Genomic DNA, 57,671 nt, shown 5'->3' with positions numbered 1-57,671 from the left:
CGTGGACGCGATCTGGCTCACCCCCTTCTACGTCTCCCCGCTGGCCGACGGCGGCTACGACGTCGCCGACTACCGCGACGTCGACCCCCGGTTCGGCACCCTGGCCGACTTCGACGCGCTGCTGGCCGCAGCCCACGACCTGGGCCTCCGGGTCATCATCGACATCGTGCCCAACCACACCTCCTCGGCCCACCGCTGGTTCCGCGAGGCGCTGGCCGCCGGCCCGGGCAGCCCCGAGCGGGACCGGTACGTCTTCCGGCCGGGGCGCGGCAAGGACGGCGAGCTGCCGCCGAACAACTGGCAGTCGATCTTCGGCGGCCCCGCCTGGACCCGCGTGAAGTCCTCCGGGCAGCAGCCCGAGGAGTGGTACCTGCACCTGTTCGACGTCGAACAGCCCGACCTGAACTGGGAGAACCCGGAGGTCCGGGCGGAGTTCGCCGACATCCTGCGGTTCTGGCTGGACCGCGGCGTGGACGGTTTCCGCATCGACGTGGCGCACGGGATGATCAAGGACCCCGCGCTGCCCGACATCGCCGAGGGGCAGAAGGCCGACCTGCTGGACGGCCACACCAAGCTGCCCTACTTCGACCAGGACGGCGTGCACGAGATCTACCGGGAGTGGCGCGCCATCGTCGACAGCTACCCCGGCGAGCGCGCCCTGGTGGCCGAGGCGTGGGTGGAGGACGCCGACCGGGTGGCGCGCTACCTGCGCCCCGACGAGCTGCACCAGGCGTTCAACTTCGAGTACCTCACCGCCGACTGGGACGCCGCGGCGCTGCGCTCGGTCGTCGACCGCTCCCTGGCCGCCAACGGCGCGGTCGGCGCGCCCACCACCTGGGTGCTGTCCAACCACGACGTCACCCGGCACGTCACCCGGTTCGGCGGCGGGGAGACGGGGCTGGCCCGCGCCCGGGCCGCCACCCTGCTGATGCTGGCCCTGCCCGGGTCGGCCTACCTCTACCAGGGGGAGGAGCTGGGACTCCCCGAGGTCACCGACCTTCCGGAGGAGGCGTTGCAGGACCCCACCTGGGAGCGTTCAGGCCGCACCGAGCGGGGCCGCGACGGGTGCCGGGTGCCGATCCCCTGGGAGGGCGAGGAGCCGCCGTTCGGCTTCGGCTGCCCGGCCGAGCTCAGCTGGCTGCCGGTGCCCGCCCAGTGGCGGTCGCTCACCCGGGAGGTCCAGGAGCGCGACCCCGCCTCCACCCTGTCGCTGTACAAGGCGGCCCTGCGGCTGCGCCGGGAGCTGGAGGCGCTCGGCGACGGCTCGCTGACCTGGGGAGAGGCTCCCGAGGACGTGCTGGTACTGTTCCGCGAGCCGGGTTTCTGCTGCGCGGTGAACCTCGGCTCCGCACCGGTCGAACTGCCCCTGGAGGGCGAGGTGCTGCTGTCCAGCGGCCCGGTCGAGCGGGTCGGGGCGCGCCTGGCGCTGCCCGCGGACACCGCGGTGTGGCTGCGGCGCTGACGGGACCGCCGGCGCCCGGGGACGGGCGCCGGCCTCCGCGGGGGTCCGGACGCACGGGGGCGTCCGGACCCCCGCGACGGTTGACCGGAGATTTCACTTGGATTACTCATTCTGTTGCAAGAAAGAGAAAACTCTTCCAACTCTTGCAAAAACTTGCTAACGTCTCACGCCACCGCACCCGGAAAGCCGCGCGGTGCCGGGGGACGCCGCCGCGGCCTGCTCGAAGGAGAATCCATGAAGTTCCGCAACTTCAGCGTGCTGTCGGGCGTGGCAGCCCTGGCACTGCTCGCGACCTCGTGCGGCGGCGGTGGCGACGACACCGCGGCCTCCGAGGAGGCCGCCGACGGCACCATGGTCATCTGGGCCGACCCCAACCGGACCGACGTGCTGATCCCGTATGCGGAGCAGTTCGGCGAGGCCCACGGCATCACCGTCAAGGTCGAGTCCATCCCCAACGAGGACCTGCAGGACAACTTCGTCACCGCCCACCAGGCGGGCTCGCCTCCCGACCTGCTGGTCGGCGCCCACGACTGGACCGGCAACCTGGTCCGCAACGGCGCGATCGACCCCGTCCAACTCCCCCAGGACAAGGCCGACGGGTTCGAACCGGTCGCCCTCGACGCGGTGACCTTCGACGGCCAGCTCTACGGCGTGCCCTACGCCATGGAGAACCTGGTGCTGTTCCGCAACACCGACCTGGCCCCCGACGCCCCCGAGAGCATCGAGGACCTCGTCGACCACGGCAAGGAGCTCAAGGCCGACGGCGAGGTCGAGGAGATCATGAGCCTGCAGGTGGGCTCCGAGGGCGACGCCTACCACATCTACCCGCTGTACACCTCCGCCGGCGGCTACCTGTTCGGCACCGACGACGAGGGCAACCTCGACCCCGACGACATGGGCGTGGGCACCGAGTCCTCCATCGAGGCCTTCGAGAAGATCGCCGAACTCGGCGAGAAGCACGAGGGGGCGCTCAAACGCTCCATCGACAGCCAGAACGCCAGCCCCCTGTTCAACGAGGGCAAGACCGCCTACCTCGTCTCCGGTCCCTGGGCCATCGCCGACATGAAGGAGGCGGGCGTCCCCTACGAGATCAGCCCCGTCCCCGGATTCGCCGACGGCGAGGAGGCCCGCCCCTTCATCGGCGTGCAGGCGTTCTTCGTCTCCTCCGGCGGCGCCAACAAGGTCTTCGCCCAGGAGTTCGTCACCAACTACGTGACCGAGACGAAGCTGGCCGTGGCGCTGTACGAGGCCGACCCCCGTCCCCCGGCGCTGACCGCCGCCCTGGAGGCCGTCTCCGCGGACGACCCCGACCTGGCCAAGATCGTCGAGGCCGGCGCGAACGGCGACCCGCTGCCCGCGCTCCCCGAGATGGCCGCCATCTGGGGACCGTTCGGACAGGCCGAGGCCGCCGTCATCGCCGGCGAGGACGTCGCCGAGGCCGTGGAGGCCGCGGGCGCGGCGATCTCCGAGCAGATCGGCGGCTGATCCGCGGTGGCCCGCAACACCGTCGCGGGCGCTCCCGAGGGGGCGCCCGCTCCCGCGAACCACGGCCGCGGCGAACCCACCGCCTCGGTGCTCGGCCTGACCGTCAAGATCGGTGCGCTGGGCCTGGCCTCCGCCCTGGCGATCTGGGCGGCCGTCCCGCTCGTCGACGCGGCCAACTGGATCGGGGTGGGCGTCGTCGCCGCGGTGACCGCCCTGATCTTCTACGTCTACCTGTCCCCGCGCCGCGTGCCGCTGAAGTACCTGCTGCCCGGCACGCTGCTGCTCATCGCCTTCCAGATCCTGCCGGTGCTGTACACCGTCAGCACCTCGGTGACCAACTTCGGCGACGGGCACCGCGGCGACAAGGAACAGGCCATCGCCGCGATCGAGGCGTACTCCGTGGTGCGCTCCCCCGACTCGCCCAGCTACACCCTCACCGTCGCCGCCGACGGCGACCCGGACACCGGCGACCTGGTGTTCCTGCTGACCGCGGCCGACGGCACCGTCCACGCGGGCGACGCCGAGGGACTCACCGAACTCGCCGCCGACGCCGTCACCACCGACGCCTCCGGCAAGATCACCGCGGCCGAGGACTACACCGTCCTCACCACCGCCCAGATCAACGAGCGCGGCGACGAGATCGCGGACTTCGCGGTGCCCACCGGTGACGGCACCGGCATCCGCTCCAGCGGCCTGTCCCTGGCCTACGAAGGCCAGGCCACCCGCACCTACCAGGAGGACTGCGACTGCATCGTGGACTCCGTCACCGGAGTGGAGTACGCCGCCGACAACACCAACGGCGTCTTCGTCTCCGCCGACGGGCAGCGGCTGCTCCAGGGCTGGCAGGTCAACGTCGGCTTCGCCAACTTCCTGCGGTTCGTCACCGACCCCACCACCGCCGCGTCCTTCCTGTCCATCCTCACCTGGAACATCGGCTTCGCGGCGGGCACCACCCTGCTGGTCTTCGTCGTGGGCCTGGGCCTGGCCCTGGTCATGCACACCCGCAAGCCCCTGCGCGGCCGCACCGTGTACCGCATCCTGCTGGTCCTGCCGTACGCGATGCCCTCGTTCGCGATGCTGCTGCTGTGGCGCGACATGTTCAACACCGACTTCGGACTGATCAACCGGGTGCTGGGGCTGGACGTGAACTGGCTGGGCAACGCCTGGACCGCACGCGGCTCGATCCTGCTGGTCAACACCTGGCTCGGCTTCCCCTACATGTTCCTGGTGGCCACCGGGGCCCTCCAGGCCATCCCCCGGGAGCTGGGGCAGGCGGCCCGCATCGACGGGGCGAGCGCCTGGCAGGCGTTCCGCCACGTCACCCTGCCGCTGCTGATGGTCGCCATGACCCCCATCCTGGTCTCCACCTTCGCGTTCAACTTCAACAACTTCAACGCGGTCTGGCTGACCACCCGGGGCGGCCCGTTCAGCCCCGACAACCCGCTGGCCGGGGCCACCGACCTGCTCATCACCTACACCTTCCGGCTGGCCTTCGGCGGGCAGGGCGCCCAGTACGGGTTCGCCTCGGCGGTGTCGGTCCTCATCTTCCTGATCGTGGCGCTGCTGTCCCTGCTGAGCCTGCGGCAGAGCCGTTCCCTGGAGGAGGTGAACCGGTGACGACCGCGACGCGCGGCCGACGCGCCGCCCGGTGGCTGCGGGAGAACTCCTGGCGGCACCTGCTGCTGTGGTTCGCCCTGGCCTTCGCGCTGTTCCCGATCCTGTTCGTGGTCTCGGCCGCGCTCAACCCGCTGGGCACGCTCAGCTCCAGCCACCTGCTGCCCGGCGGCGCCAGCCTGGACAACGCGCGCGAGCTGTTCGACACCACGCCGTTCGGCTCCTGGTACGCCAACTCCATGCTGCTGGCGCTGTGCAACGCCGCGGTGACGGTGTTCCTGTCCGCGCTGGCCGCCTACGCCTTCAGCCGGTTCCGGTTCGCCGGGCGCCGCATCGGCCTCCTCGGGATCCTGCTGATCCAGATGTTCCCGCAGTTCCTGGCGATCGTGGCGCTCTACCTGATGTTCAACGCGGTCACCGACTACTGGCCCGCCTTCGGCTTCGACACCCGGTGGGGCCTGCTGCTGGTCTACCTGGGCGGCGCGCTGAGCGTGAACACCTGGCTGATGAAGGGCTTCTTCGACACCATCCCGGCGGAACTCGACGAGTCCGCCAAGGTCGACGGCGCCAGCCACGCCCAGGCGTTCTTCCGCATCATGCTGCCGCTGGTGACGCCGGTGCTGGCGATCGTCGGCCTGCTGGTGTTCATCAACACCGTCAACGAGTTCCTCATCGCCAGCGTGTTCCTGCGCGACCCGGAGTCCAAGACCGTCGCCCTGGGCCTGTACGCGCTGGTCGCCGACGAACGCAACGCCAACTTCGGCCTGTTCGCGGTGGGCACCCTGCTCATCGCGCTGCCGACCATGGCGGTCTTCTGGTTCCTGCAGCGCTACATCGTCGAGGGACTGACCTCGGGCGCGGTCAAGGGATGAGCCCCGGGCCGGTGCGGCCGACCCCTCCCCGGTCCGCACCGGCCCCTCCCCGACGCGCTCCCCGGTGTGCGGGCCGGGGAGCGCGTCACTTCTTCCTGGCGTCCTTGCCCTCGCCGCCGCTGTCGGTGGACAGCGCCGAGATGAAGGCCTCCTGCGGCACCTCGACGCGGCCCACCATCTTCATGCGCTTCTTGCCCTCCTTCTGCTTCTCCAGCAGCTTGCGCTTACGGCTGATGTCACCGCCGTAGCACTTGGAGAGCACGTCCTTGCGGAGCGCGCGGATGTTCTCCCGGGCGATCACCCGGGAGCCGATGGCGGCCTGGATGGGCACCTCGAACTGCTGCCGGGGGATCAGCTCCCGCAGCTTCTTGGTCATCTCCACCCCGTAGGAGTAGGCGCTGTCGCGGTGCACGATCGCGGAGAACGCGTCGACCACCTGCCCCTGCAGCAGGATGTCCACCTTGACCAGGTCGGCGGACTGCTCCCCGGACGGCTCGTAGTCCAGCGAGGCGTACCCCTTGGTGCGGGACTTGAGCTGGTCGAAGAAGTCGAAGACGATCTCGGCGAGCGGCAGCGTGTACCGCATCTCCACCCGGTCCTCGGACAGGTAGTCCATGCCGTCCAGGACGCCGCGCCGCCCCTGGCACAGCTCCATGATCGGGCCGACGTAGTCGGCGGGCGTCAGCACGGTGGCCTTCACCACCGGTTCGCGGACCTCCGCGATCTTGCCCGCGGGGAACTCGCTGGGGTTGGTCACCGTGTGCTCGGTGCCGTCCTCCATGCGGACCTGGTAGACCACGTTGGGCGCGGTGGAGATGAGCGCCAGGTCGAACTCGCGCTCCAGCCGGTCGCGGGTGATCTCCAGGTGCAGCAGCCCCAGGAAGCCGCAGCGGAACCCGAAGCCCAGCGCCGCGGAGGTCTCCGGTTCGAACACCAGGGCCGCGTCGTTGAGCTGGAGCTTCTCCAGGGCGTCGCGCAGCACCGGGTAGTCGGTGCCCTCGATCGGGTACAGCCCGGAGAACACCATCGGCTTGGGGTCGCGGTAGCCGGGCAGCCCCTCCTCGGCGGGGGCGGCGGCGGAGGTGACGGTGTCGCCGACCCTGGACTGGCGCACGTCCTTGACCCCGGTGATGAGGTAGCCGACCTCGCCCACGCCGAGCGAGTCGACCCTGGTGGGCTCCGGCGCGCTCACCCCGATCTCCAGCATCTCGTGGGTGGCCCCGGTCGACATCATCTGGATGCGCTCGCGGGTGTTGAGCCGGCCGTCGACGACCCGCACGTAGGTGACCACGCCCCGGTAGGTGTCGTAGACGGAGTCGAAGATCATGGCGCGCGCGGGCGCGTCCGCGTCGCCGACCGGCGGCGGGATGCGGGTGACGATCTCGTTGAGCAGCTCCTCCACGCCCATACCGGTCTTGGCGCTGACCCGCAGCACGTCCGACGGCTCGCAGCCGATGATGCCCGCCAGCTCCGCCGCGTACTTCTCCGGCTGGGCGGCGGGCAGGTCGATCTTGTTCAGCACCGGGATGATCGCGAGGTCGTTCTCCAGCGCCAGGTACAGGTTGGCCAGCGTCTGGGCCTCGATGCCCTGGGCCGCGTCGACCAGCAGGATCGCGCCCTCGCAGGCGGCCAGCGACCGGGAGACCTCGTAACTGAAGTCCACGTGACCGGGCGTGTCGATGAGGTTGAGCACGTAGGTCACGTCGTCGAGCGCGGTGAAGGGCAGCCGCACCGCCTGCGACTTGATCGTGATGCCACGCTCACGTTCGATGTCCATGCGGTCGAGGTACTGGGCCCGCATCTGGCGTTCCTCGACCGCACCGGTCAGTTGCAGCATGCGGTCGGCCAGTGTCGACTTGCCATGGTCGATGTGCGCGATGATGCAGAAGTTCCGGATCAGCGCAGGATCGGTCCGAGTTGGCTGTGGCACCGTGGTCCGTTCACATTCTTCGAGGTCGGATGGGGGCACGACGCGGCGGGAGCGCACGCGCGGCCGGGGTCGGGCGGTGTCTCCAATAGTCCCACGGGCGCGACAACGGGCGGTACCGCGGGCCAGAATGGGACACGCGACCCCTACCAGGCTATGCGACGGACACAACCGGGAGACCAACGGTGCGCTGGCTACTCACACGTCTTCTCGCGGGACTCGCCGCGGTGCTGGTGGTGGCGGTGGGCGCGGGCGTGCTGCTGGCCGCGCAGTTCTCCGGGGAGAAGGCCGGGTGGGCGGCCTCCGCCGGCGCGGACGCGGCGTGGCTGGACGGCTCCTGGGTCGACGGGCGGGCCGACGAGGACGACTTCGCCGCGGCGCTGCCCCGGCTGCGCGCCTTCTCCGAGGTGTACGTGCACGTGGGGGAGATCGCCGAGGACGGGACGGTGGACCCCGCCGGCTACGCCGCGGCGGACGCCTTCCTGGACCGGATGGACCGGGAGCTGCCCGAGGTGCGGGTGCTGGGCTGGCTGAGCAGCGCCGCCGACAGCTCGTCGCTGCTGGCGGACCGCGTACCGAAGGAGGCCCGCGCCCGCCTGGTGGAGGCGGCCGCCGCGGTGGTGGACGCGGGGTTCGACGGGGTGCACTACGCCGTCACCCCGGTCACCGTGAACGACCCGGGCTTCGTCGACCTGCTGGAGCGGACCCGCGAGGCGGTCGGCGAGGAGGCGGTGCTGTCGGTGCTCGCACTGCCGGTGGAACCGCTTCCCGGGGTGCGGCTGCCGGTCTTCCTCGCCAACCGGGGGGAGCGCTACTGGTCCACCGGCTTCCTGCTGCGGATCGCGGAACTGTGCGACGTGGTCGTGGTCTCCGGCAGCGGCACCGGCATGCCGGGCGGCTCCCTGTACGGCGGGTTCATGGCGCGGCAGACCGAACTGGCCCTGCGGACGGTGCCCGGGGACACGGGGCTGCGGATCGGCGTCCCGGGGGCCGAGGAGGGCTCCGGCGGCGTGGCGACCGCCGCCGAGGCGGTGCGCGTCGCGCTCACCGGGCACGGCGAGCGCGACGGCTTCGGACTGGCCGTGCCGGCGCCGGACGCCATGACCGAGGAGGAGTGGGCGGCCTTCGAGGAGGGCTGGCTGGCCCCGCAACGCTGACCGGGGCCGCACCCCGCCGCTCCCCCGGCGGCCCGCGCCGCCGGTGGGCGGTGCCGCGGTGCGAGCAGCCGGTGCCGCAGGGCATAATGGAAGTCCGTGTCTCGGACGTTCCACGTTCGATTTGAGCCCTTGGTCTCAACACTCGCGTCGACCTCCGCGGACCCCTTTGTGGATCGGCTGCCCACAAGCGTGGTCCGGGTGCGTGCGGCGCGCATCCTGACAGCAACTGGAGCATGTTTTCGCATGGCGAACATCAAGTCGCAGAAGAAGCGCAACCGGCAGAACGAGAAGGCCCGTCTGCGCAACAAGGCGGTCAAGTCGTCGCTGAAGACCGCCATCCGCAAGTTCCGTGAAGCTGCCGAGGCCGGGAACGTCGAGCAGGCCGTCGTCCTGCAGCGCGCCGCCGCGCGCCAGCTGGACAAGGCCGTCAGCAAGGGCGTCATCCACAAGAACCAGGCCGCGAACCGCAAGAGCGCGATCGCGAAGCGGCTCAACCAGCTGCAGAACGCCTAGTTCGCACAGGCCGTGAAGGCCGGGCCCCGCGCGGGGCCCGGCCTTTTCCCGTTCTTCCGGAAGGAGTGGTCCGCCCCGGGGCGCCGTCGTGTCCGGGGCTCGGAGCCCGGCGGGGCCGGTCCTGCCGGGCCGGGCCCGGTGTCCGCTGACCCGGTCGGTGCGTGTCTGTTCGGGCCGGACCGGTCACGGGGCCTCTGCTTCCTCCTCTTCGTCGAGCGGCCCGGGGCGGCGCAGGTCCGGCGGTCGCCGGTCTGCTCGTGGCGGCCGGGGGCTCCGCGGCGGGCGGGGAACCGGAACCGCTCGGTGCCGCGGCCCCGCACGGGGATGGCCGGGCCGGACCGCGTCGGGGCGTCCGCAGCCGGTGCGGGCGGCGGTTCCGGGCCGCCCGATGCCCGGGTCCCGGGGCGGCGGGGAGTTGTCCACAGGCGGGAAACTCGTCCGGTGACGTCCCGCGGCGGGGACCTACCGTCGTCGGCATGGCACGACACACCCCTCCCGGTCCCGTCGGCTCCCCGGAACAGCGGCTGCGGGCGCTGTCCCGGGGAGCCGTCCCCGCGCCCGTCCCCGGCCCCGCGGTCGAGGACCCCGCCGACGCGTCCGACCTCGCCGCGCCGCCCCCGCCGCCCTACGCCCTGGTCGACGGCCCCGTCCGCGCCCCCGTCCCCGCTCCCGCCGCGGACCTCCCGGTCCCCGCGCCCCGCCCGCCCGCCGGGGCGCCGGCCGACCGCGGCTCCCCGGACCGCGGCGGCCCCCACTCCCCTCCCCCGCCGCCCGCCGCCCCCGTCTCCGCGGAGCAGGCCGCAGCGGCGGGAAGCGGCGTCCGGCCGGAGGGGGCTGCCCTGTCCCGACCCCCGGACGGCGACCACGGGGACGACGCCCCCGCCTCCGACGACGCGCCCCCGTCCGACGCCCCGCCCGGGTACGTGCGGCTCCTGCCCTCCGACGGCGCCTCCGGGCGGCGGCTGCCCGCCCTGTTCGGAAGCCTCCTGGAGCGGTGCCTGCCCACCGGAGCGGACCAGCCCCCGCTGGGACGCTCCGGGGTCCTCGCGCTGGCCCTGGTGTGCCTGCTGGCCGCGGGCCTCACCGGATGGTTCGTGCTGGACGCCCGGCCCGCCTCTGCTCCCGCCCCGCCGCAGGCGGCCTCCCCGTCCGGCGCCTCCCCGTCCGCCCCGCCCGGCTCCCCGGGCACGGTCGTGGTGCACGTCGGCGGCGAGGTCGAGTCGCCCGGGGTGGTCACCCTGCCCGCCGGGTCCCGGGTGGCCGACGCCATCGACGCCGCGGGCGGGCTGCGCTCCGACGCCGACCCCGGCCTGCTCAACCTGGCCCGCCCCCTCGTCGACGGCGAACAGGTGCTGGTGGGCGTCACCCCCTCCCCCGTGCCCGGCGGTCCGGCGGTGCCGGGCCGGCCCGCCGGGGACGGGCGGATCGACCTCAACACCGCCACCGCCGAGCAGTTGCAGACCCTTCCCGGCATCGGCCCGGTGCTGGCCCGGCGGATCGTTGAGCACCGCGACTCCATCGGCGGCTTCACCTCCGTGGAGCAGCTGCGCGACGTCACCGGTATCGGCGACCGCCGCTTCGACGACCTGCGCGACCTGGTCCACGTGGGCGGCCTGTCGTGAGCGTGTCCCTCCCCCCCGTTCGACGGGCGCACCCCGTTGGACCTGCGCCTGGCCGTCCCCGCGGCGGGGCTATGGCTGACCGTGCTGGCGCTGCTGGACGCCTCCCCGCGCACCGCGTTCCTGACCGCGGCGGTGACCGGCACGGCCGCTGCGGCGGTGCTGCCGCTGCTGCGCCGCCCGCGCGGCGGGGCCGCGGCCGCGCTGCTCGCCGCGACCCTGGTCTGCGCTGCGGGCGGCGCCCTGGCGGTGGCGGGCCGCAGCGCGGCGGTGGCGGCCGGTCCCGTGGCCGCACTGGCCGCGGCCGAGCAGCACACGGAACTGTCCGCGGTGGTCTCCCTGGACCCGCGGCCCCGCGCGAACCCGGCGGTGCCGGGCCGCGCCGAGTTCGTCGTGGACGCCCGCACCGAGTGGGTGGCGCTCGGGGACGACGGGACGCGGGTGCGCACCCGCGTCCCGGTGGTGCTCCTGGTGCACGGGGAGGAGTGGCGGCACCTGGTGCCGAGCCAGCCGGTGCGGGCGGCGGGCCGACTCGTCCCCGCCGACGGCGGCCTGGAGGCCGCGCTGCTGCTGGTGCGCGGACCGCCCCGCGAGGTCGGCCCGCCGTCCACGGCGCACGCCTGGGCCGAGGAGGTGCGCGAACGGCTGCGCCGGGCGTGCGCGGTGCTGCCCCGGCCGGAACGCGGCCTGCTGCCCGCACTGGTGGTCGGCGACACCTCCGGACTCGACGCCGAGACCGCGGAGGCCTTCCGCGCCACCGGGCTGACCCACCTGCTGACCGTCTCGGGGGCGAACCTCGCGGTGATGACCGGCGTCGTGCTGGCCGTCGCCCGCTGGTGCCGCCTGCCCCCGTGGGCCTCGGCGGCCGCGGGGGCGGCCACCATCGCCGGGTTCGTGCTGCTGGCCCGGCCCGAACCGAGCGTGCTGCGCGCGGCGTTCATGGGAGCACTCGCCCTGGTGTCGCTGGCGGTGGGACGGCCCCGCATCGGTGTGGCGACCCTCGCCGCCGCGGTGATCGGACTGCTGCTGTTCGCCCCGGCCCTGGCCGCCTCCTTCGGGTTCGCGCTGTCGGTGCTGGCCACCGGGGGCATCATGGTGCTCGCGCCGCGCTGGCGGGACGCCTGGGCGCAGCGGCTGCCGACGTGGCTGGCCGAGGCGGTCGCGGTGGCCCTCGCCGCCCAGGTGGCGTGCGCGCCGCTGCTGGTGCTGCTCTCCGCCGAGGTCACCTGGGTGTCGGTGCCGGCGAACGTGCTGGCCGGACCGTTCGTGCCGGTCGCGACCGTGGGCGGCTTCGCGGTCGCGGCCCTGGCCTCCGTGGCGCTGCCGGTGGCGCGCGCGGCGGTGTGGGTTCCGGGGACGGCCGTGCACTGGATCTGCGTGATCGCCGACGCGGGCGCGCGGGTCCCGCACGGGGCGCTGCCGTGGCGGTCCGACGTGGCCGGGGCGCTGCTGCTGGCCGCGCTGCTCGCGGCGCCGCTGGTGCTGCGGGGCCGGGCGCGGCGGGCCGTAGCCGCGGTGACGGCCGCGGCCGTAGTGGCGGCGACCGCGGTCACCTGCCTGGCCGCGCCCTGGCCGCCGTCCGGCTGGGCGGTGGTGGCCTGCGACGTCGGACAGGGCGACGCGCTGGTGCTGGCGGCCGGCCGCGCCGACGCCGTCGTGGTGGACGCGGGCCTGCGCCCCGAGGACGTCGACCGCTGCCTGGACGGGCTGCGGGTGCGCCGGGTGGTCCTGCTGGTGCTCACCCACCACGACCTCGACCACGCGGGCGGCACCGGCGGGGTGCTGCGCGGCCGCACGGTGCGGGAGGCGGCGGTCCCGCCCGGCTTCGACGCCCCGGTCGCCGCCGCGGCACTGGCCCGTGCCGGGGTCCGGCCGCGCACGGTGCACACCGGCCAGGACCTCGCCGCGGGCCCGTGGCTGCTGTCCGTGCTGTGGCCGCCGTCCGACTTCGCCGGCGACGACCCCAACGAGGGCAGCGTGGTGCTGCTGGCCCGCCCGTCCTCGCCCCGGGGCCCCGGCGGGACGCTGTCGGTGCTGCTCACCGGGGACATCGAGGAGTCGGCGCAGCGCGCGCTGCTGGCCGACCCCGCGATCCGCGGCGTCGACGTGCTGAAGACCCCGCACCACGGCGCCGCCACCCAGGAGGGCGCGTTCCTGGACGCCACCGGGGCCCGGGTGACGCTCACCTCGGTGGGCGCCGACAACCCCTACGGCCATCCCGCCCCGGCCACGTGGGCGCGGTTGACCGCCCTGACCCCGGCCTCCTACCGCACCGACCGGCACGGCGACGTGGCGGTGGTCCCCGGTCCCGACGGCCCGGTCGTGCACTGGCGCGGCCCGCGGGCGCGGTGAGCCGAAGGCCGGGCGCGACCGGGGACCACGAACCTAAGCTGACGGTTATGGACACCCTCCCTCCTCCCGAGGACTCCGCCCTGCGCCGCGTCTCCCGCGAGGCCGCCGTCCTCGGCGGCGCCGGGTACGCGATCCTGCTGCAGGTCGCCCACCCCGCGGTGGGCCAGGGAGTGCACGACCACAGCGACTTCGCGTCCCGTCCCCTCGACCGGCTGCGCGGCACCCTCACCTTCGTCTACGGCGTGGTGTTCGGCACCCCCGCCGAGGCCGCACGGATCAGCGCGATCGTGCGTGCCCTGCACACCAGGGTCACCGGCCCCGGGTACCGCGCCCTCGACCCGCAGCTGCTGCTGTGGGTGGCCGCCACCCTGTACCGGGCCGCGGAGACCGTGTACGACCTGGCCGTGGGCGACCTCACCGACGCGGAGAAGGACGAGGCGTACGCGCACTCGGCGGTGCTCGCCACGGCGCTGGGCTGCCCGCCCGAGTACTGGCCGCCCTCCCGCGCCGACTTCGACCGCTACTGGGCGCGGACCGTGGCCTCGCTGCGGGTGACCCCGGCGGCCCGCACCGTGGTCCGGGAACTGCTCCACCCCGCCTCCCCGCTGCTGCGCCCCGCCGCGCGCGTCCAGGGGTTCGTCGCCGCCGGACTGCTGCCTCCCGGGCTGCGCGAGGAGTTGGGGCTGGCCTGGGACGCGCGCCGCCAGCGCCACTTCGACCGGATGTGCGCGCTGGTGCGGGCGGTCTACCCGCGGCTGCCGCTGCGGCTGCGCACCTCGGTGCGGGACGCCCTGCTGTGGGACATCCGCCGCCGGACCGCCCGGAACCGGCTGTACCGCCGTCCCCGGGGGTGGCGCCCGGTGCTGCGGGGCGCGGCGGCCGAGGCGCGGCAGCGCTCCGCGTGACCGTCCGCGGTCGGCGCGACGGGGTCCGTCCGTCACCGTCGCGTGGCATGCTGGCGTCCATGGACTCCACCTCCGTTCCGCCGCTGTCCGTCGTCGTCGGCGACGAGGAGCTGCTCGTCGACCGCGCCGTCGCCGGGATCGTGGCCGCGGTGCGCGCCGCCGACCCCGACGTGGACGTGCACGACCTGATGCCCTCCCAGGTCAGCGCGGGCACCCTGGTCGAGGTCACCTCGCCGTCGCTGTTCGGGGAGCGCCGTGTGGTGGTGCTGCGTGCGGCACAGGACCTCACCAAAGAGCCCGCCGGGGTGGTCGCCGACTACCTGCGGGACCCCGCCGACGACGTGGTGCTGGTGCTGGTCCACGCGGGCGGCGCCAAGGGCAGGGCGCTGCTGCAGGCCGCGCTGAAGGCGGGGGCGCACCGGATCGACTGCGCCAAGCCGACCAAGGCGTCCGAACGGGCCGCGTTCGTCCGGGGCGAGTTCGAACGCGCCGGACGGAAGATCACCGCGGACGCCGCGCAGGCGCTGCTGGACGCGGTCGGCACCGACCTGCGGGAGATCGCGGCGGCCTGCACCCAGCTCATCGCCGACACCGAGGGCCGGGTGGACGCCGCGGCCGTGGCCCGCTACCACAGGGGAAAGGCGGAGGCGTCCGGGTTCACCGTCGCCGACCGCGCCGTGGAGGGCCGCCTGGCCGAGGCGCTGGAGCAGCTGCGCTGGTCGCTGTCGGTGGGCATGGCCCCGGTGCTGATCAACAGCGCGCTGGCGGGCGCGGTACGCGGGATCGCGGTGGCCGTGCAGCCGCCGCGCGGCCTCTCCGACGCCGAACTCGCCAAGCAGGCCAAGGTGCCGCCGTGGAAGCTGCGCACCATCCGCCAGCAGGCCCGCGGCTGGACCCCGCGCGGCGTGGCGCACGCGATGCGGGTGGTCGCCGAGACCGACGCCCTGGTCAAGGGCGCGGGCCGCGACCCCGCCTACGCCCTGGAGCGCGCCGTCATCGAGATCGTCTCGGCCCGGGGACGGCGGTGACCCGTCGCCGTCGCGCGTGATGTCCAGGAGGGGAACGGTCCGCTCCGGCTCCCGGAGTGTCGCAGGACGCACGGCGGCCGTGCGGCCCCGCCCCGGACGCCCGGCCGGCAGCGGGCTTCCCGCCCCCGGAAAACCACGGGACGGCGTGGTCCGCGCGCCCTATCCTCTTCCGTGTGGAAGGTGAGGTCCTCCGCGGCGGGGTGAACCGGGTGGTGCGCACGGGAACGGTCGTGCGCCGCCCCACGGGACCGTGGACCCCCGCCGTGCACGCGCTGCTGCGGCATCTGGAGTCCGTCGGGTTCACCGGGGCGCCGCGACTCCACGGCGTCGACGACCGGGGACGCGAGGTCCTCGACTTCGTCCCCGGCACGGTGGCGGACTACCCGGTCCCCGCCTACGTGCGCAGCGACGCGGCGCTCGTCGCGGCGGGACGGCTGCTGCGCCGCTACCACGACGCCACGGCCGGTTTCGTCCCGCCCTCCGGCGCGGTCTGGCAGCTGCCGCCGCGCGAACCCCGGGAAGTGGTCTGCCACGGTGACGCGGCCACCTACAACACCGTGTTCCGCGACGGCCTGCCGGTGGCCCTCATCGACTTCGACACCGCGCATCCGGGCCCGCGCGTGTGGGACCTCGCCTACACCGCCTACCGGTTCGTGCCGCTGGGCGCGCCCGGCAGCAACGGCGAACACGTCCCGGTGGCGGAGCAGGCGCGGCGACTGGAACTGCTGGCCGACGCCTACGGGCTGGCGGAGGCGGACCGGAACGTCCTGGTGGGGACCGTGCGGGAGCGCCTGGCGGCCCTGGTGGACTTCATGACCGCGCGGGCGGCCGCGGGCGACGCGGCGTTCGCCCGGCACCTCGCCGAGGGCCACGACGTGATCTACCGCAACGACATCGCGTATCTTCGCGCGCACCCCGAGTTGTTGCGGGGATGACTTCGCCACCGGTCCTCGCGCACCCGGTCCTTCCCGGGGTGCCGGGATCAGCGGATGGCCTCGCCGCCGCGCCACACCCGCATCGCCTTCAGGCCGTAGGCCCAGGCGAACGCGCCCTCGTGGTCGGCGTCCCACTGGACGACGTCGGCGATCTTTCCCGGGGCGATGAGGCCGCGGTCGACCGCGCCCAGGGCCTGGGCCCCGCCGACGGTGGCCGCGCGCAGCGCCTCGTGCACGCTGATGCCGTACAGGCCGACGGCCATGCACACGACCAGCGACATCATGGTCGTCCCGGAGTGCGCGGGGTTGTGGTCGGTGCCCAACGCCACCGGGACGCCGTGGTCGAGGAGGGTCCGCACCGGCGGGGTGCGGCGCTCGTTCAGCGAGGCGGTGGGGCAGGCCACCACCGGGATGTTGGACTTGGCCAGGGCCAGCAGGTCCTGCTCGTCGGTCTCGTGCAGCAGGTCCACCGAGTCGCACTGCAGTTCGGCGGCCATGCGCACGGCTCCGTGCCGGGGTTTGGAGCAGGCGTGCAGCCGGGTCCGCAGCCCGGCGGCGCGGCCCAGCGACAGCAGCCAGCGCGCGTCCTCCGTGGTGAACTGGCGGTTGTCGCAGTAGACGTCCACGCCGTCGGCGCCGGCCTGGGCCGCGTCGCCCAGCCACGAGCCGACGGCCTGCACGTAGTCGCGGGGACGGCCGAAGTACTCGGGGGGCACCGCGTGCGCGGCGAAGAAGGTGACGTGCAGCCGCGGCATCCCGGGCTCCTCCTCCAGGGAGCGCAGCAGGCGCACGTCGGCGAGTTCGCCGTCACGGGTCAGGTGGTAGCCGGTCTTGGCCTCGACCGTGGTGGTGCCCCACAGCAGCCAGTGGCGGAGCCGGTCCCGCACGTCGTTGCAGAGGGTCCACGGGTCGGTGCCCCGGGTGACGGTGACGGTGGAGGAGACGCCGCCGCCCGCGGCGACGATGTCGCTCTGCGAGGCCCCGTCGGTGCGCGCGGAGATCTCGGCGAACCGGTTCCCGGCGTAGACGGGGTGGGTGTGGGCGTCGATGAGGCCGGGGGTGACGAGCGCGCCGCCCGCGTTGTCGATCTGGGCGTCGACGATGTGGTCGATGACTCCGGGGATGCTCTGGGGGAGGTCGGCGGCCGGGCCGACCCACGCGATGATCCCGTCGTGCATGACGATGGCGGCGTTGCTGATGAGTTCGACGCCGGTCCACAGTCGTCCGATGTTCGTCAGCAGTCGTACCGTCATCGTCTCACCGCTCGCCCGTCCACGTCGCCACGGTCGTCATCCGATGAGCGGGGGACGACCACGCCGCACGAACAGTCCTCACACGACTTCATATCGATGCCTTGGCCTAGTAGGGGGTCAACGCGGCCGGAACGGGGCCGGGCAGCAGCATCTCACTTTGGTGAAGGCAACCGTAGTTCATAGAGCGTTGAGATGTACACCTCTGCGCCCGAACAGTAAACGGCGGAACCTCCGGGGAGGTTCCGCCGTTTTTGTTCCTCTTGGTCGTTACTGTGCGTCGTTACCGCGCGACGGTGGCGTACTGGTCCAGTTGGCCTGCCAGCAGCGGGGGGACCCAGGCGTGCAGGGCGGTGCCCTCGCCGGTGTACTCCTCGCTGAGGATCCGGCCCTCCTGGTGGACCCGGGAGACCAGGTCGCCCCGGTCGTAGGGCAGCAGCACGGAGACCTCGCGCTCGAACTCGGGCAGCGCCTCGGCGATGGCCCGCAGCAGCTCCGGGATGCCCTCGCCGGTGTGCGCGGAGACCTCGACGGCGTCGGGGTACTTCGTGCGCAGCTGCTTGAGCACCGTCTCCTCGGCCGCGTCCACCTTGTTGACGACGATCAGCTCCGGGATGTCGGCGGCCCCGATCTCGGCGAAGACCTCGCGCACCGAGGCGATCTGCTGCTCGGGGTCGGGGTGGGAGCCGTCCACGACGTGCAGGATGAGGTCGGCGTCGGTGACCTCCTCCAGGGTGGAGCGGAACGCCTCGACGAGCTGGTGCGGCAGGTGCCGGACGAATCCGACGGTGTCGCTGAGGGTGAACAGGCGGCCGTCGGGGGTGTGCGCCCGGCGCACGGTCGGGTCCAGGGTGGCGAACAGCGCGTCCTCCACCAGCACGCCCGCTCCGGTGATCCGGTTGAGCAGGCTGGACTTGCCCGCGTTGGTGTATCCGGCGATGGCCACGGCGGGCACCTGTCGGGTGCGGCGCCGGTCGCGTTTGACGTCGCGGGCCACGGCCATGTGCGCCAGTTGGCGGCGGAGCTTGGCCATCCGGGCGTTGATGCGGCGCCGGTCGGTCTCCAGCTTGGTCTCGCCGGGGCCGCGCAGTCCCACGCCGCCGTTGCCGCCGCCGGAGGTGCCCGCCTGGCGGGACAGCGCCTCACCCCAGCCGCGCAGTCGCGGCAGCAGGTAGGTGAGCTGCGCCAGTTCCACCTGCGCCTTGCCCTCCCTGCTCCGGGCGTGCTGGGCGAAGATGTCGAGGATGAGGGCGGTGCGGTCGATCACCTTGACCCCGACCACGTCCTCCAGCTGGCGCAGCTGGCCGGGGGTCAGTTCACCGTCGCAGATGACGGTGTCGGCCCCGGTGCTCTCCACGATGTCGCGGAGTTCGGCGGCCTTGCCGCTGCCGACGTAGGTGGCGGGGTCCGGTCTGGACCGGCGCTGGGTGAGCCCCTCCAGGACCAGGGCGCCCGCGGTCTCGGCGAGCTGCTTGAGCTCGAACAGCGAGTTGTCGGCGTCCTGCTGGGTGCCGCTGGTCCACACCCCGATGAGCACCACGCGCTCCAGCCGCAGCGACCGGTACTCGACCTCGGTGATGTCGTGGAGTTCGGTGGACAGCCCCTGGACACGACGCAGTGCCTGGCGGTCCTGGAGTTCGAGCTGTCCCTGGTCGACCGCGTCGACGTCCGGGCCGGTCCGCGCGGGGTCCACCGCCACGGCACTCGATCCGGTGCGGGGAGTGTGGTCGTTGAGAGAAGTACGTGTCATATCCATCCAGGCAGTGTCAACACGGGGTCACCGCGGTTTCTTCCCCCGATCGTCCCACGGGTACCACTCGAAGTCAGGTGTTTTTCGTGCGGCTGGCGTCCCTGGGCGGAACCGCTGCGTGACCGGCAGGTAAAGAAGAAGAGTTCTTTAACCACTCTTGATCCGGAAAAAACGTTGATCTTTCCGATTGGGCGAAAAATCCGCACCGTACAGCGGGGAGACTGCGTTGACCTGCTCGTACGGGCAGAGTAGCGTCATATTCCACATACCAGAAGCAAGTTTCGCGATGCGGAAGGTCTAGTTCCATGAGTGCTCCCACCGGGGTCGAGATCACCGGCCCGATGAACGACAGGTACGACGAGATCCTGACCGACGACGCCCTCGCGCTCATCGCCGACCTGCACCGCAGGTTCGAGCCCCGCCGTCAGGAGCTGCTCGCCGCCCGCAAGCGCCGCCAGGAGGAGATCGCCGCAGGCGCCGACCTGGACTTCCTCCCCGAGACCAAGGCCGTCCGCGAGGACCCGGACTGGCGCGTCGCCCCGCCCGCCCCGGGCCTCGTCGACCGCCGCGTCGAGATCACCGGTCCCACCGACCGCAAGATGACCATCAACGCGCTCAACTCCGGCGCGAAGGTGTGGCTGGCCGACTTCGAGGACGCCAACACCCCCCTGTGGGAGAACATGATCGAGGGCCAGCTCAACCTGCGTGACGCGCTGGACCGCACCATCGACTTCACCACCCCCGAGGGCAAGAGCTACGCGCTCAAGGACGACGCGGAACTGGCCACCATCGTGGTCCGCCCCCGCGGCTGGCACCTGGACGAGAAGCACATCCTCGTCGACGGCCAGCGCACCTCCGGCGGCATCGTCGACTTCGCGCTGTACTTCTTCCACTGCGCGCGCCGCCAGCTCGCCAAGGGCAAGGGCCCCTACTTCTACCTGCCCAAGATGCAGAGCCACCTGGAAGCCCGGCTGTGGAACGACATCTTCGTGCGCGCCCAGGAGTCGCTGGGCATCGAACGCGGCACCATCCGCGCCACCGTGCTGATCGAGACCATCCCGGCCGCCTTCGAGATGGAGGAGATCCTCTACGAGCTGCGCGAGCACTCCGCCGGGCTCAACGCGGGCCGCTGGGACTACCTGTTCAGCATCATCAAGACGCACCGCACCCGCGGCCGCCAGTTCCTCATGCCCGAGCGCAACGCCGTCACGATGACCGCGCCGTTCATGCGCGCCTACACCGAACTGCTGGTCAAGACCTGCCACAAGCGCGGCGCGCACGCGATCGGCGGCATGGCCGCGTTCATCCCCAGCCGCCGCGACCCCGAGGTCAACAAGGTGGCGCTGGCCAAGGTCCGCGACGACAAGACCCGTGAGGCGGGCGACGGCTTCGACGGCTCCTGGGTCGCCCACCCCGACCTGGTCCCGGTCGCCATGGAGGTCTTCGACGGCGTCCTGGGCGACCGTCCCAACCAGATCGACCGGCAGCGCGACGACGTCTCGGTGACCGCCGCCGACCTGCTGGACGTCTCCACCGCCGAGGGCGGCGTCACCGAGGGCGGCCTGCGCAACAACATCAACGTCGCCATCCAGTACCTGGCCGCGTGGCTGGGCGGCAGCGGCGCGGTGGCCATCCACAACCTGATGGAGGACGCCGCCACCGCGGAGATCTCCCGCTCCCAGATCTGGCAGTGGCTGCACAACGACGTCACCCTGGACGACGGCACCCGCGTCACCGCCGAGCTCGTGGAGCGCCTCATCGGCGAGGAGCTGGCGACGATCCGCGAGACCACGTCCCTCGACGCCGACCTGCTGGACCGCGCCACCTCCCTGTTCAAGGAGGTCGCCCTGGCCGACGACTACGTCGACTTCCTCACCCTGCCCGCCTACGAGCGGATGCCGTAGCCGGCGCCGCACCCGCACCGCCCCCGCCGGACCGGACCGTCCGGCGGGGGCGTCGGCGTCCTAGTCCCCGGTGAGGTAGCCGATGTCGGCGTAGTCGAGCGTGCCGAACCCCGGCGCGCCCACGTTGGCCAGGGTGTCGCGGACCGCGTAGAGCTGCGGCCTCTGGTACAGGGGCAGGGTGTGGCCCGCCTCCCACAGCAGCCGGTCGGCCTCGTTGACCCGCTCCGCCGCGGTGTCGGCGTCCAGTGCCTCCAACGCCCCGTACAGGGCCGCGTCGATCTGCGCCGAACCGATCCGTCCGACGTTGGCGCGCCACTGCGGCTGCCCGTCGGGCCCCTCCACCGCGTCGACCCACTGGTGCAGGAAGTCCGACGCCGGAAACCCGCTCCCGCCGTTGACGAAGGCCACCAGGTCGTAGTCGCCGGGCTGCACGTACCGGCTGAACAGCTGGTCGCCGGGCACGCTCCTGATCTCGACGTCCACGCCGATCTCGGCGAGCATCGACTGCACCAGTTCGGCCTCCTCGCGCGCCGACGCGTACCCCTGCGGGACCACGAACCGCAGGGTGAGCGGTTCACCGTCGCGGCTGCGTACCGCGCCGGGCTCCGCGGCCGTCCACCCCGCCTCCTCCAGCAGCCGGGCCGCGCGTTCCGGGTCGTACTCGCCCCACTCGCCGCTGTTGTCGGCGTAGCCGGGCTGCCCGGGCATGAGGAAGCGGTTGTTGAGCACCTCCGGCTGCCAGCCCAGGGCGCTGAACGCCGCGGCGGCCACCACCTCGCGGTCGATGCCCAGGAAGACCGCGTGGCGCACGTCCACGTCCCGCAGGACCGGGCTCTGCCCGTTGAGGGTGATGTGCCGGTAGTCGGGCGCCAGCGCGGCGCGGACCTCGGCACCGGGCGCGGAGCGGATCCGCTCGTGGGAGCCGGAGTCGAGGGAGAGCGCGTACAGGTCGATGCTGCCGTCGAGGAAGGCCGCGTCCAGCGCGTCGGGGGCCAGCGCGCGGAAGACGAGCGAGTCGAGCTTGGCGGGCTCGCCCCACCAGTCGTCGTCGCGGTCCAGGACCACGGTCTGGGCGACGGGGTCGATCTCCGCCACCTCGAACGGTCCCGCGGTGACCGGGATCTGCTCCAGGAAGCCGGTGTTGAACGCGTCCGCGTCCGCGGTGTACTCCGCGGGCAGCAGGGGCGAGAACAGCGCCCGGTAGTCGGCGAAGGGCTGTTCGAAGACGATGACGACCTGGTACTCGTCCTCCCCCCGGCGCACCTCGGCGATCCGGTCGTAGCCGGCCGCGCCGAGCACCTGGTAGTCGGTGTCGGCTCCGGACAGCGCCTCGGCCATGGCCGCGTAGTCGCGCCAGGTGACGGGCTCCCCGGTGGACCAGGCGGCCTCGGGGTTGAGGGTGAGCGTGACGACCTGCTCCGGTTCGGTGGTGACCGACACGTCCGTCACGTAGTCGGGGTCGGGGTGGGAGTGCCCCTGTTCGTCGGTGCGGAACGGCGCGGGCAGCAGCGCCCCCAGGACGGTGTGCACGGTGACGAGGTTGCCCGCCTGGTGGTGGGGGTTCCACTGGGTGGGGAACTCGTTGACCCCCCAGGTCACCGTGCCGCCCTCGGCGACACGCGCGCGGTCCGCGGCGTTGACCGAGGCCGCGGCGGGCTCCGGGACCGCCGCCCCGCTCTCCCCCGTCGCCTGGCAGCCCGCCAGCGCGGTCATCAGGACCAGCAGAAACGCTCCGGCCGGAGTCGCACGCCGTTTCCCTGTTCGCACTTGTCCCCCAAATGTCATGGGTCGTCCGCGGCAGGGTTCCGAAGCCACCGGATCTCCACCGGACCGACACGCCATGATTGCCTTAACAAAAGGCACCAATGGAACAATTGGGGAAAATAGTACTCCGATTGGGAAGCGATAGGGTGTCCGACCTCACAGTCCGCTATCCCGTCCGGCTCCGCGGGTCCAGCACCACCCGCGCGACATCGGACACCACCCCCGCCGCGACCACGCACACCGCCCCGAAACAGCACACCGCCGCGACCGCGTTCACATCCCCCTGTCCGACCGACTCGAACAGGTACTCCCCCACCCCGTGCCAACCGAACACCTGCTCGGTGAAGACCGTACTGGTCAGCAGCAACGCCGAGGAATAACCGAAATACGCGACCGCCGGCACCAGCGTGACCCGCACCGCGTGCCGCACCACCGCCCGCGACCGCGTCATCCCCTTGGCACGCGCCGTCCGCAGGTACTCCGCGCCCACCTGCTCGGCGATCAGCGACCGCTGGTACCGGCTGTACAGGGCGACCTGCGGCAGCGCCACCGCCAGCGTCGGCAGCACCAGGTGGCGCAGCCGGTCCGCCGCCCGCTCCCCCACCCCGCCGTCCAGCCCCGCGGTGGCCTCACCGGTGACCCGCAGCACCTCCACGCCCGTCACCTGGTTCACCCACAGCGCCGCGTTCTGCAACGACACCGCGACCACCACCACCGGCACCGAGATCAGCAGCAGCGACACCGCCGTGGCGGCCCGGTCCGCCGCCCCGCGCGGACGCGCCCCCGTCCACGTGCCCAGCAGCACCCCGCCGACACAGCCGAGCACCGCCCCCGCCGCCAGCAGCCGCGCGCTCACCCCGACCCGGCGCGACAGCTCCTCGTTGACCGACGCACCGTCCCACGTCCGCCCGAAGTCGCCGACCACCACCCCCGAGACCCACACCGCGTACCGCTGCGCCAGCGGCGTCTCGTCGTTGAGGTTGGCGGCGTCCAACGCGGCGTCCACCGCCTCGGCCGGCGGAGGCGGACGCCGCGCCTCGTAGTTCTCCCGAGGATTCAGCGCGGTCGCCGCGAGCAGGTAGACGCAGCTGACCGCGGCGAACAGCAGCACCAGCCGTCCCAGCACCCGCCACAGCAGCGAAAGAGCGCCTCTGCCCCCCGCCGCGACGGCGCTCACCGCGCCACGGGCAGCCGGACGTCCCCCTCGGCCACGATCACCGCGGGCCCGCGCAGCCGGGCCGCTCCCCCCTCCAGGACCACCGCGCACACCCCGCCCGGCACCTGCACCGTCCACTCCGCGTCCTCACCCGGCGGCGTGGCCGCCGCCGCGGCGGCCACGATCCCGGTACCGCACGACCGGGTCTCCGCGGCCCCCCGCTCGTAGACGCGCATCTCCAGCACCCCCGGGGCCACCTCGCGGAACACCTCGACGTTGGCCCCGTGCGGAAACTCCTCCTCCCGCAGCACCGGGGGACGGCCCAGATCCACCTCGGCCACCGGACGCGCCACCCGGCAGGCCAGGTGCGGATTGCCCACCGAGACCCGCACCCCCCGCACCGGGCCGTCGGCCAGCTCGGCCCGCCCCGGCCCCAGCACCCGCACCGGCCCCATGTCCACGGTGACGTCCCCGTCGTCCTCCAACGTCACCCGCCGCGCGCCGGCCCGCGTGCCCACCTCGAACACGGTGTCGCCCACCAGGGCCGCCTCCCGCAGGTAACGCGCGAACACCCGCACCCCGTTGCCGCACATCTCGGCGACGCTGCCATCGGCGTTGCGGTAGTCCATGAACCACTCGCAGCGCGCGGCGTCGGCCGCCTCCCCCGCCAACGGCTCCCCCAACGCCTTCGTCCGCACCACCCGCAGCACCCCGTCCGCGCCCAGACCGGCACGCCGGTCGCACAGCGCGGCGACGGTCGCCGCGTCGAGGTCCAACTCCCCGTCCGGATCGGGGAGGATCACGAAATCGTTCTCGGTGCCGTGGCCCTTCGCGAAACGCATGCGTTCATCCTAGATTCCCGCCCCTCCTCCCCGTGCCCCCGCACTGACCGGGGGCGAAGCGGCCTCCCCGGGCGCTTGGCGCTGCCACACTTGAGGCATGAGCACAGTGATCGCGGTCGTCGGAGCGACTGCAGTGGGCAAGTCCGACCTCGGCGTCGAGCTGGCGCTGCGCCTCGGCGAGCACGGACTCCCCGCCGAGATCGTCAACGCCGACTCCATGCAGCTGTACCGGGGCATGGACATCGGTACCGCCAAGCTCACCGCCGACGAGCGGCGCGGCGTCCCCCACCACCTGCTCGACGTCTGGGACGTCACCCAGACCGCGAACGTGGCCGACTACCAGCGCATGGCCCGCGCGGTCATCGACGACCTCCGCTCCTCGGGCCGCGTCCCCGTCCTGGTCGGCGGCTCCGGCCTGTACGTGCGCGCCGCCCTGGACGAACTCGACTTCCCCGGCACCGACCCGCAGGTGCGCGCCCGTCTGGAGGCCGAACTCGCCGAGCACGGCCCGCTCGCCCTGCACGCCCGGCTCGCCCGCCTCGACCCCGCCGCCGCGGAGGCGATCCTGCCCAGCAACGGACGGCGCATCGTACGCGCCCTGGAAGTCGTCGAGATCACCGGCGGGCCGTTCACCGCCACCCTGCCCGAGCACGTCTCCCACTACCCGTGCGTGCAGATCGGCCTGACCGCGCCCCGCCCCGAACTGGACGAGCGCATCGCCCTGCGGGTGGACCGGATGTGGCGGGCCGGCCTGGTCGACGAGGTCCGCGCCCTGGAGAAAGCGGGCCTGCGCGACGGCTTCACCGCCTCGCGCGCCCTCGGCTACGCCCAGGTGCTGCGTTTCCTCGCCGGCGAGTGCACCGAACAGGAGGCCAGGGAGGAGACCGTGCGGGCCACCCGCCGCTTCGCCCGCCGCCAGGAGTCCTGGTTCCGCCGCGACCCGCGCGTGCACTGGCTGCCCTACGACGCCCCCGACCTGCTCGACCGCGCGTTCGCCCTGGCCGGCGGGCCGTCCGGCGACCGCTGACCCCCCACCGGTACGGACACGTCAAAACACCGGCAAAAACCTGGTCGGCCCGCGCGGAACCCACCTCCACCCATTCGAACACACGTACGATTGGAGGTATGACGCACTCCATCGCCTACGCACCCGGCGCACCCGCCTGGCTCGACCTGCCCGTCCGCGACCTCGCCGCCGCCCAGCGCTTCTACGCGACCGTGCTCGGCTGGGAGTTCACCGACGACGGCGGCCCCTACCGCACGGCCCGGCTCGACGGCCGGCGGGTCGCCGCCCTGTACGAACCCGCCGACGGCGCCCCGTCGGCCGAACGGCCCGCCTGGACCGTCTACCTCGCCACCGGCGACCTCGACGCCGCCCTGACCGCCGTACGCGACGCGGGCGGCACCGTGGTCACCGGCCGCGACGACATCCCCGGCTTCGGCTCGACGGCGGTCGTCCAGGACCCCGCCGGCACGGTCTGCGCGTTCTGGCAGGGCACCGGACTGGCCGGATCGGAGATCTCCGGCGTCCCCGGGGCCCCCGCCTGGGCCGAGGTGGCCAGCCCCGCCCCCGCGACCGCGGACTTCTTCGCCGCCGTCTTCGGCCTGACCGCCGAACGCCTCCCCGGCATCGACTTCACCAGCCTGGCCCACGACGGCGCCCCGGTGTTCGGCGTCTACGGCGGAGGCGACCGCGTCCGCCACGGCACCGGCGCCTGGCTGCCCTACTTCGCGGTCGCCGACACCGACAAGACGGCCGCCCTCGCCGAACAGGAGGGCGGCACGGTGCTGCGCGCCCCCGCCGACTCCCCCTACGGCCGCTGGGCGATGCTCACCGACCCCGCGGGCGCGCACTTCGCCGTCGCCCGCCCCGCCGACTGAACCGTCCGCACCGCGGCCGCGCCGTGTCCCGGAACGCCATCGGGACACGGCTTCTTCGCATGGGCCACCATCGCGGCAACTCTCTTTTGCAGAAGGGGAACATTCCCTCACGTTTATCCCGAAGGAAATCCACCCCTTCAACAACTCCGAACCATTCCACAGCAACCTTCACTTTTCATTCACATCCATTATTCAACCAATAAAAACATTACCATGATCTTCTCGTGACCTATTCCGGACACGAAGAGCCCGCGGGAACACTCGCCGAATACGGCCTCCGAGCACACCGCCACACCCCCTAATTCCCGTTCACAAGCGCCCTGACCTGCGCATTCTCCTCCCTTGCCGGGAAAAGCCGGACCGGAATCCGAAAGCCCGGGACATCACGGAACCCCGGCTCGCCCCTGAGATCACCGAAAGGAGAACACCGGCGGCCCGACCGTCGCTGTCCCCGGCACGGCGATTCTGTTAATCTCCCCTGCCGTAGCCCCACGGCGCACCGAGCCGATCCACGAAGAAGCACGAGCGGACAAGGCGGCCGAGACCGCGGCGACCCCGCCGCCGGCTGTCGGCACCAAGAATGCCCCGCCTCCTCCCAGCGCCATGGACAACGGCACCGCCACACCCCACCCGGCGGGCCACCGCTCCCCCCTCCCCCCGGACACGGACGAACCACCGGACGTACCGGTGCGCCGGCGACCGAACGCCGACCACACCGCGGGTCCGTCGCCCCGCCGACAGGCCCGCCCCAGCCGCCACAGGACCGCCAGGTGCCGAACCGAACGCTTTCCTTCGCCTACACGGCGTGCGCCGCCTTCGCCGCGCTCCTCGCCTTCCTCCTCGCCGCCACGGCCGAGCAGACCATGTTCGTCCTTGAGGACTCGGAGATGGTGTGGATCACCGAGAACGAGGGGACCCACGACATCGACGCGGTCGCGCGCACCGTGCAGCAGGTCGCCGACGACCACGGCGCGGCCGTCGGCTACGCCGTGCTCGACGTCCACGAACCGTCGTCGCTGGCCCACCTGTACCTGGCGGTCTCCGACCCCGACTCCCACTACGCCCGGTGGCTGCGGGACGGGTATCCGGCCTTCGGCCGCGGCTTCACCGTCCAGACCCACCCCATCACCGAGTTCGGCGAGGTCGGCCCCAACGGCTACTACTTCATCCTCGGCGCCTCCGACGTCCGTCCCGTCCTCCGTGACGCACTCGCCGCCCACGGTCTGCACGAAGCCCCGGGCACGCAGGTCACCGAGCTGTGGCACTACTTCACGGGCGGCCCCCTGTTCAACCTCCTGGCCGTCGCCCTGCTCGCCACCGTCGCCGCGGTCGGCGCCGGCGTCCTGCTCTCCGCCCGCGACTACGCCGTCATGCGCCTGCAGGGCCACTCCTATCCGGGCATCCTGCTCGCGGACCTGGCCAAGATCGCCCGTCTGTGGGCGGTCGCCCTGCCCGCGGTGGCCGCCGCCACCCTGGTGTTCCTCGGCGTCTACAACGGGTGGAACCAGCTCGGCCGCTACACGCCGCTCGCACTGGTGTTCCTGACAGTCCTCACCCTCCCCTGCCTGGCCGCGCACGCCGCCGTGCTCGGCCTGGTGCACACCACCGGCATCCTGCCCGCGCTCAAGGGCCGCCTGCCGGTGCGCAGCACCACCGCCGCCGTCTACCTGGTCCGCGTCCCCGTGCTGGTGCTGACTCTGACCATCCTCGGTTCGGTGGTCCTCTCCGCGCAGCAGGCCCGCGACCAGCGGGTCGGACTGGAACTGTACGAGCAGTACGGCGACGCCTCACGGCCCGCGCTGAGCGCCAACTACGGCTGGTCGGACGAGCAGGCCGTCGACGACACCCTCGGTCCGTGGCTGCGCCGGGTCGACGCCGACGGCGACATGGTGCTGGCGGTCCACTCCAGCCTGGAGTTCTTCCTCCCCGCTGCCCCGGGCAATCCCGCCCCGTCCGACGGGGACACCTCCGTCCTCGTCGTCAACGACACCTACCTGACCGAACAGGAGGTTCTCGCCCCCTCCGGGGAACGCCACGGCCCGGGCGAGACCGTCCGCGTCATCGTGCCCGAGTCCGTCTCCGTCCCCACCGACCAGCTGGTCGAAGGGACGAACCGGTGGCTCGCGCTGTACGGCGCACCGGACACCTTCGACGTCGAGGTGCTGACCGCCGCCGCCGGCCAGACCCTGTTCACCTACGGCGCCCAACGGCCCGAGGGCTCCCGGTTCCTGCCCCTGCTGCACGAACCGGTCCTCGTCGTCCTCCCCAACGGGCAGGTCCTCTCCGACAACGCCTACGTCACCCACATGAGCGGCAGGTCGACGGTCTTCCCCGACCCGGAGGTGGTCGAGGCGTTCCGCGCCGAGAACCCGCAGGCCTCCCGGTACATCTCCATGGTCGAGACCCTCACCACCAGCGCACGGCAGGAACACGCCGCCACCCTGACCGTCCTGCGCAGCGAACTGTTCAGCCTCGCCGGGGCCGGCGCCGTGCTGCTGCTGACCGCCGCGGCCGCGTGCATCGTCTACGTGCGCACCCGCGCGCAGACCATCTTCGCCCGGCACATCAGCGGCTGGACCTTCCTCGCCACCCACCGGCGGCTGCTCGCCGCCGAGGCCGCCGTCGCGGTGGGCTTCGTGGGCTGGGCCACCTGGGACACCCTCACCGCGCTGGCCGCCCGGAACGACCCCACCCGGGCCCTCATCCCCGGCACGGAGGCCACCGGCGCCGAACCGTTCTACGCCCTGGGCATCGCGGCGGCCTCCCTGGCGATCACCGTCGCCGCCCTCGCCCTCTTCCACCGCCGCATCGTCCGCGAAGGCACCTCGCAGGCCTGACCTCCGGAAAGCACCATGATCACCGTCAAGAACCTCACCAAGTCCTTCGGGCCGCGCACCCTGTGGCGGGGCCTCGACCTGACCGTTCCCGCCGGGCGGATGCTCGCCCTGGTCGGCGCCAGCGGATCGGGCAAGACCACCCTGCTCAACTGCATGGGACTGCTGGAACGGCCCAGCAGCGGCCAGATCCTGTACGAGGACACCGACCTCACCCGCCTGGGCCCCGGCGGACGGCGCCGCTTCCGCCGCGACAGGCTCGGCTACCTGTTCCAGGACTACGCGCTCATCGAGAACGCCACGGTCAAGGCCAACCTCGACGTCGCCCGCAGACGCGGCATCCGCCCCGACCACACCCGGATCCTGCAACGGGTCGGCCTGGCCGGACGCGAACGGGAGAAGGTGCACCACCTGTCCGGCGGCGAGCAGCAGCGCGTCGCCCTGGCCCGCCTCATGGTCAAACAGCCCTCCCTGGTGCTGGCCGACGAACCCACCGGCGCCCTGGACAGCGACAACGGCGCGATGGTGGTGGACGTGCTGCGCCAGATGAGCCGGCAGGGCTGCACGGTGGTCATCGCCACCCACAACGACGACGTGCGCGACGCCTGCGACGCCGTCTTCGACGTCCACCGGCAGCGGGAGCTCTGACTCCGGGAAGACGGAAAAGGGGTGGTCCCGGCCGCACCGGAAACCACCCCCGCACCGCACAGGGTCAGGCGTCGCAGCAGCCGCCCGCCGCCACCGGCGGCGGCGCGGGCGCCCCCACCTTCGGCATGCCCAGCAGCACTCCCGAGGACCGCTTCTCCTCGGCCGCGTTGCGCGCCTCCCACGCGTCACCCGCGCGGGTCCGCCGCACCGCACGCACCCCCGAGTCGGCCACCAGGTGGTGCGGGGCCGCATACGTCACCTCCACGGTGACCATGTCGCCGGGACGCACCCCCAGCCCCTCGTCCACCGCGAAGTGCACCAGCCGGTTGTCGCGGGCCCGCCCCGACATGCGGCGGTGCACGTCGTCCTTGCGGCCCTCGCCCTCGGCGACCAGCACCTCCACCTCGCGGCCCACCTGCTTGGCGTTCTCCTCCGCGGAGATGCGCTCCTGCACCTCCAGCAGCCGCTGGTACCGCTCCTTCACCACCTCCGGGGGCACCTGGCCGTCCATCGACGCCGCCGGCGTCCCCGGACGCTTGGAGTACTGGAAGGTGTAGGCGTGCGCGAACCGCGCCTCCTCCACCACCCGCAGCGTCTCGGCGAAGTCCTCCTCGGTCTCCCCCGGGAAGCCCACGATGATGTCGGTGCTGATGGCCGCCTCCGGCATGGCCTCCCGCACCTTCTCCACGATCCGCAGGAACCGGTCGGACCGGTAGGAGCGGCGCATCGCCCGCAGCACCCGGTCCGACCCCGACTGCAGCGGCATGTGCAGCTGCGGCATCACGTTGGGGGTCTCCGCCATCGCCGCGATCACGTCGTCGGTGAAGTCACGCGGATGCGGGGAGGTGAACCGCACCCGCTCCAGCCCCTCCACCTCGCCGCAGGCGCGCAGCAGCTTGGAGAACGCCTGCCGGTCCCCGAACTCCGACCCGTAGGCGTTGACGTTCTGCCCCAGCAGGGTGACCTCGATCGCGCCCTCGGCCACCACCGCGCGCACCTCGGCCAGCACGTCGCCGGGACGGCGGTCCTTCTCCTTGCCGCGCAGCGCCGGAACGATACAGAACGTGCAGGTGTTGTTGCAGCCCACCGAGATCGACACCCAGGCCGCGTACACCGACTCGCGCCGCGTCGGCAGCGTGGAGGGGAACGTCTCCAACGACTCGACGATCTCCACCTGGGCCTCCCGCTGCACCCGGGCGCGTTCCAGCAGCACGGGCAGCGAGCCGATGTTGTGTGTCCCGAAGACCACGTCCACCCAGGGGGCGCGGCGCACGATCTCCCCGCGGTCCTTCTGCGCCAGACACCCGCCCACCGCGATCTGCATCCCCGGGTTGGCGTCCTTGACCGGCCGCAGATGGCCCAGGTTGCCGTAGAGGCGGTTGTCCGCGTTCTCACGCACCGCACAGGTGTTGAAGACGACGACGTCCGGCGTGACGTCCTCGGCTGCCCGCTGGTACCCCGCGTCCTCCAGCAGTCCGGAGAGCCGCTCGGAGTCGTGGACGTTCATCTGGCAGCCGTAGGTCCGCACTTGGTAGGTACGACTCTGGCTCACCCATCCAGGCTAAACGTTTCCCCTACCCGCCCGGACCCCCGCTCTCGCCCCCCTGACCGGAACCGGCCACATCAGTCGACCGATCACGCGACCGACACGACAGAAACAACCGAATCCCCAGTTTAAACGTAACATTTGTACGGATTCAGGGATAACAAGTCTGCCACTCTGGCAGATTCACGGGTCCACCCTGGTGACAAACCCATCGTCAGCAGACTAGTTTCCGTTCCCATGACCGCCACTCCTCTCGTCGCACTGGAGAACGTCAACAAGCACTTCGGTGAACTCCACGTCCTCCGCGACATCAACCTCTCCGTCAACACCGGCGAGGTGGTCGTCATCATCGGCCCCTCGGGATCGGGAAAGTCCACGCTGTGCCGCACGATCAACCGGTTGGAGGCCATTGACAGCGGTCGCATCCTGCTGGACGGTCAACCCCTGCCCGCCGAGGGACGCGCCCTGGCCCGGCTGCGCAGCGACGTCGGCATGGTGTTCCAGTCGTTCAACCTGTTCTCCCACAAGACCGTGCTGGAGAACATCACCCTCGGCCCCACCAAGGTCCTCAAGGTCCCCAAAGCCAAGGCCACCGTGCGCGCCCTGGAACTGCTGGAACGGGTCCGCATCGCCGAACAGGCCAACAAGTACCCCGCCCAGCTCTCCGGCGGCCAGCAGCAGCGCGTGGCCATCGCCCGCGCCCTGGCGATGAACCCCAAGGTCATCCTCTTCGACGAGCCCACCTCCGCCCTCGACCCCGAAATGGTCCAGGAAGTCCTCGACGTCATGACCGACCTGGCCAAAGAGGGTATGACCATGATCGTGGTCACCCACGAGATGGGCTTCGCCCGCCGCGCCGCCAACCGGGTCGTGTTCATGGCCGACGGCCAGATCGTCGAGGAGAACACCCCCGACGCGTTCTTCACCAACCCCCAGAGCGACCGGGCCCGCGACTTCCTCTCCAAGATCCTCACCCACTGACCCGCCCACCATCGGCAACTCTCCGCACCACCAGAGAAGAAAAGGGTTCACCACCATGCGCATCCGTCGCACCGGCGCCGCCCTGGCAGGCGCCTCCGCACTCGCCCTCACTCTCGCCTCCTGCGGCACCGCCGACGTCGGCGGCGGAGGAAACGGAGACGGCGGCGGGAACGGCGACACCATCACCATCGGCGTCAAGTACGACCAGCCCGGCCTCGGCCTGCTCGAAGGCAGCGCCCCGGCCGGCTTCGACGTCGACGTCGCCACCTACATCGCCGGAGAGCTCGGCTACTCCCCCGACCAGATCGAGTGGACCGAAGCCGCCTCCGCCAACCGCGAGACGTTCCTCCAGCAGGGCACCGTCGACATGATCGTGGCCACCTACTCCATCACCGACGAACGCAAGAACGTCGTCGACTTCGCCGGCCCCTACTACGTCGCCCAGCAGGACATCATCGTCTCCGCCGACAACACCGACATCCAGGGCCCCGAAGACCTCGACGGCAAGGTGCTCTGCTCCGCCTCCGGCTCCCGCTCCGCCAACAACATCGTCGACAGCGAGGAGGAGGGCGGCCTGGGCATCGGCGCCGAACTCCGCGAGGCCGGCAACTACTCCGAGTGCATGGAACTGCTCGCCAACGGCACCGTCGACGCCGTCACCACCGACAACACCATCCTCGCCGGGTTCGCCGCCCAGAACCCCGACGCCTACCGCATGGTGAACAACCCCTTCGGTGAGGAGAAGTACGGCGTCGGCCTGCCCAAGGGCTCCACCGAGATGTGCGAGCAGGTCAACGAGGCCATCACCAAGATGTGGGAGGAGGGCAAGACCCTCGAATTCCTCGACTCGGCCTTCGGCTCGACCGGCTTCGCCTACGCCGAGGAGCAGCCCGCCCTTGAGGGCTGCGCGTAGCCCCGAACGCCCGTCCCGGCCGGCGGGGCGCACCACCCCGCCGGCCGCCCCTACCGACTGGGACCGATGGAAGCCTTCTTCGACAACATCGACAAGGTCATCGACGGTTTCTCCTGGACCGTCCGGCTCACCTTGCTCAGCGCCCTGTTCTCCTTCCTCCTGGGCGTCCTGCTCACCGCGATGCGGGTCTCCCCCATCGCCCTGCTGCGCGGCGTGTCCACCGCCTACGTGGAGACCATCCGCAACTCACCGCTGACCCTGGTCCTCCTCTTCTGCGGCCTGGGCCTCAACAGCGCCCTCGGCCTCAGCCTCTCCGGCACCGTCGCCTGGGACGTGTTCTGGTGGGCGGTCATCGGACTGTCCGCCTACACCTCCTGCTTCGTCTCCGAATCGCTGCGCTCCGGCATCAACACCATCCCCCTGGGACAGGCCGAAGCCGCCCGCTCCCTCGGCCTCACCTTCACCCAGAGCCTGCGCCTCGTCATCATCCCCCAGGCACTGCGCACCGTCATCGGCCCCCTCGGCAGCGTCCTCATCGCCCTCATCAAGAACACCACCGTCGCCTCCGTCGCCGGCCTCGGCGTCCAGGAGGCGTCCCGACAGATGAAACTGATGTTCGACCAGGGCGTCGCACCGGTCCTGCCGACCTTCATCGGCTTCGCGATCGGCTTCCTCATCCTCACCCTGCCGGTGGGATACTTCTTCAGCTGGCTCAGCAAGCGAATGGCGGTGGTCCGGTGAGCGCACAGCAGGTCCTCTTCGACACCCCCGGCCCCAGGGCCCGGGCCCGCCACGCCGTTTACACCGTCCTCACCATCGTCGCCTTCCTCTGCGGACTGGCGATCGTCTACCTGGGCTTCAACCGCACCCTCGGCGAAGGCGCCCCCTCCCCGCTCAGCGCCGAAGCCTGGCGCGTCAACCCCGGTGGACAGTGGGCCGCGGCCAAATGGCAGCCCTTCCTCGACCCGGCCACCTGGACCGACTACGTCGTCCCCGGCCTGCAGAACACCCTGACCGCCGCCCTCACCGCCTCCGTCCTCGCCCTCCTCTTCGGCTTGGTCTTCGGCATCGCCCGGCTCTCCGACCACGCCTGGGTCCGCGTCGCCGCGGGAGCGGTCGTGGAGTTCTTCCGCGGCATCCCGCTGCTCATGCTGATCTTCTTCACCATGGCGCTGCCCCTCGCGGTCAACCAGATCCTGCCGGCCCTCGGCATGCCGCCGCTCACCCCCGGCACCTTCCAGGTCTCCGCACTCGCCGCGGTCGTCACCGGCCTCACCCTCTACAACGGGTCGGTCCTGGCCGAGGTGTTCCGCGCCGGCATCAACGCCGTCCCCAAGGGGCAGTCCGAGGCCGCCTACTCGCTGGGCATGAACAAGACCAAGGTCATGCGGCTCATCCTCATCCCCCAAGCCGTCAGCTCCATGATGCCCGCGATCGTCGCCCAGCTCGTGATCCTGCTCAAGGACTCCGCGCTCGGCTACATCATCGCCTTCCCCGAACTGCTCCGCAGCTTCTCCCTGATCGGCACCCGCTACGGCAACGTCATCCCCGCCGCGATCATCTGCGCCGTCATCTACATCGCCATCAACCTCTCCCTGAGCCGCCTGGCCATCTGGCTGGAACGACGCAACGCCCGCAGCGGAGGCCACCGGGGCCGCACCACCCCCGACCCCACCAACCCCACCGTCCTGGCCGCCGGACACATCGCCCCCGGCAACCCGGGAGCATCCGGGAAAACCCCCTGACCCCCGCGGCCCCGACCCCGCGAGCCCCGCCCTCCCCACCGCGGACGGCGGGGCTCGCCCATTCCGCCCCACCAGCGGCTAAGGTCTTCCTTGATCCCCACCGCCCCACTCAACGCCCGGGAAAGCGCACCATGAACGAACGCGTGATCCTGCCCTACGGCAGCTGGTCCTCTCCCATCGCCGCGGCCGACATCGCCCACGGCGCCACCCGCCTGGGCTTCCCCTCCGTCGTCGCCGACGAGACCTGGTGGGAGGAGTCCCGGCCCGACGAGGACGGCCGCACCACCGTCATGCACCGCGCCGCCGACGGCACCGTCACCGACCTGCTGCCCGCTCCCTGGAACGCCCGCACCCGCGTCCACGAGTACGGCGGCCGCTCCTACCTGCCCGTCCCCCGCCGCGACGACAAGGCCCTCACCCGCTGGGGCATCGTCTTCGCCAACCACTCCGACCAGCGCCTCTACCTGCTGGAGAAAGGCTCCCGCGAGCCCCGCCCCCTCACCCCCGAACCCCCCGCCCCGGCCGCACTGCGCTACGCCGACCCCGTACTCGCCCCCGACCGCAAGCACGTCATCTGCGTCCGGGAACGCCACAACGGCACCACCGTCACCCGCGACATCGTCTCCGTCCCGCTCTCCGGACGCGCCGCCGACACCCCCTCGGCGATCCGCGTCCTCGTCACCGGAGCCGACTTCTTCGCCTCCCCCACCCCCTCACCCGACGGCACCAAACTCGCCTGGATCTCCTGGGACCACCCCCGCATGCCCTGGAACGGCACCCAACTGCGGGTCGCCGACCTCCCCGCCACCGGCCCCGTCACCACCCCCCGCGTCCTCCGCGGCGGCATCCGGGAATCCGTCCTCCACCCCCGCTGGCGCGACAACGACACCCTCTACTTCCTGTCCGACTGGTCCGGCTGGTGGAACCTGTACGAAACCCGCACCCAGGGCCAGGCCCTGGCGCTCTTCCCCGACGAAGCCGAATTCACCCCGCCCCCGTGGCAGCTGGGCACCACCCCCTACTGCGTCCTCGACAACGGCCAGATCATCACCCTCCACGGCCACGCCGACCTCGCCGCCGGACGCTACGACCCCGCCACCGCCGACCTCACCCCGCTGGCCCCGTCCCTCACCACCTGGCACACCCTCGACAGCGACGGCACCACCGTGGTCGGCATCGCCGCCTCCCCCACCGAACCGGCCGCCCTGGTCCGCCTCAACCCGGACACCGGAGCCACCACCGTGCTCCGCCGCTCCCTCGACACCACCCCCACCATCGACCTCCTGCCCCGCCCCCGCACCACCACCCTGCCCGGCCGCTACGGCAGCACCGTGCACGCCAACATCTACCCGCCCACCAACCCCGACTTCGACGGCGAAGGCCCCGCCCCCTACGTCGTCTGGGTCCACGGCGGCCCCACCGGAGCCGCCACCACCGCCCTCGACCTCCACAAGGCCTACTTCACCAGCCGCGGCATCGGCATCGTCGACGTCAACTACGGCGGCTCCACCGGCTACGGACGCGCCTACCGGGAACGCCTCGACGGCCAGTGGGGAGTCGTGGACGTCGAAGACGCCGTCGCCGCCGCCCAGGCCCTCGTCGACCAGGGCCTCGCCGACCCCGCCCGCCTCGCCATCCGCGGCGGCAGCGCGGGCGGGCTCACCACCCTCCTCGCCCTCACCCAGGACGTCTTCGCCTGCGGCGTCTCCTACTACGGCGTCACCGACCTGCTCCGCCTCGCCCAGGAAACCCACGACTTCGAATCGCGCTACCTCGACACCATCATCGGCGGCCTCCCCGGCTACACCGCCACCTACCGGGAACGCTCCCCCATCAACCGGGCCGCCGAGATCACCGTCCCGGTCCTGCTCCTCCAGGGCGCCGACGACCCCGTGGTCCCGCCCGACCAGGCCCGCGCACTCGCCGCCACCCTCCACGAACGCGGCATCCCCCACGCCCTCGTGGAGTTCGACGGCGAAAGCCACGGCTTCCGCCGCGCCGACACCATCGCCACCGCCCTGGAACGGGAACTCGCCTTCTACTGCAAGGTGTTCTTCGGCTTCACCCCGCCCGGAGTCCCCCCGATCGAACTCACCGACCCCGCACCCCCCGCATGAGCCGACAGGGCTCCGGCCTCCCGCCGGAGCCCCGCACCGCTCAGCGCGCCGTCTCCGTCGCCCGCGACTCCCGGATCACCGTCACCCGGATCTGCCCCGGGTACGTCAACTCCTCCTCCACCCGCTTGGCGACGTCCCGCGCGATCACCTGCGCCTGCACATCGTCCACCGCCTCCGGCCGCACCATCACCCGGAGCTCCCGCCCCGCCTGCATCGCGAAGACCTTCTCCACCCCCTCGCTGGCCGCGTAGGCGATCTCCTCCATCCGCTGCAACCGCTCCACGTACGACTCCAACGACGCCCGCCGCGCCCCCGGACGCCCCCCGCTGATCGCATCCGCCGCCTGCGTCAGCACCGCCTCCACCGTGCGCACCTCGACCTCGTTGTGGTGCGCCTCGATCGCGTGCACCACGTCCTCGCACTCCCCGTACCGGCGGGCGATCTCCGCGCCGATCACCGCGTGGCTGCCCTCCACCTCGTGCGTCAGCGCCTTGCCGATGTCGTGCAGCAGCGCACACCGCTTCACCAGCCGCACGTCCAGCCCCAGCTCGGCCGCCATCATCCCCGCCAGATGGGCGCTCTCCACCAGGTGCCCCAGCACGTTCTGCCCGTAGGAGGTGCGGTACCGCAACTGCCCCAGCAACGTCACCAACTCCGGGTGCATGTCGGAGATCCCCACCTCCACCAGGGCGTCCTCCCCCGCCCGCACACACGACTGGTTCACCTCGCGGCGGCTGGCCTCGTACGTCTCCTCGATCCGGTGCGGATGGATCCGCCCGTCCGCCACCAACTTCTCCAGGGTGAGCCGCGCCACCTCCCGCCGCACCGGGTCGAAACACGACAGCAGCACCGCCCCCGGAGTGTCGTCGATGATCAGGTTGACCCCCGTGACCATCTCGAACGCCCGGATGTTGCGCCCCTCCCGGCCGATGATCCGCCCCTTCATGTCGTCCCCCGGCAGGTGGACGACCGTGACCACCGACTCGCTCGTCTGCTCACTCGCCAACCGCTGGATCGCCAGCGTGATGATCTTGCGGGCACGGGCCTCACCGTTCTTCCGCGCCTCCCGCTCAAGCTCGCGGACCAGCAGCGCGGCCTCCCGCTTCGCCTGCCCCGCCACCTCCGCGACCAGTTCGGCCTTCGCGTCCTCCGCGCTCAGTGCCGCGGTCCGCTCCAGCACGGCCCGCCGCTCCTCGGCCAGCCGCGACAGCTCGGCCTCCCGCCGGTCCAGCAGCGCCGCCCGCTCGTCGAGCCGGCGGCGCGCCTCGTCCAACCGGCGCACCTCACCGTCGAAACGACGCTCCCGGACGGTGATCCGCTGCTCCCGACGCTCCAACGCGGCCCGGTGCTCCGCCGCCTCCGCCAGCAACCGGTCCCGCTCGGCCCGCGCGGCGCCGATCCGACGCGCCGCCTCCTGCTCGGCGTCGGCACGCACCCGGTCGGCCTGCCGCCGCGCCTCCGCCAGCACGTCCCGGACCCGGGACCGGGTCAGCAGAAAACTGCCCGCGAGGAGAAGGACCAGGGCCCCGAGGAGTGCCACGACCACGAGGTCGGCCACGCCGTCCATGGAGCTACCCCCCACCGCGCCCTGCCCGGGTCCGACCACCGAACGCGGCCGCCCGGACAGCTCCACCGCGCGATCCCGCGCGTCGTCCGTCGGGATAGGGTTACCCCCCGGGAAACCGGGTTAACTCACTCCAGTGCGAGATTCAAGGGAACGGTGATCTCCGGGCCACCGCACCGGTACGCACAGAAAGCCCCTCACACGTCGTCCGGAACGTCGAGGTCCACCTCGGTGCCCTCCGCCTCCAACTCCTCACGCACCAGCCGATAGGCCAGACCAGCCGAGTACCCCTTGCGCGCCAGCATCCCCATCAGCCGGCGCACCCGCACCTCGGTGGGCTTCCCCCGGGTCGCCGCGAGCCTGCGCCGCACCAGGTGGCGCGCGGTCTCCTCCTCCCGCTCCGGGCTGAGCCCGTCCACCGCCTCGCGTACCGTGTCCTCGTCCACGCCGCGCTGCCGCAGCTCCGCCGCCAGGGCGCGACGCGCCAGCCCGCGCCCGGCGTGCCGGGAGTCCACCCACGCCTCGGCGAAGACCGCGTCGTCGACGATGCCGACCTCCCCGAACCGGCCCAGCACCGCCTCGACCGTCTCCTCGGGGATGTCCCGCCGCCGCAGCGCCTCGGCGAGCTGCGCCCGGGTGCGCGGCGCACGGGTGAGCAGCCGCAGACAGATCGCCCGCGCCCGCGCCTCGGGGTCCTCCGGAGGGGTGCTGCCGCCCTCCGGAGGACCCGTCGGCTCCGTTCCGTGCCGCCCGCGTCCGTCAGGCATCCGCGCCCGGGGTCGTCGGCTTGGCCTCGGCCGCGGAGGCGGCGGTCCTGCGCGTGGTCCGCTTGGCCGTGGCCGACGCGGCGGGCGCCGCCTTGGCGTCCTTGGCCTCGTCCTTCGCGGCCTCGCCGGCGGCGCTGTCGTCCCCCGTGGGCACGCCCAGCTTCTCCTTGATCCGCTTCTCGATCTCGTCGGCCATGTCGGGGTTGGACCGCAGGAAGTTCCGCGCGTTCTCCTTGCCCTGGCCGAGCTGGGTGCCCTCGTAGGTGTACCAGGCCCCGGACTTGCGCACGATCCCGTGCTCGACCCCCAGGTCGATCAGGCCGCCCTCGCGGGAAATCCCGACACCGTACAGAATATCGAATTCCGCCTGTTTGAAAGGGGGCGCTATCTTGTTCTTCACTACTTTGACACGAGTCCTGTTTCCAACGGCTTCCGTTCCGTCCTTCAGCGTTTCAATTCGACGGACGTCCATTCGCACGGAAGCGTAGAATTTCAGCGCCCGGCCGCCGGACGTGGTCTCGGGGCTGTTGTGCACCATCACTCCGTCGACGAAGTAATTGTGGTTCCCCTCGACCTCGATGTCGAATTTCCGCATGCTGCGGGTTTCGGGCTTGACCCGGATGTCGAGCACCGGGGCCGCCACCAGCCTCTGCACCGGTTCGGCGTACTCGGGCTCGACAGCGCACCGGCCACGGAACCGGGGAAGCAGTGTGTCGTCCATGGACTCGTGCACGTAGGGCGCGACGATCTCCATGAACTTGGCCGTGGACGCCGTGGTGAACTGGATGTGGCTCTTCTTGCCGGCACCACGCCGGGTCAGCTTCACGTCGAGCCCGTAGGTGTCACGCAGGTACTCGACCAGCCGCTGCCGGGAGCCGGGGCTCATCGCCTCCACACAGATCTCGATCCGGCCGCTGCCGCCCTCCGTACGCGCCTGGCCCCCCTCGGAGCGCAGCGTGAGGCAGCCGTCGTCCATGTACCACACGGCCAGCGCCAGAGGGGTCAGCTGCTTGAGGAACTCCCAGGTGAGGTGCTTCTTGCCGTCACCGAAGTACACGACCTGGTACAGCTCGTCGAGTTCGGGCAGCGGCGCGAAGTCGGCGAACACCGCCTGCTTCGCGTCGGTGGTCCGCGAGTGCTTGATGTTGCCCAGCAGGGAGACCTTCCAGTCGAGGTACGCCTCCTGCTCGGCCCCGTGCCCCATACGGAACCGCACCCCGGTGCGCCCGCTCCGGTTCGGGGAGAGGTCGCCGTCGCCCATGACGGACCCGTAGACCACCTGACGCTGCTGCTCGCTCAGGTAGTGCGTCTCGTTGACCAGGACACGGTCTCCGACGATCAGTTCACCGGCCTCGCGCCAGCCTCCGGGAGTACGGATCAGGTGGTTGGGCGTGGCGGCGAACTGCGCCCTCCCGTTCTTTCCGGAGCTGCCGACCGTGAACTGCAGGAAATAATCGGCTTCTCCGTTGTCGAACCAGTTCACGATCCGCCGCGGGACGATCCTGTCCGTCTCGGGATCGTAGGAGAGGACCTCGACGTCCATCTTCTGGTCGACGATTGTCCCGATCTTCTCCTGAGTGCCGTCGGCCAGCATCACCCGACTGTCATAGTGCATGCAGCCGAACATGACGCCGACCTTCTCGCGGAGTTGGTTGATGAAGATCGCGGTGGTCTTCGTCTGGTTCAGCGCTCCGGCGATCTTGCGGAGGGCCTGGGACATCAGGCGGGCCTGGAGGCCGACGTGGCTGTCGCCCATCTCGCCCTCGATCTCGGCGCGCGGCACGAGCGCGGCCACCGAGTCGATGACGATGATGGAGATCGCGCCGGAGCGGACCAGCATGTCGACGATCTCCAGTGCCTGCTCTCCGGTGTCCGGCTGGGACAGCAGCAGGTCGTCGGTGTTGACGCCGATCTTCTTGGCGTAGGAGGGGTCGAGCGCGTGCTCGGCGTCGACGAAGGCGGCGATCCCCCCGGCCCGCTGCGCGTTGGCCACGGCGTGCAGGGCGACCGTGGTCTTGCCCGAGGACTCCGGACCGTAGATCTCCACGATCCGGCCGCGCGGGATGCCGCCGATTCCCAGCGCCACGTCCAGGGAGATGGACCCGGTGGGGATCGACTCGATGGGCGGGCGGTTGTCGTCGCCGAGGCGCATGATGGTGCCCTTGCCGAACTGGCGCTCGATCTGCGCGAGTGCGGTCTCAAGGGCTTTGTCTCGATCAGCAGCTGCCACGGGAAACCCCTGTTGGGTCGGTGCCTTCTTCTTCATGATGGGGGTGACGTTACGCCGCGGCAGTGACATCCTGCGACGTCTTCTCCCCCGCTGTGGACAACCTTCCGGGCCGTCCCCTCCCCGGGCGGTCGCGGCTGTCCTCCGGCAGCGGCGGGGCCGCCCCGGAACCACTCCAGGCTCGGGTGTCTCATCATCCTACCCGAACCTTTGTTCGATCGCGGGTGCCTCGCCGGGCTCAGTGGACGTCGGCGGGGAGGTCGAAGGTGCGGCACACGGCGCGCCAGACCTCCTTGGCGCCGACGCCGTCGTCGAGGGCCTGGCGGACCGTGCGGGAGCCGAGCTCCTCGATGACGTGGTCGCGGGCGAGGCTCTCGGCGTAGGTCTCGCCGAACTGTTCGTACATGAGCTGCCAGAAGCGGGAGAGTCTCATCTCTCCTCCGGTGTCGGTCCCGTTCCGGTCCGCTACCGCCGGGGTCCGGGACGGGGCATGCTGATGGGATGGAGTTCACGATACGACCGATGGCGGAGTCGGACCGGCAGCGGCTGGTGGAGGTCAGCCTGGCCGCCGACCGGTTGTTCGCCCTGGCCGGGGTGCGGCTGCCGCCCGACGACCCGGGGCTGATGCTGGACCGCTGCTCGCCGGTGCTGGTGGCGGGCCGTCCGCCGGTGGGTCTGGCGGCGTTGACGGTGTTGGACGGCGACGCCCACCTGGAGCAGATCGCCGTCCGGCCCGACCACGGGCGGCGCGGGCTGGGGACCGCCCTGTTGGAGGCGGCCTGCGCGCGGGCGCGGGAGCTGGGCCACCGCCGGATCACCCTGACCACGTTCCGGGACCTGCCCTGGAACGCGCCGTGGTATGCCCGGCACGGTTTCGCGGTCCTGGCGGAGTCGGAGTGGGGGCCGCAGCTGGCCGAGCAGTGGCGGGAGGAGGCCGAGACCGGGATCGCCGTGCTGCCGCGCGTGGTGATGCGGCGTGAGCTCGGCTGAGCGGGGTGGTCCCGGTCTGGGTAGGCTGGGGGTCGGACGCAGCGGTGTGCCGGTCCCGGCGTGCGGGTTCTCCGCGGTTGCGGGGCGGCGCGTCGGCCCTCGATCTTTCCGGGAGGCGGAGTGGTGATGAGACGCGGCGGCGCCGTCGGGCGGCCGTCCGGTGACCCCACTGGCCCGACCTCCCCCTGTTTCACGGCATAATCGCAGCATGCGCCTTTCCGCCCGGGTTGATTACGCACTGCGTGCCGCAGCCGAGCTCGCGGCCGCCAGTGGCGGTCCTGTCACGGCCGAGCAGCTTGCGCGTGCCCAAGCCATACCTGGAAAATTCCTGGAGAACATCCTGACCCAGTTGCGCCGTGCCGGTCTGGTGCGCAGCCAGCGGGGACCGGTCGGCGGGTACTGGCTGGCGCGTCCGGCGTCGGAGATCTCTCTGGCCGACATCATCCGCGCGGTGGACGGCCCGTTGGCGAACGTGCGGGGTGAGCGTCCCGAGCACGTCGCCTACGAGGGGGCCGCGCGCAGCCTGCAGCAGGTGTGGATCGCGTTGCGGGCCAGTGAGCGGGCCATCCTGGAGTCGGTGACGTTGGAGCACGTGGCCACGTCCGCGCTGCCGGAGTCGGTCCGGTCGTGGACGCAGAACCCGGAGGCATGGACGAGCTGAGCGGATCCGGGCGGACGGCTGCGGCCCCCGGAGCTCCGGGGGCCGCAGCCGTCCGCCCAGGTGCGGGTCTCAGCTCATCGCCTGGAACATCCAGTGCTGCTGTTCGAGGTCCTGGCTGGCGGCGATGAGCAGGTCCTGGGTGACGGGGTCGGCGTCCTCGGTGGCCCGGATGTGTTCCTGGAAGCGTTCGACCGCGCCGCTGAGGGCTTCGACGGCGAACGCGACGACCTTGTCGTCCTGGACGTAGCCGGGGTCGAGTTGGGGGAGGCGGGTGTCCTCGGCGACCCGGCCGGACCGTCCGTCCGGAGTGACGCCGATGGCGACGGCGCGTTCGGCGAGGACGTCGGTGTGCCTGCGGGCCGCGGCGACGAGTTCGTCGAGTTGCAGGTGGATGGAGCGGAAGTTGCGGCCGATCACGTTCCAGTGCGCCTGTTTGCCCAGCAGCGTCAGGTCGATCAGGTCGACGATCGCGGCCTGGAGCGCCTGTCCGGTGGTCTTGCGGGCCTCTTCGGTGAGCGCGCCGTGGATCTTGGCCATCGTTCATCCCCCCTGTGGGTCCGGTTGCGGGACGGCTGGGGGTCCACTGCCCAGGGGGAACGGGGGGAAACCCGGTGGGTGAGCGCGAACGGGCCGACCGTACACACCGCGGTCGACCCGTTCGTTCTCGTGTGGGCGGGGTTCAGACGCCCACCATGTCGACAACCTCCGGAACGCGATCGGGGATGGGGTCGATGCCGAGCCGGTCGGGGCTGGTACCGGTTCCCGCCGGGACCGATCCGCTGAGCGCCGCCTCCTGGAGTTCGGCGAGGGCCAGCTGGTCGGAAACCTCTCGAAGGACCTGGGAGAGGGGGACTCCCAGCGCACCGCAGATCGAGGCGAGCAGTTCGGAGGAAGCCTCCTTCTGGCCGCGTTCGACCTCTGACAGATATCCCAACGACACTCGGGCATCGGCCGACACCTCGCGGAGAGTGCGGCCCTGCCGCTGCCGAAGCTGCCGTAGCACGTCACCAAGCAGGTGACGAAGCAGGACCATCATTCGCGCTCCCTCCTACCGGTAGCGACCTTCATAAAAACACCGTACCTGCCCGAAGCCCGATCGTCGCACCTCATAGCTTCCTTGTTCGCTGGAGGGATAACACGATCTTGGTGAGGTTTTGTTCCCCGAGTTCGGTGTCTTGAACGGGCTGCCGGTCGTTATTTCACGGTGGTTTGTGCCACGTCGGCCACCAGGGTGTCGCGCAGGAGGGCGAGGGCTGCGGCGACGGTCTGCTCCCGGATGGCTTCCCGGTCTCCGTGGAGTTGGAGTTTCCGCAGGTCGCAGCGGTTGTCGGGGCGGGCTGCGGCGGCGTAGACGGTGCCGACGGGCTGTCCGTCCTGGGGCTCGGGTCCGGCGACGCCGGTGACGGCGAGGCCGTAGGTGGCCGTGAAGAGCCGGCGGGCTCCGCGGGCCATGGCGGTGGCGACGTCGGGGTGGACGGCGCCGTGGTCGGCGAGCAGGGCGGCGGGGACGTCGAGGAGGGCGGCTTTGGTGTCCGTGGCGTAGGTGACGGCTCCGCCGCGGAAGACGGCGGAGGCGCCGGGGACGGCGGTGAGGGCGGCGCCGATCATGCCGCCGGTGAGCGACTCGGCGACCGCGAGGGTGTGTCCGCGGTCGGCGAGGAGGGCGTGGACGCGGGCGGCGAGTGCGGGGACGGGCACGGGGTCAGCTCCTTCCCGCTTCTTCGCCGGGCTGTCCGTTGCGGGCCTGGTGGCGCAGGCGCAGGGCCTTGACGACGTAGTCGGCTCCGGTCCACAGGGTGACGGCGACGGCGGCGGCCATGACGGCGTGTGCGGGCAGTTGCAGGTACCACTGGTCGGGCAGCGGGAACAGGTAGGCGCTGATGGCGACGATCTGCAGGACCGTCTTGAGTTTTCCGCCGGGGCTGGCGGGGATGACGCCGTGTCTGATGACGGCGAACCGCAGGGCGGTGATGCCCCATTCGCGGATGAGGATGACGGCGGTGACCCACCACCACAGTTCGCCGGTCCAGGACAGCAGGAGGAGGGCGGCGCCGGTGAGGGCCTTGTCGGCGATGGGGTCGGCGATCTTGCCGAAGTCGGTGACGAGGTTGTGGCGGCGGGCGAGCTCACCGTCGACGCGGTCGGTGATCGCGGCGACGACGAAGACGGTGAAGGCCGCCAGGCGCCACCAGAGGCCGTCCTGGAGCATGAGGACGGCGAAGACCGGCACCATGACGATTCGGCTGATGGTCAGGATGTTGGCGATGTTCAGCACCGGAACGGGACCGGTGGGTGCGACGGGGTCCGGGGTGCTCACGTGGTATCAGCGTCTTCCTGGTGTTCGGCGACGAGGTCGACTCCCATGGCGGTCAGCACCGTGGCGGGCACGATGTCGCCCACGCGCGGTTCGGTGTCGGCGTAGACGATGGTGCTGCCGTCCACTTCGGGGGCCTGGTGTGCGGCGCGTCCTTCGTAGGCGCCTTCGTCCAGTTCGGCTTCGATGAGGACGTCGACGGTGGAGCCGACGCGCTCCTCGGCGCGCTGGGCCATCAGTTCCTCGGCGAGCTGGTTGAGCTGCTCGACTCGTTCGGCGATGGTCTCCTCGGGGAGTTTGCCGTCGAGTCCGGCCGCTTCGGTGCCGTCCTCGTCGGAGTAGCCGAAGATGCCGATGGCGTCGAGGCGGGCCTGTTCCAGGAAGGCCACGAGTTCGGTGAGGTCCTGGTCGGTCTCGCCGGGGAAGCCGACGATGAAGTTGGAGCGGATGCCCGCTTCGGGGGAGCGGGCGCGGATGGTCTCCACCAGTTCCAGGAAGCGTTCGCGGTCGCCGAAGCGGCGCATGCGGCGCAGCAGGGGGCCGCTGGCGTGCTGGAAGGACAGGTCGAAGTAGGGCACGACGCGGGGGGTGCCGGTGAGGACGTCGACGAGTCCGGGGCGGACCTCGGCCGGTTGCAGGTAGCTGACGCGGACGCGTTCGATGCCGGGGACTTCGGCGAGGCGGGGCAGGAGCTTCTCCAGGGCGCGCAGGTCGCCGAGGTCCTTGCCGTAGGAGGTGGAGTTCTCGCTGACCAGGAACAGTTCGCGGACGCCCTGGCCGGCGAGCCATTCGGCTTCGCGGAGGACGTCGTCGGGGTGGCGGGAGAGGTAGGCGCCGCGGAAGGAGGGGATGGCGCAGAAGGAGCAGCGGCGGTCGCAGCCGGAGGCGATCTTGAGGTTGGCGACGGGGCCGCCGTTGAGCCGCAGGCGGGGGACGGTGGGGCCGGAGGCGGGGGCGACTCCCTGGGGCAGCGGGGCGGTGTCGGTGCCGAAGGAGAGGTGTCCGGGGGTGTGGGCGCCGGTCGCGGCGGCGCGGTCGACGGGGCTGATGGGGAGCAGGGTACGCCGGTCGCGGGGGGTGTGGGGGACGAGGGGGCGTCCGGCGAGGACGTCGTCGAGGCGCTCGCTGATCCGGGTGTAGTCGTCGAAGCTGATGACCTGTGCCTCGGGCATGGCTTCGGCCAGTTCCGCCCCGTACCGTTCGGCCATGCAGCCGGCGGCGACGACCTTGGTGCCGTCCTCGGCCGCGTCCAGCAGTGTCTCGATGGAGTCCTGTTTGGCGGCTTCGATGAAGCCGCAGGTGTTGACGACGACGACGTCGGGTTTTTCTCCGTCGTCACCCTCGACGAGGGTCCAGCCGTCGGCGGCGAGCCGCCCGGCGAGTTCTTCGGAGTCGACCTCGTTGCGCGCACACCCGAGGGTGACGAGCGAGACAGTACGGCGCGATGACATAGCTTCCAAGGTTAGGGGAATTCGTGGGTGCGGTGGTTCTCCGCTCCCAGGGTAGGTCGTGCCGGGGGGTGGGGGGTCGGCGGGTCAGTCCGGGGGGCCGGTGTCGGGGGTGTAGGTGAGGTGGGCGATCTCCCCGGCTGCTCCGGGGGTGCCGTGGTCCTGGCCGTTGACCCGCAGGCGGACGTTTCCGGCGTCGTCGAGGCGGAGGTGGATTTCGCGGGGGGCGGCCCAGTCGCGGGTCTGGCCCGGGGCGAGGACTCCGGTGAAGAGGTTGGCTCCGGTGGCGTCGGTCACAGCGATCCAGGTGCGGCGGTGGGCGGTGACGTGGAGGGTGACCCGGTCGTCGGGCGGGGTGGTGGGGTCCGCCGACCGGCTGGTGGGGGTCGGGGCGTCGTGGCCGGGGGTGGTCGTGGCGGCGTGGTGGGTCGCGGCCGGGTCGGTGGCGGCGTCGCGGCCGGGCAGGGCCAGGACGGCGAGGGTGAGGGCCGCGGCGGCCACGACGGCGGTCCAGCCCCGCTGGCCGCGGTGCGGGGCGTGCCCGGGGGCGGGGGCGGTGTCGTGGGGCTGCTGCGGGGCCGGTGCGGGGGCAGCGTCGAGGCGGTGCAGCAGGGGGTCGGCGTCGAGGTGCAGGGCGGCGCAGAGGGTGCGCAGGTGTCGGCGGGCGCGGTCGGGGGTGCCGCAGGCGGTGAAGTCGTCGCGTTCCATGGCGCGCAGGACGGTTTCGGGGATGCGGGTGGTCTCGCTGAGCCGGCGGTGGGAGAGGCCGAGTCTGGTGCGGGCGTCCGCGAGTGTCTGTCCGATGGTCGCCATCCGCGTTCCCCCGTTCGTGGTCGAGGTGTTGCCGTCGCACTGCCCACTGTGTCCGCGGCGGGGCCGGGGGTGGGGTGGACGCGCCCGTGGGGATGGTCAAGAAACCGTCAGGGGACGGTGGTGGTGCGGGGGTGCTCCGGCGGGCTCAGGGGGCGCGCAGGGAGGCGAGGACCTGTGGGAGGTCGTCGGGTTTGACGAGGACCTCGCGGGCCTTGGAGCCTTCGCTGGGGCCGACGATGTCGCGGCTTTCCATGAGGTCCATGAGGCGTCCCGCCTTGGCGAAGCCGACGCGGAGTTTGCGCTGCAGCATGGAGGTGGAGCCGAACTGGGTGGTGACGACCAGTTCGACGGCCTGGAGGAGCAGGTCGAGGTCGTCTCCGATCTCCTCGTCGATCTCCTTCTTCTTGGCTTCGGCGGCTCCCACGTCCTCGCGGTAGGCGGGTCGGGCCTGTTTCTTGCAGTGGTCGACGACGGCGCGGATCTCCTTCTCCGACACCCAGGCGTTCTGCAGGCGGATGGGTTTGGAGGAGCCCATGGGGAGGAACAGCGCGTCGCCCTTGCCGACGAGTTTCTCCGCGCCGGGCTGGTCGAGGATGACGCGGCTGTCGGAGAGGCTGGAGGTGGCGAAGGCGAGGCGGGAGGGGACGTTGGCTTTGATGAGGCCGGTGACCACGTCGACGCTGGGGCGCTGGGTGGCCAGGACGAGGTGGATGCCGGCGGCGCGGGCCAGCTGGGTGATGCGGACGACGGCGTCCTCGACGTCGCGGGGGGCGACCATCATGAGGTCGGCGAGTTCGTCGACGACGACGAGCAGGTAGGGGTAGGGCTCGTAGGTGTGTTCGCTGCCGGGGGGCGTGGTGAGTTCGCCGGAGCGGACGGCGGCGTTGAAGTCGTCGATGTGGCGGAATCCGGAGGCGGCGAGGTCGTCGTAGCGGCGGTCCATCTCGCCGACGACCCACTGCAGCGCGTCGGCTGCTTTCTTGGGGTCGGTGATGATGGGGGTGATGAGGTGGGGGATGCCCTCGTACATGGTGAGTTCGACCCGTTTGGGGTCGATGAGGATGAGGCGGACCTCGTCGGGGAGGGCGCGCATCATGATCGAGGTGATGAGCCCGTTGATGCAGGTGGACTTGCCGGCGCCGGTGGCTCCGGCGATGAGGACGTGCGGCATGCGGGCGAGGTTGGCGACGACGTCGGTGCCTTCGACGTCCTTGCCGAGGCCGACGAGCATGGGGTGGTCGTCGGAGGTGGCGGCGGGTGAGCGCAGGACGTCGCCGAGGCTGACGAGGTCCTTGTCGGTGTTGGGGATCTCCACGCCGATCGCGGACTTGCCGGGGATGGGCGACAGGATGCGCACGTCGGCGCTTTTCACCGCGAGGGAGATGTTCTTGGCCAGGGCGGTGACCTTCTCGACCTTGACGGCGGGGCCGAGTTCGATCTCGTAGCGGGTGACCGTGGGGCCGCGGGTGAAGCCGGTGACGTGGGCGTCGACGGCGAACTGCTGCAGGACTCCGGTGAGGGCCTCGACGACGGCTTCGTTGGCCTTGGTGCGGTGCTTGGGCGGGGTGCCGGGGTTGAGGAGGCGCGGGGGCGGCAGGGCGTAGTCGCCGTCGACCACGCGGGTGGGGATGGACAGCTGTTCGGCGGTGGCGGGCGCGGGGGCGGGATCGGGCCGGGTGGGGGGTTCGGGGTCGGGGGCGGCTTCGACGACGGGCGTGTCGTAGGGGCGTTCGTGGTCTCCGGCGTGGGTGCGGGTTTCGGTGTCGGCGTGGGGCCTGGGGGTGCGGCGGCGTTGGCGGGGGGTTTTCGGTGCGGGGGGGTCGAGGATGTCGACGCCCGCGGAGGGGCTGGCGTCGGTGGTCATGAGGCTGCTGAGGAGGTGCCGGAACCGTTCGGGGATGCGGCGGACGGGGGTGGCGGTGACGACGAGCAGGCCGAACAGCATGAGCAGGAACAGCAGGGCCCCGGTGAGCCAGGGGGTGATGAGCAGGCTGAGGGGTCCGGAGGCGGCGAAGCCGACGAGGCCGCCGGCCTTGTGGATCTTCTCCATGCCGGCGGAGGGCCAGGGGGTGCCGTGCCCGATGTGGATGAGGCCGAGCAGTCCGGTGAGCAGTGCGGCGGAGCCGATGGCGATGCGGCCGCTGTCGGTGGGCCGGGTGCCGGGGGTGCGCATGAGGCGCCACGCGAACGGCAGGCACAGCAGGGGGATGACCGGGGAGAAGGCGCCGACGGCGCCGACGACGACGGTGCGGGTGACGTCCAGCAGGGGGCCTTCACTGTCCCACCACACGGCGGCGGCGATGAGGAGTCCGGTGGCGAGCAGGATCATGCCGATGCCGTCGCGGCGCAGGTCCGGGTCGAGGTCGCGGGCTCCGCGGCCGACGGTGCGGACGAGGAATCCCACGGTATGGGCGAGGAGTCGCCACACCAGCAGCAGGGCGCGTCCGAGCCAGGTGAACAGCATCGCGACGGCCCCTTCGGAGGTCTGCTGTCGGGGTGGGGTCTGGCGGGTGGACCGGCGGGGACGGGACGGCGGGGTCGCGGGGCGGCGGGCCGGGGGTTTCCTGCCGGTTCCGCCGCCCGAACGCTGGGAGGGCTTGGGCGCGCGGGTGGCCATGGGCGCAGCCTACTAAGGACGGCGAGGCTGTTTCAGGCACCGGCCGGGCGTGTCGCGGTCGGTGCCTGGGCGCGGTCAGATCTCGACGACCACCGGGACCAGCATGGGTCTGCGCCGGTAGCTTTCGCTAACCCAGCGGCCGATGCTGCGGCGGACCAGTTGGCGGAGTTGGGCGGTGTCGTTGACGCCTTCGGCGGCGGCCCGTTCCAGGGTTTCCTGGATCTTGGGGATGACGTCGTCGTAGGCTTCGACGTCGATGCCGGCGCCGCGGGTGTGGATCTGGGGTTCCCCGATGAGTTTGCCGGTGGTGGACTCCACCACGACGACCACGGAGATGAAGCCCTCCTCGCCGAGGATGCGGCGGTCCTTGAGGGCGGCTTCGGTGACGTCTCCGACGGAGGTGCCGTCGACGTAGACGTATCCGGCCTGGACGACGCCGGTGATGCGGGCCCTGCCCTGGTGGAGGTCGACGACGACGCCGTCCTCGGCGATGACGACGCGGTCCTCGGGCACTCCGCTGAGCACGGCGAGGTGGGCGTGGGCGCGCAGGTGCCGCCATTCGCCGTGGACCGGCATGAAGTTGCGGGGCCGGACCATGTTGAGCACGTACAGCAGTTCCCCGGCGGGAGCGTGCCCGGAGACGTGGACCAGGGCGTTGCCCTTGTGGACGACCTTGGCGCCCCAGCGGGTGAGGCCGTTGATGACCCGGTTGACGGAGTTCTCGTTGCCGGGGATGAGGGAGGAGGCCAGGATGACCGTGTCGCCGGGTTCGATGTGGATCTGGTGGTCGCGGTTGGCCATGCGGCTGAGGGCGGCCATGGGTTCGCCCTGGGAGCCGGTGCAGACCAGCACGACTTCGTCGGAGGGCAGTTCGTCGAGGTCGCGCGGGTCGACGAGGAGGCCTCCGGGGACCTTGAGGTAGCCGAGTTCGCGGGCGATGTTCATGTTGCGGACCATGGAGCGGCCCACGAAGGCGACCTTGCGGCCGTGTGCCTGGGCGGCGTCGAGGACCTGCTGCACCCGGTGGATGTGGGAGGCGAAGCAGGCGACGATGACGCGTTTCTCGGCTTTGGCGAAGACGTTGTCGATGACGCCGGAGATGTCGCGTTCGCTGGTGACGAAGCCGGGGACCTCGGCGTTGGTGGAGTCCGACAGCAGCAGGTCGACGCCCTCGGCGCCGAACCGGGCGAAGCCGCCGAGGTCGGTGATGCGGTTGTCCAGCGGCAGCTGGTCCATCTTGAAGTCGCCGGTGTGCAGCAGGGTTCCGGCCGGGGTGCGCACTCCGACGGCGAGCGCGTCGGGGATGGAGTGGTTGACCGCGAAGAATTCGAGGTCGAAGGCTCCGAAGGTGTGCCGTTCGCCTTCGGCGACCTGGACCAGTTCGGGTTTGATGCGGTGCTCGCCGAGCTTGGCGGAGAGCAGGGCCAGGGTGAGGCGCGAGCCCACCAGCGGGATGTCGGTGCGTTCGCGCAGCAGGAACGGGACTCCGCCGATGTGGTCCTCGTGGCCGTGGGTGAGCACGATGGCCTCGACGTCGTCGAGGCGGCCCCGGAGGTGTTCGAAGTCGGGGAGGATCAGGTCGACGCCGGGCTGCTCCTCCTCGGGGAAGAGCACGCCGCAGTCGATGATGAGCAGTTTCCCGTCGTATTCGAGGACGGTCATGTTGCGGCCGATCTCCCCCAGTCCGCCCAGGGGGATGATCCGCAGGGCGTCGCGGGGCAGCGGCGGCGGCGGTCCGAGTTCGGGGTGCGGGTGGCTCATGCCGATCCCTCCGTGAGTCGTTCCACTCCTACGGCGCTGGCCGGGACGGCCTGGTGGGGGGCGAGCCCGATGGGGCCCTTCACTCCGGCCGCGGCGAGGTCCTCGCGCAGCAGCGCCTGCAGTTCGGGGGAGGCGTCGGCCAGGGGGGTGCGTACCGCTCCGCCGGGCAGGCCGAACATGTTGAGCACCGCCTTGGTGGTGATGACGCCCTGGGTGCGGAACATGCCGGTGTAGACGGGGGTGAGGCGGCGGTGGATGGCGAGGGCCCGGGCGACGTCGCCGGAGCGGTAGGCGTCGATCATGTCGCGCAGGTCGGCGCCGACGATGTGGCCGACCACGCTGACGAATCCGGCGGCCCCGATGGACAGCATCGGCAGGTTGAGCATGTCGGTGCCGCAGTAGTAGGCGAGGTCGGTGCGTTCCATCACCCAGGAGCTGGCGCCGAGGTCGTCCTTGGCGTCCTTGTTGGCGACGATGCGGGGGTGCTCGGCGAGCCGGACCAGGGTTTCGGAGGCGATGGGGATGCCGGTGCGGCCGGGGATGTCGTAGAGCATGACCGGCAGTCCGGTGGCGTCGGCGATGGCGGTGAAGTGCCGCAGCAGGCCCTCCTGGGGCGGCCGGTTGTAGTAGGGGGTGACGAGCAGCAGGCCGTCGGCCCCGGCGCGTTCGGCGGTCCGGGCCAGTTCGATGCTGTGCCGTGTGTTGTTGGTGCCCGCTCCGGCGACGATGGTCGCACGGTCGCCGACGGTCTCGACGACGGTGCGCAGGATGCGTTCCTTCTCCTCGTCGCTGGTGGTGGCGGACTCGCCGGTGGTTCCGTTGACGACGAGGCCGTCGTTGCGCTGCTCGTCGACCAGGTAGGCCGCGAGGCGGGCCACCCCGTCGTAGTCGACTTCCCCGTTGTCGTGCATGGGGGTGATCATCGCGGTCAACATCTGGCCGAAGGGCGCGTTCGGCGTAGTACTGCCTACCATGCTGCAAACGGTACCGCGAAAGCTGGACAGAGCGCGCCAACCTCCCCGTTCGGGGAGGGCTGTGGCGCGCTCCGGTCCGCGGGGGCGGGTGGTCGGCGTGTGGTCAGTCGTCGTCTCCGCCGACGAACAGGCTGAGCAGCCAGCTGACGACGGCGACGATGATGGAGCCCCAGAACGCCGCCCAGAAGCCGTCGATGGCGAAGGGGATGCCCAGGGCTCCGGCCAGCCATCCGGTGAGCCACAGCAGCAGGGCGTTGACGACGAGGGCGACGAGGCCGAGGGTGACGATGTAGAAGATGCAGCCGACCGTCTTGACGATCGGTTTGATGACGGCGTTGACGACGCCGAAGAGCGCGCCGATGCCCAGGTAGGTCAGGATCATGGTGACCGTGTCGTCGGTGGTGACCTCGATCCCGTCGACCAGGAGCACCGCGGCCCACAGTGCGATGGCGTTGACGATGACTCTCAGGATGATGCTCACGACCTGAATGCTCCCACGCCGGGGCGGCCCGTTTGCAGTCCCGGGTCGAATTTTCGGGGGATTCTCAGGGCTTTCGGGGGGTCCTTCTCGGGGTCGGGCGGGGTGCGCTGTTCTCGGGTCGCGGTGGTTCCTGGGACGATGGGCGCGTTGTCCGCAGCGTTGAGCGATTGAGGGGCCCTGCCGTGTCGACCCAGCGTTTTGTCCGGCCCGCCCGTGCCGGGGACGTCGAAGCGATCGTGGACGTCCAGGTGGCGGCGTGGCGGGAGATGTACCGGGAGGTGCTTCCCGGTGCGGTGTTGGCGGAGTTGTCCGGGCAGGAGGCCCGTGCGGAGTTCGTGGCGCGGTGGCGGGCCGCGGTGTCCTCGCCGCCGACGTCGCGGCACCGGCTGCTGGTGGCCACCGACGAGGGGGAGGTGGCGGGGTTCGCGGCGATGGGTCCGGCGCAGGACCCGGACCGGTGGCCGGGGACCGACGCGGAGATCTACGCGCTGCACGTGGCTCCGGGGTTCGTGCGGCGCGGGCACGGCAGCCGCCTGCTGCACGCGGTGGTGGACCACCTGCTCGACGACGGTTTCCAGGCGGTGTACGTGTGGACGTTGGAGCGCGACAACGTGCTGCGTTCGTTCGTGGAGCGGGCGGGGTGGGCGGTGGACGGGGCGCGCCGGGAGCTGGACCTGGGGGGTGTGGTGCCCATGGTGCGGTTGCACGCGGCCATCAGTCGCTGACCTGGGCGGCAGCGGACGGGCGATACGGTGGAAAACCGAGAAAACGGACCGGTGGTTCCCGTTCGCGGTGGCGGACGGGGTGGGGGAAGTGAGGCCGACACGTGGCCACGGTGAGCCAGTGGGTGGCGGGGGCCCGTCCGCGCACCCTGCCGAACTCGGTCGTCCCGGTGGCGGTGGGGACCGGAGTCGCCTTCGGTCTGGAAGCCGCCGTGTGGTGGAAGGCACTGCTGGCGTTGCTGGTGGCGGTGGCGTTGCAGGTGGGGGTGAACTACGCCAACGACTACAGCGACGGGGTGCGCGGCACCGACGAGAACCGGGTGGGGCCGCTGCGGTTGACCGCGACGCGGCTGGCCGCGCCCCGGCAGGTGTTCGCCGCGGCGTGGGTGTGCTTCGCGGTGGCCGCGGTCGTCGGCCTGGTGCTGGTGGCGGTGTCCTCGTGGTGGCTGCTGCTGGTGGGCGCGGTCGCGATCGCCGCGGCCTGGTTCTACACCGGGGGGCGCACCCCGTACGGCTACCGGGCGCTGGGCGAGGTGTCGGTGTTCGTGTTCTTCGGCCTGGTGGCGGTGGCCGGGACGGTTTTCGTGCAGGCGGGCACGGTGCCGTGGCGGGGCTGGGCGGCGGCTGTCGCGGTGGGGCTGCTGTCGTGCGCGATGCTGGTCGTCAACAACATCCGGGACCTGCCCACCGACGCGGTGAGCGGCAAGCGGACCCTGGCGGTGGTGCTGGGCGACCGCGGGGCGCGGCTGCTGTTCGTCGGATGCGTCGCGGGCGCGTTCGTCGCGGCGCTGGCCACGGCGGTGGGGGCGTGGTGGGTGCTGCTGGCGGTGCTGTCCGCGCCGTTGGCGGTGCGTCCGTGCGCGCGGGTGCTGCGCGGCGAGACCGGACCGGACCTGGTGCGCGGCCTGGGTGAGACGGGGCGGTTGCAGATGGCGTTCGGGGTGCTGTTCACGGTGGGGCTGGCCCTGGGCTGATCGCTGCCGGGGCGGCCGCGGTTCCGTGTTCCCGCCGGCCGTTTCCGGACGGTCGGGAGGGTGTTCTCCGGTGGGGCTCGGGGCGGGCGGTCCCCGCGGCTCCCGCTCCCGGCGGCGGTGCCCGTGGTCGCGGACGCGCTGCCGGGGGGCGGGGGTGGCGGCGGCGCGGAGGACGCCGCGCGCTCCTGGCCCGCTTCCCTGCCCGGGCAGCGCCGACGCGGTGGAGCCCGGGGAGCGTGCCGCGCCCCCGCGGGCCGGAACGCCACCGGCTCCGGGGCCGACCCGCACCCCGCGCGGTCCACGGGCTGGTCCGGCAGGCGGGAGCGAGGAGCTGGAGGCGCCTGTCCGACGTGGACATCGCGTTCCCGGCGGCGGGACCCGGCTCCGCCCGGTGGCCCGACGAACACGGCGGGAGGACCCCCGAGACGTGGAGGAGGGCCGCGGGGAGATCCGCTTCGCCGGTTGGGCCGCGCGGTTCGCGGACGGTCGGGTCCCCGGAACGGGTGTGATCCCGCTAACGTCAGGAGCGACCGTGGAACGCGCGGAACGGAAGGGCGGGGTCCGGTGACCGAACAGTACGTGGCGGCGATCGACCAGGGCACCACGTCGAGCCGCTGCATCGTCTTCGACCGGCACGGAAACGTCGTCTCGGTGGGGCAGCGCGAGCACCGCCAGATCTTTCCCCGCCCCGGGTGGGTGGAGCACGACGCCGCGGAGATCTGGGCGAACGTGGTCGCGGTGGTCGAGGAGGCGCTCGCGGCGGGCGGGCTGACGCCGGACCGGTTGGCCGCGGTCGGCATCACCAACCAGCGGGAGACCACCGTGGTGTGGGACCGCCGGACCGGTGAGCCGGTGCACCACGCGATCGTGTGGCAGGACACCCGCACCGACCGGCTGCTGGACGTCCTCGGCGGGCAGGAGGGCCAGGACCGGTTCCGGGAGCGGTGCGGGCTGCCGCTGGCCACCTACTTCTCCGGGCCGAAGCTGCGCTGGCTGCTGGACGAGGTGCCAGGGCTGCGCGACCGCGCCGAACGCGGCGAGGTGCTGTTCGGCACGGTGGACGCCTGGCTGGTGTGGAAGCTCACCGGGCGGCACGTCACCGACGTCACCAACGCCAGCCGCACCATGCTGATGAACCTGCGCACGCTGGACTGGGACGCACAGATCCTGGACGCGATGGGGATCCCCGCGGCGGTGCTGCCCGAGATCCGGTCCAGTTCCGAGGTGTACGGCACGGCCCGCGGACCGTTGGAGGGGGTGCCGGTGGCGGCGGCGCTGGGCGACCAGCACGCCGCGCTGTTCGGGCAGACCTGCTTCGCCCCCGGGGACGTCAAGGGCACCTACGGCACGGGCGCGTTCCTGGTGCTCAACACCGGCACCGAGCCGGTGGTCTCCGCCAACGGGCTGCTCACCACGGTGGGCTACCGGATCGGCGACCAGCCGGCGGTGTACGCGCTGGAGGGGTCCATCGCGATGGCGGGGTCCCTGGTGCAGTGGCTGCGCGACAACCTGGGGATGATCTCGCACGCCGCGGAGATCGAGGAGTTGGCGGCCGGTGTCGCCGACAACGGCGGCTGCTACATCGTGCCCGCGTTCTCCGGGTTGTTCGCGCCGCACTGGCGCAGCGACGCCCGCGGGGTCATCGCCGGGTTGACGTCCTACGTGACCAGGGCACACCTGGCCCGTGCGGTGCTGGAGGCCACCGCGTGGCAGACCCGCGAGGTGGTGGACGCGATGAACAGCGACTCGGGCATCCCGTTGACCTCGTTGAAGGTGGACGGCGGCATGGTCGCCAACGCGCTGCTGAACCAGACGCTCGCGGACGTGCTGGACCTGGAGGTGGTGCGGCCGGTGGTGGCGGAGACCACCTGTCTGGGCGCGGCCTACGCGGCGGGCCTGGCCGTGGGCTACTGGCCGGACCTGGACAGTCTGCGGGCGAACTGGAAGCGCGACGCCGCGTGGACCCCGCAGATCGACCCCGGGACGCGCGACCGCGAGTACCGGAACTGGACCAAGGCGGTGCGGCGCACCTTCGGCTGGGTGGAGTCCGGCGAGGGACGGGAGTAGCCGCCGGCCCCGGCTCAGGGGGCCGGGGCCGTGCCGTGCGCTCCGCCGCCTCAGAGGCCGAGCAGGGACTCCAGTCCGACGGTGAGCCGGT

At 71.8% G+C, this 57,671-nt stretch carries 48 protein-coding genes and 2 pseudogenes (2 of these 50 running past the window's edge); 26 read left to right on the top strand and 24 right to left on the bottom strand.

The annotated features are described in order from the left end of the window. From FOF52_RS00700 to FOF52_RS00685, 4 genes are all read left to right on the top strand, one after another. Positions 1-1,462 carry the 3' portion of a glycoside hydrolase family 13 protein gene (locus FOF52_RS00700; RefSeq protein ID WP_248591894.1) on the top strand. It extends 173 nt beyond the left edge of the window, so only the last 1,462 of its 1,635 coding nucleotides appear in the window; the start codon falls outside the window, past its left edge; it ends in the stop codon at positions 1,460-1,462. 234 nt (positions 1,463-1,696) lie between these two features. Beyond that, positions 1,697-2,947, top strand: coding sequence for a sugar ABC transporter substrate-binding protein (locus tag FOF52_RS00695; RefSeq protein ID WP_248591893.1), 1,251 nt, complete (start codon positions 1,697-1,699; stop codon positions 2,945-2,947). Positions 2,948-2,953: 6 nt separating this feature from the next. After that, positions 2,954-4,564, top strand: a complete 1,611-nt coding sequence (locus FOF52_RS00690; RefSeq protein WP_248591892.1) for an ABC transporter permease subunit — start codon at positions 2,954-2,956, stop codon at positions 4,562-4,564. Further along, positions 4,561-5,433 carry a sugar ABC transporter permease gene (locus FOF52_RS00685; RefSeq protein ID WP_248591891.1) on the top strand — a complete coding sequence of 291 codons (873 nt, stop codon included), beginning with the start codon at positions 4,561-4,563 and terminating at the stop codon, positions 5,431-5,433. Before FOF52_RS00690 ends, FOF52_RS00685 begins: the two co-directional genes overlap by 4 nt. An 85-nt stretch (positions 5,434-5,518) precedes the next feature. Here FOF52_RS00685 and lepA read toward each other — a convergent pair whose 3' ends face one another. After that, complete coding sequence (lepA, locus tag FOF52_RS00680) at positions 5,519-7,363, bottom strand: translation elongation factor 4 (protein WP_248591890.1); 1,845 nt, start codon at positions 7,361-7,363, stop codon at positions 5,519-5,521. Positions 7,364-7,545: 182 nt separating this feature from the next. On the opposite strand from lepA, the gene FOF52_RS00675 reads away from it, so the two are divergent. The 7 genes from FOF52_RS00675 (at position 7,546) to FOF52_RS00645 (ending at position 15,869) form a co-directional block, all read left to right on the top strand. Beyond that, a complete protein-coding gene (locus FOF52_RS00675) occupies positions 7,546-8,517 on the top strand; it encodes a hypothetical protein (protein ID WP_248591889.1) in 972 nt (323 codons plus the stop codon). Between the two features lie 243 nt (positions 8,518-8,760). After that, the gene (gene rpsT, locus FOF52_RS00670) at positions 8,761-9,030 is read left to right on the top strand and encodes a 30S ribosomal protein S20 (RefSeq protein ID WP_248591888.1); all 270 of its coding nucleotides are present in this window, start codon (positions 8,761-8,763) and stop codon (positions 9,028-9,030) included. 476 nt (positions 9,031-9,506) lie between these two features. After that, a complete protein-coding gene (locus FOF52_RS00665; protein ID WP_248591887.1) occupies positions 9,507-10,652 on the top strand; it encodes a ComEA family DNA-binding protein in 1,146 nt (381 codons plus the stop codon). A gap of 36 nt (positions 10,653-10,688) precedes the next feature. Further along, positions 10,689-13,001, top strand: a complete 2,313-nt coding sequence (locus FOF52_RS00660) for a ComEC/Rec2 family competence protein (protein WP_248591886.1) — start codon at positions 10,689-10,691, stop codon at positions 12,999-13,001. Between the two features lie 47 nt (positions 13,002-13,048). After that, positions 13,049-13,906 (top strand): oxygenase MpaB family protein, encoded by an 858-nt coding sequence (locus FOF52_RS00655; RefSeq protein ID WP_248591885.1) that lies wholly within the window; start codon positions 13,049-13,051, stop codon positions 13,904-13,906. 59 nt (positions 13,907-13,965) lie between these two features. Further along, positions 13,966-14,934 carry a DNA polymerase III subunit delta gene (gene holA, locus FOF52_RS00650; protein WP_248593702.1) on the top strand — a complete coding sequence of 323 codons (969 nt, stop codon included), beginning with the start codon at positions 13,966-13,968 and terminating at the stop codon, positions 14,932-14,934. A 173-nt stretch (positions 14,935-15,107) separates the two neighbouring features. Then, positions 15,108-15,869 (top strand): phosphotransferase, encoded by a 762-nt coding sequence (locus tag FOF52_RS00645; protein WP_248591884.1) that lies wholly within the window; start codon positions 15,108-15,110, stop codon positions 15,867-15,869. A gap of 47 nt (positions 15,870-15,916) precedes the next feature. Here the strand turns inward: FOF52_RS00645 and FOF52_RS00640 are convergent, their stop codons facing one another. Together FOF52_RS00640 and hflX are read right to left on the bottom strand one after the other, a co-directional pair. Continuing rightward, positions 15,917-17,122 (bottom strand): imidazolonepropionase, encoded by a 1,206-nt coding sequence (locus FOF52_RS00640; RefSeq protein ID WP_248591883.1) that lies wholly within the window; start codon positions 17,120-17,122, stop codon positions 15,917-15,919. Positions 17,123-17,402: 280 nt separating this feature from the next. Continuing rightward, positions 17,403-18,869 (bottom strand): GTPase HflX, encoded by a 1,467-nt coding sequence (gene hflX / locus FOF52_RS00635; RefSeq protein WP_248591882.1) that lies wholly within the window; start codon positions 18,867-18,869, stop codon positions 17,403-17,405. Positions 18,870-19,174: 305 nt separating this feature from the next. Between hflX and aceB the strand changes: the two genes are divergently transcribed. Continuing rightward, positions 19,175-20,773: a malate synthase A gene (aceB, locus tag FOF52_RS00630; protein ID WP_248591881.1), complete on the top strand. Its 1,599-nt coding sequence runs from the start codon at positions 19,175-19,177 to the stop codon at positions 20,771-20,773. 60 nt (positions 20,774-20,833) lie between these two features. Here the strand turns inward: aceB and FOF52_RS00625 are convergent, their stop codons facing one another. The 3 genes from FOF52_RS00625 to dapF form a co-directional block, all read right to left on the bottom strand. Further along, positions 20,834-22,486 (bottom strand): ABC transporter family substrate-binding protein, encoded by a 1,653-nt coding sequence (locus tag FOF52_RS00625; RefSeq protein WP_248591880.1) that lies wholly within the window; start codon positions 22,484-22,486, stop codon positions 20,834-20,836. Positions 22,487-22,703: 217 nt separating this feature from the next. Continuing rightward, positions 22,704-23,714, bottom strand: coding sequence for an ABC transporter permease (locus FOF52_RS00620; protein WP_248591879.1), 1,011 nt, complete (start codon positions 23,712-23,714; stop codon positions 22,704-22,706). Next, on the bottom strand, positions 23,711-24,535 hold the full coding sequence (gene dapF / locus FOF52_RS00615; protein WP_248591878.1) for a diaminopimelate epimerase: 825 nt from the start codon (positions 24,533-24,535) through the stop codon (positions 23,711-23,713). Before dapF ends, FOF52_RS00620 begins: the two co-directional genes overlap by 4 nt. 97 nt (positions 24,536-24,632) lie before the next feature. Between dapF and miaA the strand changes: the two genes are divergently transcribed. From miaA to FOF52_RS00595, 4 genes are all read left to right on the top strand, one after another. Next, on the top strand, positions 24,633-25,562 hold the full coding sequence (miaA, locus tag FOF52_RS00610; RefSeq protein WP_248591877.1) for a tRNA (adenosine(37)-N6)-dimethylallyltransferase MiaA: 930 nt from the start codon (positions 24,633-24,635) through the stop codon (positions 25,560-25,562). 98 nt (positions 25,563-25,660) lie between these two features. Continuing rightward, the gene (locus FOF52_RS00605) at positions 25,661-26,416 is read left to right on the top strand and encodes a VOC family protein (protein ID WP_248591876.1); all 756 of its coding nucleotides are present in this window, start codon (positions 25,661-25,663) and stop codon (positions 26,414-26,416) included. Positions 26,417-27,186: 770 nt separating this feature from the next. After that, a complete protein-coding gene (locus FOF52_RS00600) occupies positions 27,187-29,253 on the top strand; it encodes a bacteriocin-associated integral membrane family protein (protein ID WP_248591875.1) in 2,067 nt (688 codons plus the stop codon). Positions 29,254-29,268: 15 nt separating this feature from the next. Then, positions 29,269-29,898 carry an ATP-binding cassette domain-containing protein gene (locus tag FOF52_RS00595; RefSeq protein WP_248591874.1) on the top strand — a complete coding sequence of 210 codons (630 nt, stop codon included), beginning with the start codon at positions 29,269-29,271 and terminating at the stop codon, positions 29,896-29,898. Positions 29,899-29,962: 64 nt separating this feature from the next. Here FOF52_RS00595 and miaB read toward each other — a convergent pair whose 3' ends face one another. Next, positions 29,963-31,426 (bottom strand): tRNA (N6-isopentenyl adenosine(37)-C2)-methylthiotransferase MiaB, encoded by a 1,464-nt coding sequence (miaB, locus tag FOF52_RS00590; protein WP_282574034.1) that lies wholly within the window; start codon positions 31,424-31,426, stop codon positions 29,963-29,965. 255 nt (positions 31,427-31,681) lie between these two features. Here miaB and FOF52_RS00585 point away from each other — a divergent pair, with 255 nt between their 5' ends. The 5 genes from FOF52_RS00585 (at position 31,682) to FOF52_RS00565 (ending at position 37,200) form a co-directional block, all read left to right on the top strand. Then, the gene (locus FOF52_RS00585; protein WP_248591873.1) at positions 31,682-32,425 is read left to right on the top strand and encodes an amino acid ABC transporter ATP-binding protein; all 744 of its coding nucleotides are present in this window, start codon (positions 31,682-31,684) and stop codon (positions 32,423-32,425) included. Between the two features lie 55 nt (positions 32,426-32,480). Beyond that, positions 32,481-33,338, top strand: coding sequence for a glutamate ABC transporter substrate-binding protein (locus FOF52_RS00580; RefSeq protein WP_248591872.1), 858 nt, complete (start codon positions 32,481-32,483; stop codon positions 33,336-33,338). Positions 33,339-33,404: 66 nt separating this feature from the next. After that, positions 33,405-34,079 carry an amino acid ABC transporter permease gene (locus FOF52_RS00575; RefSeq protein ID WP_248591871.1) on the top strand — a complete coding sequence of 225 codons (675 nt, stop codon included), beginning with the start codon at positions 33,405-33,407 and terminating at the stop codon, positions 34,077-34,079. Beyond that, complete coding sequence (locus FOF52_RS00570; protein ID WP_248591870.1) at positions 34,076-35,083, top strand: amino acid ABC transporter permease; 1,008 nt, start codon at positions 34,076-34,078, stop codon at positions 35,081-35,083. The genes FOF52_RS00575 and FOF52_RS00570 overlap by 4 nt, the downstream gene beginning before the upstream one ends. A gap of 131 nt (positions 35,084-35,214) precedes the next feature. Further along, a complete protein-coding gene (locus FOF52_RS00565; protein WP_248591869.1) occupies positions 35,215-37,200 on the top strand; it encodes a S9 family peptidase in 1,986 nt (661 codons plus the stop codon). Positions 37,201-37,240: 40 nt separating this feature from the next. Here the strand turns inward: FOF52_RS00565 and rny are convergent, their stop codons facing one another. The 6 genes and pseudogenes from rny to FOF52_RS00545 all read right to left on the bottom strand — a co-directional run bounded on the left by rny (position 37,241) and on the right by FOF52_RS00545 (position 42,191). Beyond that, on the bottom strand, positions 37,241-38,767 hold the full coding sequence (gene rny, locus FOF52_RS00560) for a ribonuclease Y (RefSeq protein ID WP_248591868.1): 1,527 nt from the start codon (positions 38,765-38,767) through the stop codon (positions 37,241-37,243). 194 nt (positions 38,768-38,961) lie between these two features. Continuing rightward, positions 38,962-39,531, bottom strand: a complete 570-nt coding sequence (gene recX / locus FOF52_RS00555; RefSeq protein ID WP_248591867.1) for a recombination regulator RecX — start codon at positions 39,529-39,531, stop codon at positions 38,962-38,964. Further along, a complete protein-coding gene (locus tag FOF52_RS21835) occupies positions 39,524-40,126 on the bottom strand; it encodes a hypothetical protein (protein WP_282574033.1) in 603 nt (200 codons plus the stop codon). Before FOF52_RS21835 ends, recX begins: the two co-directional genes overlap by 8 nt. Before the next feature lie 171 nt (positions 40,127-40,297). Further along, positions 40,298-41,146, bottom strand: a pseudogene (locus tag FOF52_RS21995) (LAGLIDADG endonuclease); the annotation flags it as partial. 3 nt (positions 41,147-41,149) lie between these two features. Then, positions 41,150-41,761 (bottom strand): annotated as a pseudogene (recA, locus tag FOF52_RS21990) (recombinase RecA); the annotation flags it as partial. A gap of 235 nt (positions 41,762-41,996) precedes the next feature. After that, entirely contained in the window at positions 41,997-42,191 is a 195-nt protein-coding gene (locus tag FOF52_RS00545; RefSeq protein ID WP_248591865.1) for a DUF3046 domain-containing protein, read from the bottom strand. Positions 42,192-42,259: 68 nt separating this feature from the next. Here FOF52_RS00545 and FOF52_RS00540 point away from each other — a divergent pair, with 68 nt between their 5' ends. After that, a complete protein-coding gene (locus FOF52_RS00540) occupies positions 42,260-42,748 on the top strand; it encodes a GNAT family N-acetyltransferase (protein WP_248591864.1) in 489 nt (162 codons plus the stop codon). A gap of 208 nt (positions 42,749-42,956) precedes the next feature. Continuing rightward, positions 42,957-43,409, top strand: coding sequence for an RrF2 family transcriptional regulator (locus FOF52_RS00535; RefSeq protein WP_248591863.1), 453 nt, complete (start codon positions 42,957-42,959; stop codon positions 43,407-43,409). Between the two features lie 69 nt (positions 43,410-43,478). On the opposite strand, the gene FOF52_RS00530 is transcribed toward FOF52_RS00535, so the two are convergent. The 10 genes from FOF52_RS00530 to FOF52_RS00485 form a co-directional block, all read right to left on the bottom strand. Beyond that, positions 43,479-43,946: a Dps family protein gene (locus FOF52_RS00530; protein WP_248591862.1), complete on the bottom strand. Its 468-nt coding sequence runs from the start codon at positions 43,944-43,946 to the stop codon at positions 43,479-43,481. A gap of 142 nt (positions 43,947-44,088) precedes the next feature. Beyond that, positions 44,089-44,445 (bottom strand): helix-turn-helix domain-containing protein, encoded by a 357-nt coding sequence (locus FOF52_RS00525; RefSeq protein WP_248591861.1) that lies wholly within the window; start codon positions 44,443-44,445, stop codon positions 44,089-44,091. A 158-nt stretch (positions 44,446-44,603) separates the two neighbouring features. Next, positions 44,604-45,107: a CinA family protein gene (locus tag FOF52_RS00520; protein WP_248591860.1), complete on the bottom strand. Its 504-nt coding sequence runs from the start codon at positions 45,105-45,107 to the stop codon at positions 44,604-44,606. Positions 45,108-45,111: 4 nt separating this feature from the next. After that, entirely contained in the window at positions 45,112-45,726 is a 615-nt protein-coding gene (gene pgsA / locus FOF52_RS00515) for a CDP-diacylglycerol--glycerol-3-phosphate 3-phosphatidyltransferase (RefSeq protein ID WP_248591859.1), read from the bottom strand. Then, entirely contained in the window at positions 45,723-47,174 is a 1,452-nt protein-coding gene (gene rimO / locus FOF52_RS00510; RefSeq protein ID WP_248591858.1) for a 30S ribosomal protein S12 methylthiotransferase RimO, read from the bottom strand. The genes pgsA and rimO overlap by 4 nt, the downstream gene beginning before the upstream one ends. Before the next feature lie 84 nt (positions 47,175-47,258). Continuing rightward, on the bottom strand, positions 47,259-47,984 hold the full coding sequence (locus FOF52_RS00505; RefSeq protein ID WP_248591857.1) for a helix-turn-helix domain-containing protein: 726 nt from the start codon (positions 47,982-47,984) through the stop codon (positions 47,259-47,261). 145 nt (positions 47,985-48,129) lie between these two features. Next, positions 48,130-50,601 (bottom strand): DNA translocase FtsK, encoded by a 2,472-nt coding sequence (locus tag FOF52_RS00500; protein ID WP_248591856.1) that lies wholly within the window; start codon positions 50,599-50,601, stop codon positions 48,130-48,132. Positions 50,602-50,676: 75 nt separating this feature from the next. After that, complete coding sequence (locus tag FOF52_RS00495) at positions 50,677-52,362, bottom strand: ribonuclease J (RefSeq protein ID WP_248591855.1); 1,686 nt, start codon at positions 52,360-52,362, stop codon at positions 50,677-50,679. Then, a complete protein-coding gene (gene dapA / locus FOF52_RS00490; protein WP_248591854.1) occupies positions 52,359-53,336 on the bottom strand; it encodes a 4-hydroxy-tetrahydrodipicolinate synthase in 978 nt (325 codons plus the stop codon). Before dapA ends, FOF52_RS00495 begins: the two co-directional genes overlap by 4 nt. 103 nt (positions 53,337-53,439) lie before the next feature. Beyond that, on the bottom strand, positions 53,440-53,817 hold the full coding sequence (locus FOF52_RS00485; RefSeq protein ID WP_248591853.1) for a phage holin family protein: 378 nt from the start codon (positions 53,815-53,817) through the stop codon (positions 53,440-53,442). Between the two features lie 182 nt (positions 53,818-53,999). On the opposite strand from FOF52_RS00485, the gene FOF52_RS00480 reads away from it, so the two are divergent. The 3 genes from FOF52_RS00480 (at position 54,000) to glpK (ending at position 57,580) form a co-directional block, all read left to right on the top strand. Further along, positions 54,000-54,542: a GNAT family N-acetyltransferase gene (locus FOF52_RS00480; protein WP_248591852.1), complete on the top strand. Its 543-nt coding sequence runs from the start codon at positions 54,000-54,002 to the stop codon at positions 54,540-54,542. Between the two features lie 101 nt (positions 54,543-54,643). After that, positions 54,644-55,513, top strand: coding sequence for a 1,4-dihydroxy-2-naphthoate polyprenyltransferase (locus FOF52_RS00475; protein WP_248591851.1), 870 nt, complete (start codon positions 54,644-54,646; stop codon positions 55,511-55,513). A gap of 564 nt (positions 55,514-56,077) precedes the next feature. Next, positions 56,078-57,580: a glycerol kinase GlpK gene (gene glpK / locus FOF52_RS00470; protein WP_248591850.1), complete on the top strand. Its 1,503-nt coding sequence runs from the start codon at positions 56,078-56,080 to the stop codon at positions 57,578-57,580. 50 nt (positions 57,581-57,630) lie between these two features. Here the strand turns inward: glpK and dapB are convergent, their stop codons facing one another. After that, positions 57,631-57,671, bottom strand: partial view of a 4-hydroxy-tetrahydrodipicolinate reductase gene (gene dapB / locus FOF52_RS00465; protein WP_282573790.1) — the final stretch only. 700 nt of this gene lie beyond the right edge of the window; 41 of the gene's 741 nt are visible here — the last part of the coding sequence; its start codon lies beyond the right edge, outside the window — the gene reads right to left on this strand; it ends in the stop codon at positions 57,631-57,633.

The sequence above is a fragment of the Thermobifida alba genome (assembly GCF_023208015.1).
Lineage (GTDB): Bacteria > Actinomycetota > Actinomycetes > Streptosporangiales > Streptosporangiaceae > Thermobifida > Thermobifida alba.
The sequence above is the reverse complement of the archived record's forward strand: the minus strand, read 5'-3'. Positions and strand labels throughout refer to the sequence as shown.

Bases quoted from the DNA above. Each gene is read 5' to 3' on its own strand.
- FOF52_RS00695 (WP_248591893.1), top strand. From the start codon at position 1,697: ATGAAGTTCCGCAACTTCAGCGTGCTGTCGGGCGTGGCAGCCCTGGCA.
- rpsT (WP_248591888.1), top strand. From the start codon at position 8,761: ATGGCGAACATCAAGTCGCAGAAGAAGCGCAACCGGCAGAACGAGAAG.
- FOF52_RS00665 (WP_248591887.1), top strand. From the start codon at position 9,507: ATGGCACGACACACCCCTCCCGGTCCCGTCGGCTCCCCGGAACAGCGG.
- FOF52_RS00655 (WP_248591885.1), top strand. From the start codon at position 13,049: ATGGACACCCTCCCTCCTCCCGAGGACTCCGCCCTGCGCCGCGTCTCC.
- holA (WP_248593702.1), top strand. From the start codon at position 13,966: ATGGACTCCACCTCCGTTCCGCCGCTGTCCGTCGTCGTCGGCGACGAG.
- FOF52_RS00640 (WP_248591883.1), bottom strand. From the start codon at position 17,122: ATGACGGTACGACTGCTGACGAACATCGGACGACTGTGGACCGGCGTC.
- hflX (WP_248591882.1), bottom strand. From the start codon at position 18,869: ATGACACGTACTTCTCTCAACGACCACACTCCCCGCACCGGATCGAGT.
- aceB (WP_248591881.1), top strand. From the start codon at position 19,175: ATGAGTGCTCCCACCGGGGTCGAGATCACCGGCCCGATGAACGACAGG.
- FOF52_RS00625 (WP_248591880.1), bottom strand. From the start codon at position 22,486: ATGACCGCGCTGGCGGGCTGCCAGGCGACGGGGGAGAGCGGGGCGGCG.
- dapF (WP_248591878.1), bottom strand. From the start codon at position 24,535: ATGCGTTTCGCGAAGGGCCACGGCACCGAGAACGATTTCGTGATCCTC.
- miaA (WP_248591877.1), top strand. From the start codon at position 24,633: ATGAGCACAGTGATCGCGGTCGTCGGAGCGACTGCAGTGGGCAAGTCC.
- FOF52_RS00605 (WP_248591876.1), top strand. From the start codon at position 25,661: ATGACGCACTCCATCGCCTACGCACCCGGCGCACCCGCCTGGCTCGAC.
- FOF52_RS00595 (WP_248591874.1), top strand. From the start codon at position 29,269: ATGATCACCGTCAAGAACCTCACCAAGTCCTTCGGGCCGCGCACCCTG.
- FOF52_RS00585 (WP_248591873.1), top strand. From the start codon at position 31,682: ATGACCGCCACTCCTCTCGTCGCACTGGAGAACGTCAACAAGCACTTC.
- FOF52_RS00580 (WP_248591872.1), top strand. From the start codon at position 32,481: ATGCGCATCCGTCGCACCGGCGCCGCCCTGGCAGGCGCCTCCGCACTC.
- FOF52_RS00575 (WP_248591871.1), top strand. From the start codon at position 33,405: ATGGAAGCCTTCTTCGACAACATCGACAAGGTCATCGACGGTTTCTCC.
- FOF52_RS00565 (WP_248591869.1), top strand. From the start codon at position 35,215: ATGAACGAACGCGTGATCCTGCCCTACGGCAGCTGGTCCTCTCCCATC.
- rny (WP_248591868.1), bottom strand. From the start codon at position 38,767: ATGGACGGCGTGGCCGACCTCGTGGTCGTGGCACTCCTCGGGGCCCTG.
- recX (WP_248591867.1), bottom strand. From the start codon at position 39,531: ATGCCTGACGGACGCGGGCGGCACGGAACGGAGCCGACGGGTCCTCCG.
- FOF52_RS21835 (WP_282574033.1), bottom strand. From the start codon at position 40,126: ATGCGGAAATTCGACATCGAGGTCGAGGGGAACCACAATTACTTCGTC.
- FOF52_RS00545 (WP_248591865.1), bottom strand. From the start codon at position 42,191: ATGAGACTCTCCCGCTTCTGGCAGCTCATGTACGAACAGTTCGGCGAG.
- FOF52_RS00540 (WP_248591864.1), top strand. From the start codon at position 42,260: ATGGAGTTCACGATACGACCGATGGCGGAGTCGGACCGGCAGCGGCTG.
- FOF52_RS00535 (WP_248591863.1), top strand. From the start codon at position 42,957: ATGCGCCTTTCCGCCCGGGTTGATTACGCACTGCGTGCCGCAGCCGAG.
- FOF52_RS00530 (WP_248591862.1), bottom strand. From the start codon at position 43,946: ATGGCCAAGATCCACGGCGCGCTCACCGAAGAGGCCCGCAAGACCACC.
- FOF52_RS00525 (WP_248591861.1), bottom strand. From the start codon at position 44,445: ATGATGGTCCTGCTTCGTCACCTGCTTGGTGACGTGCTACGGCAGCTT.
- rimO (WP_248591858.1), bottom strand. From the start codon at position 47,174: ATGTCATCGCGCCGTACTGTCTCGCTCGTCACCCTCGGGTGTGCGCGC.
- FOF52_RS00505 (WP_248591857.1), bottom strand. From the start codon at position 47,984: ATGGCGACCATCGGACAGACACTCGCGGACGCCCGCACCAGACTCGGC.
- FOF52_RS00500 (WP_248591856.1), bottom strand. From the start codon at position 50,601: ATGGCCACCCGCGCGCCCAAGCCCTCCCAGCGTTCGGGCGGCGGAACC.
- FOF52_RS00495 (WP_248591855.1), bottom strand. From the start codon at position 52,362: ATGAGCCACCCGCACCCCGAACTCGGACCGCCGCCGCCGCTGCCCCGC.
- dapA (WP_248591854.1), bottom strand. From the start codon at position 53,336: ATGGTAGGCAGTACTACGCCGAACGCGCCCTTCGGCCAGATGTTGACC.